The sequence below is a fragment of the Nitrosopumilus sp. genome, assembly GCA_029862745.1.
Classification (GTDB): Archaea; Thermoproteota; Nitrososphaeria; order Nitrososphaerales; family Nitrosopumilaceae; genus Nitrosopumilus.
Genome location: JAOTWS010000009.1, coordinates 1 through 55,823, shown reverse-complemented (window position 1 = coordinate 55,823; position 55,823 = coordinate 1). Strand labels below are relative to the sequence as shown.

Annotated in this window: 67 protein-coding genes and 1 tRNA gene; 36 read left to right on the top strand and 32 right to left on the bottom strand. The window is 32.7% G+C overall.

Features of this window, described 5'->3' with window-relative positions:
* The coding region (locus OEM44_09510) for a DsbA family protein (protein MDH3517032.1) at positions 1-489 on the bottom strand (489 nt) is incomplete at its 3' end.
* A 126-nt stretch (positions 490-615) separates the two neighbouring features.
* On the opposite strand from OEM44_09510, the gene OEM44_09505 reads away from it, so the two are divergent.
* The 3 genes from OEM44_09505 to OEM44_09495 all read left to right on the top strand — a co-directional run bounded on the left by OEM44_09505 (position 616) and on the right by OEM44_09495 (position 3,355).
* Positions 616-1,839, top strand: coding sequence for a hypothetical protein (locus OEM44_09505; GenBank protein ID MDH3517031.1), 1,224 nt, complete (start codon positions 616-618; stop codon positions 1,837-1,839).
* A gap of 662 nt (positions 1,840-2,501) precedes the next feature.
* A complete protein-coding gene (locus OEM44_09500) occupies positions 2,502-3,197 on the top strand; it encodes a hypothetical protein (GenBank protein ID MDH3517030.1) in 696 nt (231 codons plus the stop codon).
* 20 nt (positions 3,198-3,217) lie between these two features.
* Positions 3,218-3,355: a hypothetical protein gene (locus OEM44_09495; protein MDH3517029.1), complete on the top strand. Its 138-nt coding sequence runs from the start codon at positions 3,218-3,220 to the stop codon at positions 3,353-3,355.
* 39 nt (positions 3,356-3,394) lie between these two features.
* On the opposite strand, the gene OEM44_09490 is transcribed toward OEM44_09495, so the two are convergent.
* On the bottom strand, positions 3,395-3,955 hold the full coding sequence (locus OEM44_09490; GenBank protein MDH3517028.1) for a hypothetical protein: 561 nt from the start codon (positions 3,953-3,955) through the stop codon (positions 3,395-3,397).
* A 157-nt stretch (positions 3,956-4,112) separates the two neighbouring features.
* Between OEM44_09490 and OEM44_09485 the strand changes: the two genes are divergently transcribed.
* Together OEM44_09485 and OEM44_09480 are read left to right on the top strand one after the other, a co-directional pair.
* Complete coding sequence (locus tag OEM44_09485; GenBank protein MDH3517027.1) at positions 4,113-5,390, top strand: DUF4147 domain-containing protein; 1,278 nt, start codon at positions 4,113-4,115, stop codon at positions 5,388-5,390.
* 855 nt (positions 5,391-6,245) lie between these two features.
* Positions 6,246-7,052: a ParB/RepB/Spo0J family partition protein gene (locus OEM44_09480; GenBank protein MDH3517026.1), complete on the top strand. Its 807-nt coding sequence runs from the start codon at positions 6,246-6,248 to the stop codon at positions 7,050-7,052.
* Between the two features lie 201 nt (positions 7,053-7,253).
* Here the strand turns inward: OEM44_09480 and OEM44_09475 are convergent, their stop codons facing one another.
* Together OEM44_09475 and OEM44_09470 are read right to left on the bottom strand one after the other, a co-directional pair.
* The gene (locus OEM44_09475) at positions 7,254-7,610 is read right to left on the bottom strand and encodes a hypothetical protein (GenBank protein ID MDH3517025.1); all 357 of its coding nucleotides are present in this window, start codon (positions 7,608-7,610) and stop codon (positions 7,254-7,256) included.
* Positions 7,611-7,734: 124 nt separating this feature from the next.
* Positions 7,735-8,406, bottom strand: a complete 672-nt coding sequence (locus OEM44_09470; GenBank protein MDH3517024.1) for a hypothetical protein — start codon at positions 8,404-8,406, stop codon at positions 7,735-7,737.
* A 357-nt stretch (positions 8,407-8,763) separates the two neighbouring features.
* Between OEM44_09470 and OEM44_09465 the strand changes: the two genes are divergently transcribed.
* A complete protein-coding gene (locus tag OEM44_09465) occupies positions 8,764-8,955 on the top strand; it encodes a hypothetical protein (GenBank protein MDH3517023.1) in 192 nt (63 codons plus the stop codon).
* A gap of 107 nt (positions 8,956-9,062) precedes the next feature.
* On the opposite strand, the gene OEM44_09460 is transcribed toward OEM44_09465, so the two are convergent.
* The 5 genes from OEM44_09460 to OEM44_09440 form a co-directional block, all read right to left on the bottom strand.
* Positions 9,063-9,308, bottom strand: coding sequence for a hypothetical protein (locus OEM44_09460; protein MDH3517022.1), 246 nt, complete (start codon positions 9,306-9,308; stop codon positions 9,063-9,065).
* Positions 9,305-9,580, bottom strand: coding sequence for a tyrosine-type recombinase/integrase (locus OEM44_09455; protein MDH3517021.1), 276 nt, complete (start codon positions 9,578-9,580; stop codon positions 9,305-9,307). Before OEM44_09455 ends, OEM44_09460 begins: the two co-directional genes overlap by 4 nt.
* Positions 9,564-9,944 (bottom strand): hypothetical protein, encoded by a 381-nt coding sequence (locus OEM44_09450; protein ID MDH3517020.1) that lies wholly within the window; start codon positions 9,942-9,944, stop codon positions 9,564-9,566. The genes OEM44_09455 and OEM44_09450 overlap by 17 nt, the downstream gene beginning before the upstream one ends.
* A gap of 112 nt (positions 9,945-10,056) precedes the next feature.
* Complete coding sequence (locus OEM44_09445; protein ID MDH3517019.1) at positions 10,057-12,222, bottom strand: CDC48 family AAA ATPase; 2,166 nt, start codon at positions 12,220-12,222, stop codon at positions 10,057-10,059.
* Positions 12,223-12,260: 38 nt separating this feature from the next.
* Entirely contained in the window at positions 12,261-12,761 is a 501-nt protein-coding gene (locus tag OEM44_09440) for an Hsp20/alpha crystallin family protein (GenBank protein MDH3517018.1), read from the bottom strand.
* Between the two features lie 117 nt (positions 12,762-12,878).
* Between OEM44_09440 and OEM44_09435 the strand changes: the two genes are divergently transcribed.
* Entirely contained in the window at positions 12,879-13,532 is a 654-nt protein-coding gene (locus OEM44_09435) for an ACT domain-containing protein (GenBank protein MDH3517017.1), read from the top strand.
* 526 nt (positions 13,533-14,058) lie between these two features.
* Here OEM44_09435 and OEM44_09430 read toward each other — a convergent pair.
* The 4 genes from OEM44_09430 to OEM44_09415 all read right to left on the bottom strand — a co-directional run bounded on the left by OEM44_09430 (position 14,059) and on the right by OEM44_09415 (position 17,859).
* Entirely contained in the window at positions 14,059-14,241 is a 183-nt protein-coding gene (locus tag OEM44_09430) for a hypothetical protein (protein MDH3517016.1), read from the bottom strand.
* Positions 14,242-14,439: 198 nt separating this feature from the next.
* The gene (locus OEM44_09425) at positions 14,440-14,874 is read right to left on the bottom strand and encodes a hypothetical protein (protein MDH3517015.1); all 435 of its coding nucleotides are present in this window, start codon (positions 14,872-14,874) and stop codon (positions 14,440-14,442) included.
* A gap of 730 nt (positions 14,875-15,604) precedes the next feature.
* Complete coding sequence (locus OEM44_09420) at positions 15,605-15,763, bottom strand: hypothetical protein (GenBank protein ID MDH3517014.1); 159 nt, start codon at positions 15,761-15,763, stop codon at positions 15,605-15,607.
* A 1,133-nt stretch (positions 15,764-16,896) separates the two neighbouring features.
* Positions 16,897-17,859, bottom strand: a complete 963-nt coding sequence (locus tag OEM44_09415) for an exonuclease (GenBank protein MDH3517013.1) — start codon at positions 17,857-17,859, stop codon at positions 16,897-16,899.
* 482 nt (positions 17,860-18,341) lie between these two features.
* On the opposite strand from OEM44_09415, the gene OEM44_09410 reads away from it, so the two are divergent.
* The 4 genes from OEM44_09410 to OEM44_09395 are packed head-to-tail and all read left to right on the top strand — an operon-like array spanning position 18,342 to position 22,159.
* Positions 18,342-19,319: a hypothetical protein gene (locus OEM44_09410; GenBank protein MDH3517012.1), complete on the top strand. Its 978-nt coding sequence runs from the start codon at positions 18,342-18,344 to the stop codon at positions 19,317-19,319.
* Positions 19,320-19,338: 19 nt separating this feature from the next.
* Positions 19,339-19,596, top strand: a complete 258-nt coding sequence (locus OEM44_09405) for a hypothetical protein (protein ID MDH3517011.1) — start codon at positions 19,339-19,341, stop codon at positions 19,594-19,596.
* On the top strand, positions 19,593-19,838 hold the full coding sequence (locus OEM44_09400) for a hypothetical protein (protein MDH3517010.1): 246 nt from the start codon (positions 19,593-19,595) through the stop codon (positions 19,836-19,838). The genes OEM44_09405 and OEM44_09400 overlap by 4 nt, the downstream gene beginning before the upstream one ends.
* Positions 19,838-22,159 carry a hypothetical protein gene (locus OEM44_09395; protein MDH3517009.1) on the top strand — a complete coding sequence of 774 codons (2,322 nt, stop codon included), beginning with the start codon at positions 19,838-19,840 and terminating at the stop codon, positions 22,157-22,159. Before OEM44_09400 ends, OEM44_09395 begins: the two co-directional genes overlap by 1 nt.
* A 135-nt stretch (positions 22,160-22,294) precedes the next feature.
* Here the strand turns inward: OEM44_09395 and OEM44_09390 are convergent, their stop codons facing one another.
* On the bottom strand, positions 22,295-22,780 hold the full coding sequence (locus tag OEM44_09390; GenBank protein MDH3517008.1) for an Hsp20/alpha crystallin family protein: 486 nt from the start codon (positions 22,778-22,780) through the stop codon (positions 22,295-22,297).
* 183 nt (positions 22,781-22,963) lie between these two features.
* On the opposite strand from OEM44_09390, the gene thsB reads away from it, so the two are divergent.
* On the top strand, positions 22,964-24,610 hold the full coding sequence (gene thsB / locus OEM44_09385; protein MDH3517007.1) for a thermosome subunit beta: 1,647 nt from the start codon (positions 22,964-22,966) through the stop codon (positions 24,608-24,610).
* Positions 24,611-24,724: 114 nt separating this feature from the next.
* On the top strand, positions 24,725-25,141 hold the full coding sequence (locus OEM44_09380; GenBank protein MDH3517006.1) for an ATP-binding protein: 417 nt from the start codon (positions 24,725-24,727) through the stop codon (positions 25,139-25,141).
* Between the two features lie 164 nt (positions 25,142-25,305).
* Here OEM44_09380 and OEM44_09375 read toward each other — a convergent pair whose 3' ends face one another.
* Positions 25,306-25,431 (bottom strand): universal stress protein, encoded by a 126-nt coding sequence (locus OEM44_09375; GenBank protein MDH3517005.1) that lies wholly within the window; start codon positions 25,429-25,431, stop codon positions 25,306-25,308.
* Positions 25,432-25,752: 321 nt separating this feature from the next.
* Here OEM44_09375 and OEM44_09370 point away from each other — a divergent pair, with 321 nt between their 5' ends.
* Complete coding sequence (locus OEM44_09370) at positions 25,753-26,259, top strand: hypothetical protein (GenBank protein ID MDH3517004.1); 507 nt, start codon at positions 25,753-25,755, stop codon at positions 26,257-26,259.
* Between the two features lie 164 nt (positions 26,260-26,423).
* On the opposite strand, the gene OEM44_09365 is transcribed toward OEM44_09370, so the two are convergent.
* From OEM44_09365 to OEM44_09335, 7 genes are all read right to left on the bottom strand, one after another.
* The gene (locus OEM44_09365; GenBank protein ID MDH3517003.1) at positions 26,424-27,146 is read right to left on the bottom strand and encodes a PAC2 family protein; all 723 of its coding nucleotides are present in this window, start codon (positions 27,144-27,146) and stop codon (positions 26,424-26,426) included.
* Positions 27,147-27,303: 157 nt separating this feature from the next.
* Complete coding sequence (locus tag OEM44_09360; GenBank protein MDH3517002.1) at positions 27,304-27,507, bottom strand: hypothetical protein; 204 nt, start codon at positions 27,505-27,507, stop codon at positions 27,304-27,306.
* A gap of 111 nt (positions 27,508-27,618) precedes the next feature.
* Entirely contained in the window at positions 27,619-27,945 is a 327-nt protein-coding gene (locus tag OEM44_09355; GenBank protein MDH3517001.1) for a hypothetical protein, read from the bottom strand.
* A gap of 194 nt (positions 27,946-28,139) precedes the next feature.
* The gene (locus OEM44_09350) at positions 28,140-28,553 is read right to left on the bottom strand and encodes a bifunctional nuclease family protein (GenBank protein MDH3517000.1); all 414 of its coding nucleotides are present in this window, start codon (positions 28,551-28,553) and stop codon (positions 28,140-28,142) included.
* Positions 28,550-28,762 (bottom strand): hypothetical protein, encoded by a 213-nt coding sequence (locus OEM44_09345; GenBank protein MDH3516999.1) that lies wholly within the window; start codon positions 28,760-28,762, stop codon positions 28,550-28,552. The genes OEM44_09350 and OEM44_09345 overlap by 4 nt, the downstream gene beginning before the upstream one ends.
* A 115-nt stretch (positions 28,763-28,877) precedes the next feature.
* A complete protein-coding gene (amrS, locus tag OEM44_09340) occupies positions 28,878-29,936 on the bottom strand; it encodes an AmmeMemoRadiSam system radical SAM enzyme (GenBank protein MDH3516998.1) in 1,059 nt (352 codons plus the stop codon).
* Between the two features lie 968 nt (positions 29,937-30,904).
* Complete coding sequence (locus OEM44_09335; GenBank protein ID MDH3516997.1) at positions 30,905-31,084, bottom strand: universal stress protein; 180 nt, start codon at positions 31,082-31,084, stop codon at positions 30,905-30,907.
* A 355-nt stretch (positions 31,085-31,439) separates the two neighbouring features.
* On the opposite strand from OEM44_09335, the gene OEM44_09330 reads away from it, so the two are divergent.
* Positions 31,440-32,978, top strand: a complete 1,539-nt coding sequence (locus tag OEM44_09330; protein ID MDH3516996.1) for an AMP phosphorylase — start codon at positions 31,440-31,442, stop codon at positions 32,976-32,978.
* A gap of 28 nt (positions 32,979-33,006) precedes the next feature.
* On the opposite strand, the gene prs is transcribed toward OEM44_09330, so the two are convergent.
* Positions 33,007-33,894: a ribose-phosphate diphosphokinase gene (gene prs / locus OEM44_09325; GenBank protein ID MDH3516995.1), complete on the bottom strand. Its 888-nt coding sequence runs from the start codon at positions 33,892-33,894 to the stop codon at positions 33,007-33,009.
* A 199-nt stretch (positions 33,895-34,093) separates the two neighbouring features.
* On the opposite strand from prs, the gene OEM44_09320 reads away from it, so the two are divergent.
* The 3 genes from OEM44_09320 (at position 34,094) to OEM44_09310 (ending at position 35,571) form a co-directional block, all read left to right on the top strand.
* Positions 34,094-34,534, top strand: a complete 441-nt coding sequence (locus OEM44_09320) for a universal stress protein (protein ID MDH3516994.1) — start codon at positions 34,094-34,096, stop codon at positions 34,532-34,534.
* 499 nt (positions 34,535-35,033) lie between these two features.
* Entirely contained in the window at positions 35,034-35,240 is a 207-nt protein-coding gene (locus OEM44_09315) for a hypothetical protein (protein MDH3516993.1), read from the top strand.
* 160 nt (positions 35,241-35,400) lie between these two features.
* Positions 35,401-35,571, top strand: coding sequence for a hypothetical protein (locus tag OEM44_09310; GenBank protein ID MDH3516992.1), 171 nt, complete (start codon positions 35,401-35,403; stop codon positions 35,569-35,571).
* 321 nt (positions 35,572-35,892) lie between these two features.
* Here OEM44_09310 and OEM44_09305 read toward each other — a convergent pair whose 3' ends face one another.
* Positions 35,893-36,114 (bottom strand): hypothetical protein, encoded by a 222-nt coding sequence (locus tag OEM44_09305; GenBank protein MDH3516991.1) that lies wholly within the window; start codon positions 36,112-36,114, stop codon positions 35,893-35,895.
* A 612-nt stretch (positions 36,115-36,726) separates the two neighbouring features.
* Between OEM44_09305 and OEM44_09300 the strand changes: the two genes are divergently transcribed.
* From OEM44_09300 to OEM44_09290, 3 genes are all read left to right on the top strand, one after another.
* Positions 36,727-36,912: a hypothetical protein gene (locus tag OEM44_09300; protein ID MDH3516990.1), complete on the top strand. Its 186-nt coding sequence runs from the start codon at positions 36,727-36,729 to the stop codon at positions 36,910-36,912.
* 150 nt (positions 36,913-37,062) lie between these two features.
* Positions 37,063-37,242: a hypothetical protein gene (locus OEM44_09295; GenBank protein ID MDH3516989.1), complete on the top strand. Its 180-nt coding sequence runs from the start codon at positions 37,063-37,065 to the stop codon at positions 37,240-37,242.
* Between the two features lie 543 nt (positions 37,243-37,785).
* Positions 37,786-38,217, top strand: a complete 432-nt coding sequence (locus tag OEM44_09290) for a universal stress protein (protein MDH3516988.1) — start codon at positions 37,786-37,788, stop codon at positions 38,215-38,217.
* Here OEM44_09290 and OEM44_09285 read toward each other — a convergent pair.
* A complete protein-coding gene (locus tag OEM44_09285; GenBank protein MDH3516987.1) occupies positions 38,141-38,569 on the bottom strand; it encodes a hypothetical protein in 429 nt (142 codons plus the stop codon). The two genes, OEM44_09290 and OEM44_09285, sit on opposite strands and share 77 nt — an antisense overlap.
* Positions 38,570-39,013: 444 nt before the next feature.
* Between OEM44_09285 and OEM44_09280 the strand changes: the two genes are divergently transcribed.
* The 3 genes from OEM44_09280 (at position 39,014) to OEM44_09270 (ending at position 41,628) form a co-directional block, all read left to right on the top strand.
* On the top strand, positions 39,014-40,009 hold the full coding sequence (locus OEM44_09280) for a hemolysin family protein (GenBank protein ID MDH3516986.1): 996 nt from the start codon (positions 39,014-39,016) through the stop codon (positions 40,007-40,009).
* Between the two features lie 514 nt (positions 40,010-40,523).
* Positions 40,524-40,721, top strand: coding sequence for a hypothetical protein (locus OEM44_09275; GenBank protein MDH3516985.1), 198 nt, complete (start codon positions 40,524-40,526; stop codon positions 40,719-40,721).
* A 13-nt stretch (positions 40,722-40,734) separates the two neighbouring features.
* Positions 40,735-41,628: a CBS domain-containing protein gene (locus OEM44_09270; protein ID MDH3516984.1), complete on the top strand. Its 894-nt coding sequence runs from the start codon at positions 40,735-40,737 to the stop codon at positions 41,626-41,628.
* Positions 41,629-41,803: 175 nt separating this feature from the next.
* Here OEM44_09270 and OEM44_09265 read toward each other — a convergent pair whose 3' ends face one another.
* On the bottom strand, positions 41,804-41,950 hold the full coding sequence (locus tag OEM44_09265; protein ID MDH3516983.1) for a hypothetical protein: 147 nt from the start codon (positions 41,948-41,950) through the stop codon (positions 41,804-41,806).
* Between the two features lie 53 nt (positions 41,951-42,003).
* Positions 42,004-42,585, bottom strand: coding sequence for a hypothetical protein (locus OEM44_09260; protein MDH3516982.1), 582 nt, complete (start codon positions 42,583-42,585; stop codon positions 42,004-42,006).
* A 402-nt stretch (positions 42,586-42,987) separates the two neighbouring features.
* On the opposite strand from OEM44_09260, the gene OEM44_09255 reads away from it, so the two are divergent.
* Positions 42,988-43,428 (top strand): potassium channel family protein, encoded by a 441-nt coding sequence (locus OEM44_09255; GenBank protein MDH3516981.1) that lies wholly within the window; start codon positions 42,988-42,990, stop codon positions 43,426-43,428.
* A 113-nt stretch (positions 43,429-43,541) separates the two neighbouring features.
* Here the strand turns inward: OEM44_09255 and OEM44_09250 are convergent, their stop codons facing one another.
* Entirely contained in the window at positions 43,542-43,709 is a 168-nt protein-coding gene (locus OEM44_09250) for a hypothetical protein (protein ID MDH3516980.1), read from the bottom strand.
* Positions 43,710-43,914: 205 nt separating this feature from the next.
* On the opposite strand from OEM44_09250, the gene OEM44_09245 reads away from it, so the two are divergent.
* Positions 43,915-44,337 carry a hypothetical protein gene (locus OEM44_09245; GenBank protein ID MDH3516979.1) on the top strand — a complete coding sequence of 141 codons (423 nt, stop codon included), beginning with the start codon at positions 43,915-43,917 and terminating at the stop codon, positions 44,335-44,337.
* Between the two features lie 434 nt (positions 44,338-44,771).
* Positions 44,772-45,389, top strand: a complete 618-nt coding sequence (gene purN / locus OEM44_09240; GenBank protein ID MDH3516978.1) for a phosphoribosylglycinamide formyltransferase — start codon at positions 44,772-44,774, stop codon at positions 45,387-45,389.
* On the opposite strand, the gene OEM44_09235 is transcribed toward purN, so the two are convergent.
* Together OEM44_09235 and OEM44_09230 are read right to left on the bottom strand one after the other, a co-directional pair.
* A complete protein-coding gene (locus tag OEM44_09235; GenBank protein ID MDH3516977.1) occupies positions 45,386-45,706 on the bottom strand; it encodes a cupin domain-containing protein in 321 nt (106 codons plus the stop codon). The genes purN and OEM44_09235 overlap by 4 nt on opposite strands.
* A 1-nt stretch (position 45,707) precedes the next feature.
* Complete coding sequence (locus tag OEM44_09230) at positions 45,708-46,040, bottom strand: antibiotic biosynthesis monooxygenase (GenBank protein ID MDH3516976.1); 333 nt, start codon at positions 46,038-46,040, stop codon at positions 45,708-45,710.
* Between the two features lie 44 nt (positions 46,041-46,084).
* Here OEM44_09230 and OEM44_09225 point away from each other — a divergent pair, with 44 nt between their 5' ends.
* Both OEM44_09225 and OEM44_09220 read left to right on the top strand, forming a co-directional pair.
* A complete protein-coding gene (locus tag OEM44_09225; protein MDH3516975.1) occupies positions 46,085-46,954 on the top strand; it encodes a bifunctional 5,10-methylenetetrahydrofolate dehydrogenase/5,10-methenyltetrahydrofolate cyclohydrolase in 870 nt (289 codons plus the stop codon).
* On the top strand, positions 46,938-47,501 hold the full coding sequence (locus tag OEM44_09220) for a 5-formyltetrahydrofolate cyclo-ligase (protein MDH3516974.1): 564 nt from the start codon (positions 46,938-46,940) through the stop codon (positions 47,499-47,501). Before OEM44_09225 ends, OEM44_09220 begins: the two co-directional genes overlap by 17 nt.
* On the opposite strand, the gene purD is transcribed toward OEM44_09220, so the two are convergent.
* Positions 47,492-48,754, bottom strand: a complete 1,263-nt coding sequence (purD, locus tag OEM44_09215; protein MDH3516973.1) for a phosphoribosylamine--glycine ligase — start codon at positions 48,752-48,754, stop codon at positions 47,492-47,494. The two genes, OEM44_09220 and purD, sit on opposite strands and share 10 nt — an antisense overlap.
* An 86-nt stretch (positions 48,755-48,840) precedes the next feature.
* On the opposite strand from purD, the gene ileS reads away from it, so the two are divergent.
* The 6 genes from ileS to OEM44_09185 all read left to right on the top strand — a co-directional run bounded on the left by ileS (position 48,841) and on the right by OEM44_09185 (position 55,380).
* Complete coding sequence (ileS, locus tag OEM44_09210) at positions 48,841-52,038, top strand: isoleucine--tRNA ligase (GenBank protein ID MDH3516972.1); 3,198 nt, start codon at positions 48,841-48,843, stop codon at positions 52,036-52,038.
* Positions 52,039-52,090: 52 nt separating this feature from the next.
* Positions 52,091-52,675: a DNA protection during starvation protein gene (dps, locus tag OEM44_09205; GenBank protein ID MDH3516971.1), complete on the top strand. Its 585-nt coding sequence runs from the start codon at positions 52,091-52,093 to the stop codon at positions 52,673-52,675.
* Between the two features lie 115 nt (positions 52,676-52,790).
* The gene (locus OEM44_09200) at positions 52,791-53,120 is read left to right on the top strand and encodes a hypothetical protein (GenBank protein ID MDH3516970.1); all 330 of its coding nucleotides are present in this window, start codon (positions 52,791-52,793) and stop codon (positions 53,118-53,120) included.
* Between the two features lie 40 nt (positions 53,121-53,160).
* Positions 53,161-54,267 carry an acetate--CoA ligase family protein gene (locus OEM44_09195; GenBank protein ID MDH3516969.1) on the top strand — a complete coding sequence of 369 codons (1,107 nt, stop codon included), beginning with the start codon at positions 53,161-53,163 and terminating at the stop codon, positions 54,265-54,267.
* A complete protein-coding gene (locus OEM44_09190) occupies positions 54,264-55,181 on the top strand; it encodes a CoA-binding protein (protein MDH3516968.1) in 918 nt (305 codons plus the stop codon). The genes OEM44_09195 and OEM44_09190 overlap by 4 nt, the downstream gene beginning before the upstream one ends.
* A 31-nt stretch (positions 55,182-55,212) precedes the next feature.
* Positions 55,213-55,380 carry a 50S ribosomal protein L40e gene (locus tag OEM44_09185; protein ID MDH3516967.1) on the top strand — a complete coding sequence of 56 codons (168 nt, stop codon included), beginning with the start codon at positions 55,213-55,215 and terminating at the stop codon, positions 55,378-55,380.
* 2 nt (positions 55,381-55,382) lie between these two features.
* Here the strand turns inward: OEM44_09185 and OEM44_09180 are convergent, their stop codons facing one another.
* Positions 55,383-55,631: a hypothetical protein gene (locus tag OEM44_09180; GenBank protein MDH3516966.1), complete on the bottom strand. Its 249-nt coding sequence runs from the start codon at positions 55,629-55,631 to the stop codon at positions 55,383-55,385.
* Between the two features lie 96 nt (positions 55,632-55,727).
* Here OEM44_09180 and OEM44_09175 point away from each other — a divergent pair.
* Positions 55,728-55,822 (top strand) — tRNA-Val (locus OEM44_09175).
* Position 55,823 lies beyond the last annotated feature (1 nt).

Here is a 55,823-nt window from a genome sequence, read left to right as displayed (position 1 = left end):
CATTATATCGTGGTTAACATGTTCTGCATCCTCAAATTCAATAGAAATCTCCATTGCTTCTCCTGCAGTTGGCATTGAAGTCCAAACTGAAACTTTTGTGCCATCTGATAACATTCCGGTAGCAGATACATCTTTCATAGTATTGTTTTTTACGGGTTCAGCCATTGCTTTTTTTAACATTGAATCAATCACATCTGCAAAAATGGAAGACGATTGTGGACCATCTATTCTCTGAGTAGTTCCATCAGAACCAACTAAAATGAATACAGGGATTCCTTCCACTCCTTGAGAAATTTCGATTTGTTTATTGTTATATACTCTATCAGAATATGTTCCAGAGTCCAGACATTTATTAAATAAATTTGCATCAAGCCCAACATCTATTGCAAATTTCTTTAAGTTATCCATACTTGCCCATCCTTCTTGGATTCCTTTTTGATTAGTGTAAAGAGTATTGTGACACTCCCAATACTTACCTTCATAGACCATGATTAGTGGGAAAAGTTGTTTAACATGTAGAAGAATTTTTCATAATGATTGTCAATCTCCTCAAGGATACCAAGAATAGTTTATGACAAAGTAATACCTATTACAAATAAATTCAAATTTTTTTTGGTGCAAAAACTAGGATTGTTCTTAATTGTAATACTGATTTGTGAAATTCTGCCAGCTTTTTCTGAAGAATATTATTATACAAATGATGTACCACCGCTAACTTCACCTCCAGTATTTTGTGCAGTAAGGTTTAGTGATCCTAACATCTCAGATGCTAACGAAAAAATGTACGAATTAACAAAAAAGTCAGTATTTGACTGGAGAAGTAAACTCATAGAGTACACTGGAAATGTAAAGGGCTGGGATTTCAAATACAAAGAGGTTAATTCATGGGAATTAGATGAAAACAGAGCAAATCTTGGATGTGATGTTCCCATTTACTTTACCACAACATACTATTTTGAAGAAGATGAAAGAGGAGTAACAGAATATTATACTGATGGCTCCACGACAATTACCATATCCTATGTATCAGCATTTATCGATGTCAAAAAGATAGTAAGTAACCCTAATTCAATAAACTCAGATCCAAAATCAAATGTAATTATAGATAAAAACAAAATAGCTCCAGATGTAGAAGCTGTCATAAAACATGAAATTGGACATGTTTTACGTTTAAGTCATCCTAGTTTGAATCCAAATGACTTTGAATTTTCATCAAAGACAAACCAATTCATTCCACCATCAATAATGTTTTCCCCAGCTAATCTAAATGAGGAGATTTTAGATAAATTATTGTTAGATATTACGCGGGATCACCTTGAGCTAGAACCGATGGACTTTGCAACTCTAATGTATTCTGGTGTACCAAGTAGAATTTTACAAGATATTGCAAATAAGATATTCAACTCTCCCACATCAAGTGAAATTCATGACTATGACATACGTTCTGTTGTGAATCTATATGGAATAGATGGAATTTCTATCAGCAATGATTTACCAACAGATTCATCTATCCAATCATTTCCTTGTATTTCTAACTGCCAAGAAAATATAGTTAATAGTGAATTGACAAACTCAGTACAACCTAACTATACTGTATTTATTATTTTCATAATAATTTTATCAATAGTTGTGTATACCATAATAAAAATTAGAAAAATTAAAACAAAATACTATTCAAATCAGAGAAGGACATCCAAAGTTCAACCGAAAACCACAATCAAAACAGCAGAAACAGATGACTCTTATTTTCATTCAAAAAAATGCCCATTTTGCAATAGAAGATTATCTAATTTTGATAAACCTCGTAAATGCAATAACTGTGGTAATTTTGTTACTTAAATGTGGAAACATTTTAGAGCACAATAAAGAAGTGGATGATAAATTAATCCAATTTTAAATAGAATCTCTAAAATAATATTAACATACAGAAATTAACGGTTTATTTAAAAACTGAATGAAAAGTAATACTGATCCAAAAGATCAAATTTACATTGAGTGGATATGAGTTTAAGCAGTTAAAGATTAATCTGAGATTCTCTGACTCTTCATATTATTAGAGGATCAATATTGATCCACCACCACACCTTAGAAGAGGTTTTCTTTTGTATTGGTTGATGGTATTATTTTATCTCCCAACCATTTTTCAAACTTTTCTGTACGATACCAGAGTCTTTGTATCCTTTGCTCTCACAACTTCTTCATGAATATTCTATCAGTGTAAAGTCATACATTGACACTAATAACATATTTTTTATCATGTGTTATCATATCTTGCATTATGCCGTGGATTTTGTTATAGTAACAAAATGTATTATAAAAAATTCTCACAATATCTTTTGTTATTATGAAAATTCCCTCATATTCAGATTCGGCAAGTAATGGATTTCACGAGTATCATTAGTATCAGAGCAATCTAGAACATTTTTCATTAATTTCTAGAGGAGTTGTGTTAAAGTTCCGTATAACTAATCCGTTAAATTCAATGAATTTGTGACTAATTCATGGCCATGGAGATAGATCCAATATCTCTCAAAGCAGGCGTAGTTTGGCTAAAATATTTTCAAGATTTGATGAAACAATTAGAGAACAAAGGGAAAATAAATCCAAACAGAGTCAAAGAGATGAAAAAAATCAAAAAAATGGTTAATTTTGCTAATCAATCTGCCCTTCACATCAATGAAATTGATGGTATTGTTAGAGATGCCAAAGTACGAGCAGCATTTCTGAAAAAGAATTCTGAGCTTGAAGAAGATTTGTTGTATGAAGTGTGGTTTAATTTGCTTGTTGTTGCAACTCTTAGAAGTTACTGGTTCTTAGAAATTAGCTTGATCAATCTGTTAAAGGATGTATCCTATGGCAAAAAAGGAATTGTAGAAGGCAATGAAAATCTTGGTAAACTAAAAAAAATAATTGAAGAATACATCGGAGTCAATAATAGAATTGACTGGGATGCAATAGACATTACATTTAGAAACTCATTAGCTCATGGTTGGTATCTAAGAGATAAACAGAAATTCATTTTTTATCGTAATTCAAAATTAACTCATGGTAAACAGTATAGTTGGAATAAATTAATCACCAAAAGTAAGATGGTTCAACTTTATGCCTTAGCAATAGGAGGATTGGTTGGAAATTGGGAAAACGAAAAAAGTTTGGGTTCCAAGGATCCGCTTAGAAAAAAGACAAAAGGAAAATAATGGAAGAAATTCAAAAATTCTTGGTCGTCTTCATTATTGGCGTTATTGTTATTGCTATCGGGATGGTGATTTCAATACTCTCAGTGGTTTTACTAGGAGGTTTGTTATCCGGTGTTTCGGCATTAATGATGTTGGTTAGGGTATTTGCAGATAAATAAAATAAAAAAAATCCTCTATGTATCTACCAGATTGAAAAATCAGTAGTATCTACGTGAGACATCAGACATGGATTCTTTTTTGAAAGTTGTTTTTTTCCATTTGGCAGTAAGTGAATCAGCTTTGATTGCTGCTACCACTTTATCGTAAAATTCTTGGTTGGGAATGTATTGTTTCATTGGAGTGAATTCACCATTTAGATTCATACAATATTTTTTGTACCACTCTCTTTTCTCTCGCTCTTCTTTCTCGGCTCTTTGTTTTGCGTTCAAGTAAAACTCACCATAGCGATATGGAATGTACCTGCCAGTCTTCTTCTCAATAGCTTTTCTCTTTTTTGGATCTATTTGCCAATGACAGCTACCGCAGACCTCTATTGTCCAAGCCAGTTTGTCTGATTGGTCATATTTCAAATGATGAAGTTCTGTTTTTGTTGACTTTTGTTCCCTGCCATCTCTTTTACAGAGATAACATATTCCTGTTCTAATTTCCTGATCAAAATAGATGTCATCTCCACAGTAACGTAGTCGTCTTTTATTCCAATATTCAGAATTTTTAATTATTTCATTAACACTTGGTGGTTCAATTTCTTTAGGCCTCATATTTCAGATACTATCTAAGGTAATACTATCATAAAACCGTTAACGAGAAAATAAAGTATGAATAGATCAAATTATATTTTTCATTTGGAATTTGCATTTACAATATATGATTATTGTAAGAAAATTGTTATACTGACTTGTATTATTAAGTAATAAAATGATTATTCAAAATTTTAATGAATTGGGAACTACAGATAAAAAAAAAGATTGTCTTGAAATTTTGGAAGCAGGTCTTCAAGCAGCAAATCCAGAAAATATAATTCCAAAATATGTAACACCTACTCAAATCAAAATAAATGGTAAAACAATTGATATTGCCAAATATTCCAATATCTACTCAGTAGCATTTGGAAAAGCAGGAGACTCTATGACTAGAGCACTAAATGCCATAATTCCCATTAAAAGCGGCATAGTAGTAATCCCCAAGGGTTCCAAGTCAATTATCAAAGGTAAGAAATTTCAGATTTTTAATTCAAGACATCCCAAGCCAGATCAAACAAGCGTAAAAGCAGCAAAGGAGGTGATGAAATTTGTTCAAAATAAGCGAAGTGACGAATTAATCATATTTCTTGTATCAGGTGGTGGATCATCGCTTCTTGCAATTCCAAATGAGATAACACTAGATGACAAAATTCACGTGACAAATGTCTTATTGAAATCAGGAGTAAACATTCAAGAGTTAAATTGTATTAGAAAACATTTATCAAAAATCAAAGGAGGAAAATTGGTTGAAAATATGAAATGCCATGGGATTAGTTTGGTGATGTCAGATGTAGAAGGAGATGATCTTTCATCCATAGCGTCAGGTACCACATACATAGATAATACAACATACGCAAACGCACTGGAAATTTTAGACAAACATAAACTAAAATGGAAAATACCAATTGAAGTTTTACAAGTTTTAGAAAAGGGTGCAAAGGAAGAAAATGTAGAAACTCCAAAAAAATCAAAAATTGATAATTTTATCATTGCAAGCAATATTGATTGTTTAGAAGCGATGAAGAAGAAAGCTGAGAAAATAGGATACACAGTTGACACAATACAGATCTTTGGAGATATAAAAGAAGCAGTTAAAAAAATTCTTAAAAAAATTTCAGAAAGCAAAAAAACTTGTATAATTTTTGGTGGTGAGACAACAGTCAAAGTGATTGGCAAGGGAATGGGTGGAAGAAATCAAGAATTAGTTTTAAGGATGTTAAAAAATACTAGGAAATCAAAACCAATGGTTATTGCATCAATGGGTACAGACGGCATAGATGGAAATTCAGTATTTGCAGGAGCAATTACAGAAAACATAAAGATAGATTTAGAAATAATGAAAGAATTTCTTAAAAATAGTGATTCGGGCAGATTCTTTCAAAAACAAAAAGGAAATATTGTAACAAACTTCACACACACAAATCTAATGGATATAGGCATGGTTTTAAAATAAATCAAGATTATTTATGACATTCACATTTACAACTACTTGGAATACATCTATGAGTAATACAATCTTTACAACCCTTGCTTCTTCCACTTTTTACTCGCAGCCATTCTTTGTCCAATCAAATCCCTCTAGTAATATACCAAGTTTTGTTCAGACTTAAGGATATATATGATCAGTCTTCAAAAACATCAAAAATATAAAAAAATATTTAGAAATTTGATTAAAACTAAACAAAATATTGCTCTAAACCATAATGATTTCAAATATTATAATTGGTTATCCATAGTATGTCAAAAAATGAAAAAGGGTTTTGTGAGGATGAATCTTGTGAATGTGAATGCCATAAAGGAACAAGTTTTAGAAGAGGAAACGAGAAAAGACAATACTGCTAAAATAGTTTGAGTCTCAATGTTTGGACATAAAATCTAGATCTGAAGAATACCTGCTTAGATTAGACGTATAAAATAATTTGATCTTGTAACCATATGTCCATATTGTTTCATAATAAACAAATGCAATCTAAGAATAAAATATCATCAAGATTATACCTGGGATGTATGCCATTATGTAAATAATTGGAATAGTTCAACATTGAAGTGATATCACTTTTCAATATGTGAATCTCTGAAATATACATACTTAATTGTTCAAATTTTTTTATTGGTTTTTGTATCATGTAAATTGGCATACATTAGTGAAAAGAATTTAGAAGATACATATCTTGTTGTGAACGCTCTCATATAGCACTAGAATAGAAAGAACTGATTGTATGTGACTAGAAAAGAGACTGAAATTTTGATTACTTGTCAATTGTAAATAACTATATCTTTTAACACAAATTATATTTTTGTGTAATATGTGGCAAGGCGTTACAATCCACCAATATCCTATAGATTAAGAGTGATTCCAGTAAAACAGATTAAAGTGTGGCGTGATGCACAAGCAAGAAAACTAGACCGTGAAGGAATAACAGATCTTGCAAGGTCTATTAAAAATGAAGGATTGCAGAATCCACCGATGGTGCAAAAAGAATCAAAAGATTCGTATCTTCTAATGTCAGGCCAACGAAGATTTGCAGCATTGAAAAGATTGGGAGCAAAAAAGATACCAGTATTATTACTCACTCAAAATACAAAATATGATCTGGAGAATGCAAAAGCAGCATCAATGATAGAGAATTTACATAGAAACAAGATGGATATGAAAGACATGACAGCAGCATGTGTGTTTCTGGCAGAATCTGTAGGGAAAGGCAAGGCAGCTCAATCGCTTGGAATATCTATGCAAACCCTTAAAAAATATCTAGGATTTGCAGCAGTTCCTGAAAGATTAAAACAATACGTACCAAAGGAACTATCACGGGATGATGCAACAAAACTATACCAAACAATCCCAAACATTTCAAAGGCAGTTAATATTGCAGAGAAGATAATTCTGCTTGATCAAAGACTGCGAAAAAAATATCTCAATTTCCTTGCAAAAAGTCCAAAGTCACCACATCTAAAATTGCTCAAAAAAGCAAAGTTAGGAATGCTACAACAAAAGATCACACTTGAGCTGAATAAGAGTAATGCAAGAAAATTGCGCAGCCTTGCAATCAAAAATGATATGGATGTATCAGATATGGCAGATGAAATAATCTCAAAATATCTGAAGAGGAAATGAAATAAGCAGAAATTAAAAAACCAGAAAATATTTCACGATATACGTTTGGTTCAACCAAACAATGAATTCTTATTTTCTGTAAAATAGGACACTGATCATCATCGATAGATAGCACTCTGAACTTGTATTCAAAGGAATTATCGCCAAGCCAACCTGTGCAACATGAGCAGGATTTTCTTCCAGATTTGAAGATTTGAATAATTACAAGAGATCCTTGTGATGTGATATTACCTTACCTGCAGTATATGCTATTCCCTTGCCAAAAATTTGAGATGAAATCTTGTGAATGGAGGGAATTCCAAGTCGATTTATTGTTGCATTTTCAACTTCCTTTTTAAAGAAAAGAATGTATGGTTTCATTACCCAACCTTTTGAAATATCAATCATAACATCAATTACTTTGTCTCTAGATTCTTTGTTAGTTCTTTTCATTATATCATCAAGATGAAACATTGAAAATGGAAAAATAGCTGTTTCTGAATCAGACAATTTTTTAATTTTTTCATATATTTTTTGTAATTCAAAATCTGTTTCCTTTCCACTTACTATTCGTGCCAAAGTTATCCAATCTTTTGAATCAAGAAAAATCTTCATAGTCATTATTTTAGATTTGATTGGGATACGTTTGCTTATTTCATTTTCTCTCAAAAGTTAACTAAATTCTATAATTTACAAATTTTTCTTATTTTAAAACATCTAAAATATCATCCATATCAGAACGAATTTTCTTTACTCCTGTTATTATGGAATTTTTGTATCCTTCAGAATAGTCTGCCATAAATTTTACAAAACTAATGTATTGTTCTTTTTGTTCTCCAGTTGCTAAATGTAGAGCATACATTACCATCTTATCCTGTATACTTTCTTCTTGTAATCTACTTGCTTGACTAGCTAAACCTATGAAAAAATGCATGTATCTAATGAAGTATGTTTCTGATTCAGGATCATTCAGAATTTGTTCTTCTGAAAAACCTGCAAACTCTTTGATTTCTTCTGTAAATGGTTTGATATGTTTCCATTTATGATATATTGTTCTAAGTTGGTCTTCCATTTCTTTTTCATTATCCTTAGTTTCTATTTCCTGTTCTTGAAATTCTAAATTATACAAAAAAACACCCATTATTCCTGTAATGGTTGGTCCAAAAAATTTCTTAGTTTTTCCACTTTTGTGAGGTTTTTCATCATAAATTTTTAGTAATTGTCTCTTTTCCATTTCATTAAGATAAAGATGAGTTGTTCCATATGATTTTCCTGCTATTTCTCTCATAGCATAGGCTGTCTGTGGACCGTTTTCTAATATCAATTCTAAAAAATCAATTAATGTGCTATCAGATATTGATATATCAGCTTTCATTACATATATGTAAAGTTTTCATTATATAAATATCCCTACCTATGATATAGTGTGTCTCTAACTGAACAAATGCCTGAAACAATTACTTTCTCAAAAGGTAGATTGTTTGATGGTGATAAAATTACTTGGTTATTTGACATAAACCTACCAATAAAGAATTAGTTGGTGCATTACTAGCAAATGGTAGAAATGATGAAAATAACCCTAGATACCGATTAGGTAAAAAAGTATTACAAGAATATGTCAATGTATGTTTTAACGAAAATTTCCTTTATGATTGGAATGATGTAGATGCTAGAATTTTGAATACACTTCGTTCAAAAAAATATCAAAATTTTGGAGGTTTTTTGAACTAATATGGAAATTAAGGATAATCACCATTATAGGTTACATCTTAACGATTTTGAAATTTGTTTACATTTTGAAAAGGATCCAGGTTTAGGTTTAATTCATTTACATGGAATTAAAGATGGGGAAATCTTCGTTAGACAAATAGAGATTCTTCCTGATGGTGACTTGCGTGAAACTAGCGATATTGGCAATGTTTAAAGTTGGATATTTCAAGAAATTATTCTGACTTTAAAAAACGATCTATTTCAGTTGAGTAGTCTAAATTACTAGTAGTTAGAATTTCAAGTATTTTTGAATCATTTGATTTAGAATTGTTCGAATTCATAATGATGTAAAAAGAGGTTATGCCATAAATCCTCTTTTTTCATTCTAATTATGCTACTTTTCACCCTAGAGACTTTCTCAAGGCATCCATGAGAAGAACACATTGCATCAAGGTATCTTTTGGCAGTTATTTGAGATATATCAAATTCTTCAGCAGAGGAATCTAGAAGATGTTTTTCAAGAACCTCACCATGTTCATTGATTTCATTTAATCTTCTCCTCATCATTGGGCAGTCTCCCTAGTAATGTAAGCAGTTCTTCCCTTCTTGGTCTTTGTAGCCCAAGCTGGAATCTTTATCTCAACAGGATTCTTTGTACAGTCTACATCCTTTTTTCTAATCTGTAACGTTTCTCCAATTCTCATTCCAGAATCTTTGAGAACCATATAGAGAAATCCCTTTTTTGGAGAAGCATTATCAAGTAAAATCCTAACTTCCTCAGGTCTAAAAGGTTCAGGATCTTCAGAAATCATCTTTGGAAGCTTAACTCTTTTTTCCATCTTCTATCAGAAATCTCAAACCCACCAATTCTTCCAGATAATCTTTGGGATGACCTACATAATTTCTGATTGTTGATGGATGCAAAGCTTTCATTGGTCTTTCATATTCGTGCCTACCAATTTTGATTAAAATCTCGGGATGTTCTTGTCCTAACCAAATTACATATGGATTTGCCATCGTGTATATTTTCTCATTATTTTCATTCTTTAGATCCTTTACGACAGTCTGAGCATCTCTCTGATACTTTGTTAAACAATATCTATTGAAAACAGAAAGTGTGCATCTTACAGTATTTCTTGATCTCTTGTTTGCTCTAGAACTAAAATAATCTTCTACGTTGGAATTTTCTTCTATGTAACTCATGATATTATTTCTACAGTTAGAATACTAAAGAGCCAATAAAGTATAGAATTTCTTATACATAATATTATGACACCATACATAGATTATTGTGTATTTGATACTACAATAGAAATTATTTTGTATCTGCAGTTAACGTGTCCTTATCTTTAGTGTTCTGATCATCTTTTTTTGGCAGAGTTGGTCTTATCTTCTCAATTGCATTAAGCAGATCTTCTTGAGTGATTTTGATTTCCTTAAAGTTTTGTGATTTACCTTCAACATATCTTTTGAGTGCCCTAATTGCTGCTCTGTTTGCAATTGACTCTATCTCAGCACCACTGAATCCATCTGTACGCTCAACTATCTCAGAAATATTCACGTTGTTGTCAAGGGGTTTTTTCCGGGTATGAATCTTGAATATTTTTTCTCTGCTTTTTGCATCGGGATTTGGAACTCTGATAATTCTGTCAAATCTTCCAGGTCTTAGCAGTGCATCATCTACAATATCCAATCTGTTTGTAGCACCTACAATCAACACATCATGAAGTTCTTCTAATCCGTCAATCTCTGTTAGTATTTGCGATACAACGCTTTCTGATACATGTGATGAATCACCACCACTTCTCCGTGGTGCCAGTGCATCAATCTCATCAAAGAATATGATACATGGTGCTGCCTGTCTAGCCTTTCTGAAGATTTCTCTGACTCCTTTTTCAGACTCACCAACCCATTTTGAGAGTAGTTCTGGACCCTTGATGCTAATAAAATTGGATTCAGTTGTTTTTGCAAGTGCCTTTGCAATCAAAGTCTTTCCAGTTCCAGGAGGGCCATAAAGTAAGATTCCTTTTGGTGCTGTTACATCTACATAATCAAATGCTTCTTTATGTTTAATTGGCCACTCTATGGTTTCACGAAGTTCTTCTTTAAGGTCGTCTAATCCTCCTACATCATCCCATGTAACGTTTGGAATCTCCACTAACACTTCTCGCAGTGCAGATGGTTTTACCTCTTTTAGTGCATCTCTAAAGTCATCTTCAGTAACTTTGATCTTTTGAAGAATCTCTGAAGAAATTTTGTCTTGATCAAGATCAATGTCAGGTAGTATCTTTCGCAATGATCTCATTGCAGCTTCTTTTGCAAGAATTTCAAGATCTGCTCCAACAAAACCATGGGTTATTTTTGCAATATCATCCAAGTTTACTTTATCATCTATTGGCATTCCTCTTGTGTGGATTGCAAGTATGTCATTACGCCCTTCCTCATCAGGAATTCCAATCTCAATCTCTCTGTCAAATCTACCTGGTCTTCTTAATGCGGGATCTATAGAGTCAGGCCTGTTGGTAGCTGCAATTACTACAACTTTACCTCTAGCCTTCATTCCATCCATTAATGTCAATAATTGAGACACTATTCTTTTTTCCACCTCTCCTGTAACTTCTTCTCTCTTTGGAGCAATGGAATCAATTTCATCAATGAAGATGATGCTTGGGGAGTTCTCTTCTGCTTGCTTGAATATGTCCCTGATTCTCTCCTCGCTTTCTCCATAGTATTTGCCCATGATTTCAGGTCCACTTAAGTATGTAAAGTTAGCATTAGTTTCACCTGCTACAGCTTTAGCAAGTAAGGTCTTACCTGTACCTGGAGGGCCATAAAGTAAAACACCTTTTGGTGCCTCAACTCCAATTTTCTCAAATAGTTCAGGATGCCTCATTGGTAGTTCTACCATCTCGCGAATCTTCTGTACTTCATTTTTTAAACCTCCAAGATCATCATACGTAATTCTTGGGATGGTTGCATCTACTGCCTTTGTCATCGAACCAAGTTTGAAAACAGTTTGTTCTGTCACAATAACTGGTTTTGATGGTTCTGTACTGGTAACAATGAATTGTACCTTTCCTCCCATCTGAGTGTTAAGGGATATTGTATCACCTGTAGTAAAAACATGATTAAGATAATTGTGAATCATGTAATCTTGTAATCCCTCTGCTTGAATTTTTTCAGTGGGAGATAGAATTATTTGCTTTGCATCTGCTGCCTCTACATCTTTAATTTTTATTTTATCTCCTATCCCTGCTCCAATGTTTTGTCTTGTAATTCCATCTATCTTGATTATTCCTGCACCATATTCTTCGGGGGATCCAGGCCAAAGTTTAACATGTGATTTTTTATTATATGTTAATTCTAAAATCTGACCAGTACTCCAGTTTGTATCCTCTATAATTTTAGGATCAACTATGGCTCTTCCACGTCCTACATGTTGTTGTGGAATTTCATCAATTTTTAATTCAATTTCGTTCATCTTAATTATCACCTATAAAAAATAGAATAGAGGTTGTTCTATTCCACCTCCACCTTTTTGCCTCGTGGTTTTTCTTCTTCTAGAATCTTCAATGTAACTTCTAGTATGCCATTTTTGTAGGATGCTTTTACAGAATTCTCATCAACCTTAATTTGTAACGGTACTTGAGAATGGTATTTCTTTTTGTCCTGTTCTGCCTTGATCTTTACAATATTTTCTTCAATAGTTACATTGATGTTTGATTTTTCAACTCCTGGCATTTCTGCTATGAGTTTCACAGTTTTTTCTTTTTCATCAACAACAGTATCCACTACAGGATCTCTTGTGTCAGAGCCTGGAAGTAACCCTGGCTTTACATTCCCATACTCCTTTACTATTGGCTTTCCATCTGGTCCAATGGTCATTGTATAACCATAATAATATGGACCGGAAATAGAGCCAGTATTTCTTGCATCATCTAAAAGATCATCCAAATTCATAAATGAGTTGGACATTCTCTTGAAGATTCTATCAAATTCGTCATCAAAGAACATTGTCATATTCACCTAGTGTATGTAATATACATTACATTATATAAATATTTACGTTAATAATTAGTTTTATTACATAATGCTATTATATGTGATAAAATTTTACAGTATTTGAGGAAGAGAAATATGTCAATACCAGAAATCGTAAAGGAGATCATTACAAGAAATCGATCAATTTATGATTGTATGAAAATGGATTTGATAAATTTCACAGCATTAGCAGTAAAGATTCAACCAGAAATAGAACGAATCTTGGGAAATTCTGTTAACCTAAACACAATAGTTGTAGCAATCAAAAGATATGCCGATTCGTTTGAGACCAAACAAGAAGTAAAAGAAGAATCTGTTTTAAAAAATGCCAGATTAGCGTTGACTGATGGGATTGTAGATATAAAATTTTCAATAAAAGATTCTGAGGAAATGGATCCTACAACAATTTTAAACCAATTTTCCAAGATTACAGACAATTACGAATTCTTCAGAGTGTCTGATTCATTTAGATTTCTCACCGAAGATATAGATGAGATTCGTCAGATGTTTGAGCATCATCCAAACAGAGAAAATATATTTAGTACCGGACTTGCAAAGATCAAAATTACTATTCCACAAAATCAGAATCGTTCAGATATTGTATCTTATGTGGCAGAAGTCTTACATGCAGAAGGGATTGAGCTTCTTAATGCATATTTTAGTCAAGACAGTATAATAATAGTACTTGATGAGATGAATGCATCAAAAGCATATGACATTTTGCGTTCAGAAATTACCAGAGTACGTTAGTTTTTTATAATAAAATTATGTATCATGTTTTCACTTTTCAATTATTTTGATGTTTTATAAAATAAAACTCCAATATTAGAAAAAATTTATCATGTCAGTAGTGACAATAAATAGTGTTATGACCACCTACAAGATCATAATCAAATGTATCTAATATATAAAATAATTTTTCTATGATTTGTTATCATCATAACAGATCATGAATTTACGATATCTTGCTTGCATATTTGAACGAACATAATTTTTCAAACTTGCTTACAAATTTCCCCTCCCCGCAGTGCAAACATTTTTTCAAGATGTTCATGATTATGCTTTGAAAATTACTATTATGTTATAGTCTTTACTTACATGTAATCAAAATCATTTATTCTAATTAAATAAATATTATAATAAAGCGTTTCAACTTTTACAGACGCTGCGATCAAAATGGCAGCAGACAGATACTAAAAAAATAGAATCGTGGAATAGTACATACAACACAAAAGCAAATACAAAGAGGATGTCAACAAATTATAAAAAAATAATTTTAGTGGGACTGAGTTTGCACCAACATTGAATTAACATCCAATATCATACATGCAGGATGCATTCTTTTTTCTGCCATCATCCCACAAGTGTGGCAGAATAATCTTGTTGGCTCTTCACACACTTTGCATACTCTTTCCACTTCAAGTTTAGAATTGCAAATTTTACAGATCTTGTTTTCCATAGAATGTAATATGTAAAAATGGATTTAAAAACAATACGAAAATTAGATTATCCTAATTAGGAAGTTCTAATTTTAAAAATTATTCTTGTGTTACGTCGTTTTGGTTTTTTTATTCATATGATGCTGCAGATTATTACCATTGCATCAGGGGTTAATATAGAATTCAGACATACTAACTTGTTTTGACCAGCGTTGAATTTATGATTTTTCCACATACTTGTTAAACTGTGACAGTGTCTTGACATAAGATTCCATAATAGTGTGCATGTATGTGTCAAATGATTTTATCATTTCCATTCTCATCTTGGTGTATTGATCAAAGAATTTTGTTGACGTTTCAATATTCTTGAAATAATTTTCTTTGATGATTTTGGAATTTTCTTTGATTTGCCTCAATATTGACTGATCTAGGTTAAGTTTGTCAAAGAATTCTTTTTCAGCAATGTAGCACGTCCCAAAGATGTCATCTAGTGAATGAAGATACTGCGTATAAATATCAGAATAATTCTGGAACAGTACGGGTACTTGTGACTCCACTTTTTTGATCACCTCAGATGTGTCTTCTTTCATAATATCGCAGATAGATAATTTTTCATCCTGATGGTCTAACTGAGATTCAGTTTTTTTGCTCATACTGTATGTATGCTGTTTTAGAATTAATAGATTGTTCAAATAAGTATGAAAAATAAATCACATGTGTGTGAATTATCAATATTGAATAAGTAACACTATCTACGGGATCAAAACTGATAGGTCTTGAAGATAATCTCAGAGCATGTGCTATATCAAAAACCTCCATCTTGACCTATTTTTCAATTAATCCTGAATATGATAATTTTTACACTTGATATTATGCAAAAAATCTCTTAGATTCTTTTTATCTGTTGTATGATCATCAGTTGATGCCTTGATCCAGTACCTTTTGGTTTTGTTCTAAGGTTGCTGCCACAGCACGGACAGTGATTGCCGTCCCACTCTATGAACATATCACATGTGTTACATCGCTTTTGGCCATTACCATATCTTGTAGCAGGAAGTGCTGGTTTTTCAGCCTTGTATCTGTGGCAGATTCCCCTACAGGACATTAGAAAAGATCAAATCTTACACTATAAATTTTTTAAAAAAATTTAGTTCATGAAATTTGCCTGTATGTGATCTGTGCACTCAGTTAGTAGAGTACCTTCAAAATTATCAACAGCACATCCGCATTGCAATTTCATGAATTGATTTTTTTCATCATTCATATCCTGTATTTTCATTAATCAATACTTACAAAATTTGTTTAAAAGGTAAACGGAGGAATCATCAGTATCTTTTAGATGAAAATAGAAAAGTAAAAAGAATTGATAAAAGCAGATGAACTCTACTTTCTCAATTTTATTGCCAGTTTTACTGCAATACCCCAAGATAGCAATGTAAATCCGATTGGAAATACTCCGTTGGTGAGGATTTGTGGCACTTGTTCTATTGATGCAATGCTTCCAGAAGAATACATTGCAGCAGCTATAGGCAAGGCAACCAACCTACTACTCCGAGTTTTATCTTTGTGTTCTCAGAGATTTGTTGTTGTATGTTGTATGTGCTCATGTTTATTCAATATGTATAATGTATGGAGATACTTAGGACTCACCTAATTTTTTAGTGTCATGTTGTTCTTGTTTTGAATTAACGTATCATAGGATAGTTCAGTTTCTGAACTTACTCACTGTGCAGATGAATGTCTATTTGATAGGATAAAAAATATTAAATTAATTGATCAAGAATATCTATAGATGACTGATATTCGCAATAAAACTAGATTGCTAGAATCAGAGAACCATCAACACAATATTAGATCTGATCAAAAATTAAGAATATACATAGAAATCAATATATCTTAAATTTTAAAGATTTTACTAATTATCATCCAGATTCCAAAACTCACCTGCCATATTATTTGTCTTTTTTTATCACATTCTAGTTCATCATAACAAGTACGATGAATCCATTTGTCATTTGGATTTTTTATGATATCCACACCTACACTGATTGTCTTGTCACACTCAGGACAGTGCTTGAGATTTGGAGACTTTTTGGTAGTTATTGTAGTCAGGCGCTATTATCACAATACGTCAAACTATCTAAAATCAATATCATCATTGCAATCAAGAAATGCCTTGATGGCAGTAAGTGTCAAGTTAATAGAATTTGTGGATTTTACCTTCTTCAAGTACATTGTGGTCTTCAACAATGATCTGTATTATTTCCGTTTCAATATATGCCAAGGAATCATAGTCCTCGATATGATAAAAGTTCAAAAATTTATTCAAATAATATAGATATGTCTTTCTAGTTGCATCAGACTTTATTGAATTTTTAAATAAAAGTATACTTCTCTGCTGCATGAGTTTTAATATAATGTAGAACCAGATTAACCAGACATTCTCATGTTAGAAAAACAGTTCAAACCAGATTTGCTATACAACCAAATTGTTCATTTCTATATTGATAAAAAAGGGTACTCAAAAGATAAGGCAAACCAGATTGCACAAGCAGTAGTACAAAAAGAAGCACAAAGAAGAATATGTAAAAATGAAAAGTGTAAACATTTCTCGCATGACCATATAAGAAATACAGAGACATGTTTAGCTGCTAGTTGTGAATGCCGTAAATTTTCTAAGTAAAATCATCTAAAGAATTTTCAAGCAAGGGTTGAGCACTAATTCCTATTTTTCTTAAATCGTCTGCAAACTCTTTGACAAAACCATGTATAGTGTATACTTGTTCTGCATCAGAAGCTACAACCATATCTAAAAGTTCATTATAATCACAATGATCACTCATTGGAATTGAATAATCAGTTCTTCTTCCAAAAGAAAATCTTGATGATTGTGCCCAACCACTGAATCCAATTGTTACAGCACCGTATTTTGATTTCATTTCTTGAACAAATTTATTTTTCCTAGATAGCATTGGTGCGACCATTATCCATGGCTTTTTATCAAGTAGCCCCTTTTTCTCAGCTTCAGAATGTCCAAGGCCATCATTTAGATGCACTCCCAATCTCTGATGAAGTAAATTCATATCTTTTACAGAATCATGGAGATAGAGAGGTCCCCAATGCCCAAACAACTGAGTAATTGTTTGTGCTTTTCCTAATTGATATCCCATCAAGATTACAGGAATGCCCTTACCATAGAGTTCAGAAATTAACTCATTTACGTACTTTAAAGTATCTTCAAGTTTAGGGAAAATAAATTCAGGTAAACCAAACGTAGATTCAGTAATGAGAGTTTTGCATTTTGGGATTTTTGCACCTTTGAGAAACCCACGATCTCTAGTGCAGATATCACCAGTGTAAAAAATATCATCAAATAAAAGTCCTTTTGCACCAAGAATGTGGCCGCTGTCAATCAATGAAAAATCATCAAGGAAATCAACATGATTTTCCATTTTAAATCCACGTAGATTAGCTATTTCGTTTGTCTCAATTGAGGACAGAATTGTTCCGCCATTTTTTGAAGGAAGATGATCAATATGAGCATGTGAAACAAAATTAATTCCAGCAGGATCACTGTTTTTTGGATCCATATAGACTCGTTTTTCATTAATTTCACACAAAATTCCATTTTTAGTCATTCTTACTTGTCTAGGCAACAAAGATGAAATCAGTGGAATTTGATATAAATTACAGGTTCTGTATACATTAACCATAGATCAAACACTTTTCCAACAAAAGAATCTATAATCATAATGCAATTAGATTGAAAGACAAGTGTTGTACATAGATATGCAATATTACAAAGATCATGTTGATTTAGAGATCATGATACTTGTTTTTGCACTAATCTTTTTAAAAATTATCCTCCGTACACACTAGTAATGATGCTAGAAAGCATGAATGCTATACAGAGTTACTTTTTGGGTCATGCTGTAAAACTATGTCAGAATCAAAAAGTTCTACGATAACATAAGAAGGCAGGATTAAGTTTCCAAATAATCTTAATTTTATTCTAGATACAATGATCAAACTATCATCCATACACGTTTAGAATAACTCCTTGCATAGGTTATCCTATGATTACCCTGATCTATTAATCAAAATGTAACGATAAAACAAAATGAAGCATACTGTACTCCAATACTATTGTCAAAATTGCAACAATATCCTCAAAGAATCAGATAGCGATCTTGACTTTCGTGGTGGAGTGACTGCAGAACCATGCCCATATTGTGATATGCCATTACGTGACACATTACAAAAAAGACCAAAAATTCAGCCACTAATCTCTTCATCAGTACTAATTTACCATCAGTCCAAATCTCAAAAAACCATATTTCAAAAAGCCTCATCGATTCCAAAACTCACACTAGGAATACAAAAGATTGATTCTGTTCTACACTTTCTTTCTACTAACCAGATAGCCTGTATTTCAGGAGTTCATACTCAAAAGATTATAGAAAGATTATGTGTAAGGGCACAGATGCCTGCAAGATATGGAGGATTTGATGCTTCACATGCACTATTAATTGATGGTGCAAACAGTTCGGATATCTATCAGTGTACAGAGTTTGCAAAACTATATGGAATGAATGTAAATAAAGTATTACAAAATATCATTTCATCACGTGCATTTACAGTTTATCAGCTTGCAGACTTGATAACAAACGAATTGGCACAAGCAGTTAGACAGTACAACACCAAGATAGTGATACTTTCAGATTTATTGTATTTTTTTACAAACAAAGACTCTGCATATTTAGAGGAACAAGAGATGAAACTAATTATCAAGCAGATAATTTTGTCATTGCAACAAATAAAAAAAGAATGTCTTGTCATAGTCTCACTAGAAAATAAAAATACGGAGAAAAATACTAGAGCATACCAATATGAAAAATTCTTAGATAGATTATTCTCGATGAAACTTTACATCAAAGCAGAACATGACAACACACTGTCAATTCACATCACCACAAATAATAATTATAATAAAATAAATCAACAAATGATCACACTAGATAGAAAAGAACTAGAAACTATTACACAATTAACATCAATTGATGATAATATCTATAACAATAACAACAACCACATCTAAAGGAGAGTAAAAATAACAAATGGGTAGAACTATTCCGTCATTTCGCATTGCTTTATCTCAAGAAGAAAAGAGATGGAGAAAATTCAGATCAAAACTTCCAAAACAAGACAAAAAGACATTTGATGACATGTTCTCTTTTGCAAAACTGTACATCTCATCAGGAATGATGGTACACAAGCTAATTGTGATACATCCATTACTCATGTCAGTGATTTTTCATCACTACAAACAACTCTCTGAGATTATGCAAAAAAGAGGAGGAAATCTACAAAATTGAGCCTATTTCCAAACGATGATCTGCTTGCAAAAGAGATTGAATCATGGAAGTCCTTTGGAGACACACTAAGAAAAGAAGACAGGGTATTGTTTGAAAAAATGATTCAAGATTGTTATGGATATACCAATGCAATTAACATCAAAGGAGATAATTATTCCACAGAATCACTGCTAATGTCATTAGTATTGACACAGCAAAAGATGATAGAATTTCTACTATTACAAGAAAAGAACAAAAAATAATGACTAAGAAAGAAGATACTAGTAATGCCAGTAGCAAAATCAATAATGATTTTCATCAAAACATCACAGGATGGCTCTTTGATATCTATTCTATAAACAACAAGATAATACTTTGGATTAAAGATGCAGACAGGAAAACTTACAGGATAGAAAAAGAGTGGAGTCCATCACTATACGTTGCATCAAATAACCAGTCAAAGTTGGAAAGGATATTATCAAACACAATGATAAAACCATTTGTCAAAAGTTTTTCTTTGGTGTATCGATTTGAGAAAGTGTCTGATCTGAGAAAATCGCAAGTCCTAAAGATTACAGTAAAGAATTCACAAAGTCTTGTTACAGTTGCAAAAAAGATTGAGCAATCAGAACCATATGGAGTCTATAGGTTATACAATGTAGATATTCCACCTGAGCAAACATATCTTTATGAAAATGATCTGTTTGTATTAGGCAAATATAAGATAGACTGTAATAACAAGTGGATTACACTTGATAAGATTCATGATACTGACTATATTTTACCAAAATTCTCCAAAGTCATACTACAAGTAAATGTCATCAAACCAACAGATAACAGCAATAATCAAGCAAAGAAAAAAAGACTAGCACAATTCTCAGATAAAATAGAATCAATTCAAATCAATGAAATAGTAATTCAACTAGATTCTGAAAAAAAGATGATTCAAAAATGCATCAAGATAATTCATAGAATAGATCCTGATTTGATAATAACTCAGAAAGGAGATTCTTGGGACTTTCCATATTTAATACACAGAGCACAAGTAAATGAAATCTCAGAAAAACTAGTACTTGGAAGAGAGAAAAATATGCCTATTTTAACTCAAAAAAGGAAAGGAAACTCATTTTTTGCATATGGCCAAATATACTACAAGCCAACTGCTGCCAAGACTCTAGGCAGAATTCACATAGATACATCAAACTGCTTTTTTTATGAGCATGAACAGTCAAATGAAAATGAACAAGGACTATTTGAAATAGCAAGAACATGTCGTCTGCCGTTGCAGACTGCATCACGTGCATCAATTGGAAAGTGTATGAGTTCTGTCCAGTTTTATAATGCAACAAAAAGAAAATTATTAATTCCTTGGAAGCCAATTGTTGCAGAACAGTTCAAGTCAAGAATGGATTTACTGATTGGTGATAGAGGAGGATTGATACTAGAACCCAAGATTGGACTGTATGAAAATGTAGCAGAACTTGATTTTGTATCACTTTTTGGAAATATTATGCTAAAAAAGAATATCTCAGCTGAGACAATAAACTGTAAATGCTGTTGTAATTTGGATTCAAAAATTATTGTTCCTGAGCTTGATTATTACATCTGCAAAAGAGAAGGAATTGTACCCCAATCAATCAATATTTTGTTAGAAAAAAGACAAAAGTATACTGATTTGATAGATAGTTTTGATGCAACAAAGAGTGACTCTGAGATATTACTAGAAACATACAAGGCAAGAAAGGCGGCACTAAAATGGATTCTGGTTACATCCTTTGGATATCTCGGATTTAACAATGCAAAATTTGGAAGAATAGATGCTCATATGGCAGTTTGTTCATTTGCACGGCAGTTATTGCTACAATCAATTAAGATTGCAGAAACAAATCATTTTCAAGTATTGCACGGAATAGTTGATTCATTATGGCTTTACAAAAAAGATGCAACACGAAATGATTATCAAAAATTACAAGAATCAATAGAACAAGAGACAGGCTTTGATATGTCACTTGATATTTACAACTGGATTGTGTTTTTGCCATCAAAACAAAATAAAATTATCCCAGTTCCAAACAGATACTTTGGCGCCAAAACAGATGGTTCCATCAAAATAAGAGGAATCGAATCAAGGAGACGAGATACTCCTGTATTCTTCAAAAAATGTCAGATGGAGATATTGCAGGTGTTTTCATCCTGCAAGACTATTGCAGAACTAAAAATGGCCATATCTGAGGCAAAATTAATCCAGAACAGGCATGAAAAAGAGTTATTCCAATATGAAGTTCCATTAGAGCAGCTAGTATTTACCAACAAAATAACAAGATCAACTGGAACCTACATCAGCAACACTATCCAGGCTGATGCAGTAAATCAGCTAAAATGGGAAGGAAAACAAGAGATAGTACAGGGTCAAAAAATACGATATATCATCAATGATTATTCTAGAAAGAAATCAAAGCGAGTAACGCCAATAGAACTTACAAGACAACATGATAATAAAAAAAATCTAATAGAATATGATGCAAAGCGTTATGCTGAATTATTAGATGAATGCTGTAAGTCAGTGATTGAACCAATAGTTTGAATTACTTTAGTGTAGACATTCTAAGAAATTATTTGGTATTATCTAATGACTAGTTTTTTTATCTAAATTATGTGTATGATTCAGATCTAAAGAAGTTTTTTGGTATTTGTAATGTAAAAAATATAGATAGAATTTTTATTCTATCTGAATCTTTGTAGTCTTTGGTTGAGGAGTTGGTTTTTCCTTTGGAATCTCAACTGTGAGTATTCCATTGTTGAGTTTGGCCTTGACATCAGATGACTTTACTCTTTGAGGAAGAGACAACCTTCGATGAATTGATATCTCGCTATGTTCTTTTCTGATGTATTTTTTCTTCTTTTCTTCATCAGATTCCTTGTGTTCTGCTGAAATGTCAATATAGTCATCACCAACATTAAGATTGACCTCTTCTTTCTTTATTCTAGGCATATCTGCAGTAACTACAAACTTGTCTCCCTCATCTACCAAATCACATGTAGTTGTAGCGTCAAATAGATGGAGAGGTTTTGCTGTAAAAGCAGGAGCAAATGCATGTTCAAAGTCTCGCTTAAAGTTGTCAAAGACTTTGTCTAGTTCACCAAATCCAGAACGCCAAAATGGTACAATCTCTTTTCTCTCTTTCTCGTTGTTTTCATTACTCATAGTAACGGTATGCTAAAAAATAGATTAATGTTTTTTGCAGATTTTCAAATTTGGTTTTATCTCCCAATTGTCTAATTTTAATAAAAAAGTACAAGTTTTTGTTTTGCAATCAAAATAATATGATTTCAAAAATGAAAATTATATCATAACAATAAATACATCAAAACAAAATCAGGAAATATAATGTCTCAAGTTGGAACTACACCAGAGGGTGTTCCTATAATTTTGCTTAAAGAAGGAACAAGACAATCACGTGGACGTGATGCTCAAAGAAATAACATCAGAGCTGCAAAGCTTATTGCCGAGATAATCCAGACAAGTCTTGGTCCAAGAGGAATGGACAAGATGCTTGTAGACTCTCTTGGAGATATTACAATTACAAATGATGGTGCAACCATTCTGAAAGAGATCGAGGTGCAACATCCTGCTGCAAAGATGATGGTGGAGGTAGCGAAAGCTACTGACAGTGAAGTAGGAGATGGTACAACATCTGCAGTTGTTCTTGCAGGCGCTCTGCTTGAAAAAGCAGAATCATTAATTGATGATGAAATTCATCCTGTGATAATTGCCGAAGGTTACAAAAAAGCTTCAAAAAAAGCAATTGAATTTTTGTCTGAAATCACAATAAACATCGAATCAAAAAATAAAGAGATCCTTGAGAAGATTGCAAACACATCAATGCAGACAAAACTTGTATCAATTGAGGCAACTGATCTTGCTAAATTGATAGTTGATGCTACATTAAAAGTGATTGAAGAAAAAAATAATTCATTCAAAGTCAATCTGGATAACATAAAAATAGAAAAAAAGACAGGCGGCTCAATTTCTGACAGTGAATTGGTAAGTGGTATAATCCTTGACAAGGAAATCGTTCATAGTGGCATGCCACGAAGAATTGAGAATGCAAAGATTGCCCTGATAAGTGAGGCACTTGAGATTAAAAAGACCGAGTTTGAAGCAAAGTTGAACATCTCTAACCCCAATCAGATAAAGTCATTCATGGAAGAAGAAAATCAGATGCTCAAAGACATGGTAAACAAGATAAAATCAACTGGGGCCAATGTTGTCTTGTGCCAAAAGGGAATAGATGATTTCGTTCAGCATTATTTGAGTAAAGAAGGAATGCTTGCAGTCAGAAGAATCAAGGAAAGTGATATGACAAAGCTTGCCAAAGCTACTGATGGCAGAATAGTCGGAAGGGTAGATGATCTTAATGATGTAGATCTTGGTTTGGCAGAAAATGTGGAGGAAAAAAGAGTCGAAGAGGATAACTGGGTATTCATTGAAGGATGCAAGAATCCAAAGGCAATTAGCATATTGTTACGAGGTGGCACCCAAAGAGTGATAGATGAGGCAGACAGGTCTATGCATGATGCCTTGATGGTTGTAAAGGATGTAATTGAAAAACCAAAGATCGTCTATGGTGGCGGTGCTCCTGAGGCTTTCATTGCTCTAAAACTCAGAGACTGGTCAAAGTCGCTTTCTGGGAGGGATCAGCTTGCAGTTGAAAAGTTTGCAGATGCCATGGAATCTATTCCTCTTGCACTTGCAAGAAACGCTGGAATGAATCCTATTGATACTATTACACAATTGAGATCAAAACAAAGTAATGGTGAAAAACATACCGGTGTTGATGTAATTAATGGAACTGTTGCAGATTTTGAGAAACTGAAAATTATGGAACCAGTCAAGGTCAAAGAGCAAATAATAAAAGCAGCTACTGAGACTGCAAACATGATATTACGAATTGATAATATAGTTGCATCATCATCAAGAGGCTCTGCAATGCCACCATCGCCAGGGGGAATGCCTGGAATGGATATGGAATAGGAAAAAGTATTTCAAGATGTGATAATTAGTTTGTCATCATTATGTATATGTCGTGTAGAAATGTTTTCTAATTCATTAAAAATCGGTAATTAGTTGGTCTAACAAATGATGTAAATGGATTATGTATTGATGATTGGTGTTGCATTAAGTGGTAAAACCACCTATGTTAAAGCAAATTTTGATCATGAAGAAATACGACTTTATTATTTTGACAACAATAGAAAAAAGGAGATGAACTACATTGAACAATGTCTTAAGCAAGGTAAGAGCATAGTTGTTGATGATACTAATCTTACACTAGATATTCGAAAAATGCATATCGATATGGCAAAAAAATACAATGCTAAAATGATTGGAATTTTTATGAATACATCTATTGGATTACTCCATCAAAGGAGGATGAGGAGAAATGAACAATTTCCATTGGTTGCAATTAATAGACAATTAAAGGATCTTGAGACCCCTACAAAGGACGAGGGATTCGACATACTTGTTGTAAAAAAAGACTATGAACAACCAAAAAATATCTAACTTATGGATGATGATAATTGTTTATGAGTTGTACGATGTTCGTAAAACCACTTTTGCAAAAAAACTTATTCCTTTGACTAATGTCTTTGTTTTATCTAAATGCCAATTGATTTTGATGTAATGACCATTCTGTTTTTTAGAATTTTTATCTCGGGTCTTCCTTTTTAGAATTTAGCAGTTGTTTTTGACTGTATGACGGTCATTGCTGTAATTTTTGATTCAAACCTTTCTGCAATCTCCAATTCCTTTTCAAATGCTTTTTCAGAATATTTAGAACCATCAAATGGCATAACTCTTTTTTCTCCTTGTCATTATTTTAAGTATTAATTGAGAGCGCTATATCGAAAAACAGATTTGTACTTTATGTTGATTCTGATTTGTGATATTCATTTTGTTTATTTAATGTCCTTTTTCATATCAAGAAATTCTAGATTCAACAAAAAATAGCATAAAGGCAATTCAAGGCATTCAATAGTAAAATAATTTTAATTATTCACATAAATCATATACTGTAACAAAAGAAAAAACAAAGAGTATTCTGAAATCCTTTTTTATAATCAAAACTGACATTTAGATTCTCATATTAAATACAATGTTATTACAACGACATAGTGGCAACTGCAAAACAAATTCAAGCTGCTAAAGAAAATGTAAAAAAAGCACAGCAAAAATGGCAAAGCATGACTTCTCATCAACGAGAGTTAAGTCAACCTGAAGGACGATCCAGAAAAAAACCTGGAATGGGGCCTCATGGTAAATATTATAGAATAGTGGTTCGTCCAAAATCCGAATTTGACACTTTTCGTACTCATGATATTGGCAGAACTGGTCATACACAAAGAATTACGGGAAAAAGATCTAGTGGTAGTTGGGCAACGCACTGTTGGCTAATTCACAAAAATGATGCATATGTTGAAAATGGTCATTTAAAGTCAAATGATATTAAAATCAAAAAAATACTAAGTAATCTAAGAGGACCAATTAAAAAATACAAAGGCAATATCTTCCATGCAAAACCTAGAAAGAATATTCCTGAAAAGGACAAACCTACCAAGAAGCAGCAAAAAGCCAGAAAAGAAAATATCAAAAAAGCTCAAAAAGCCAGAAAAATAATTTAATTTTTTTAAAATATTTTGGTATTCAATACTATTTAGACATGAAAATTAATCATCAGATTTTCCAACATCCTAATGTGTGAATCAGCATGACAGTAAAATTATCATTTCCCACCATCAAGTAACTAATCCAATAAAATCCAAAAAATCATTTTAATTTTTGTTAATCATGCAATTCCTGCTGGCGGCATTGATGCAGGTGTTCCTGATGCATTCTCAAAATATTTTTTAGTTTCTTCTACCATTTTTTGATTCTTCTTGCCTATTTTTTCAAGTATTTCCTCAAATTTTTCAATTTCTACTTTAGCCTTGATGATTTCTGCAAGTGTCTTAATAGATTTTATTATGGCATCGTCATCAGGTATCATCATTCTGCAAGTAGTATACAAAACAATACTTGCTGTATCTGAATTCTTTAATGCAGAAATAATACTTGCATCAACACCTAGAACTGTTGCTCCAGGAATAAGTGGTAAGTTATATTCGCTCAAAAGTGATTTAGAATTCTTGTTGACTGCCAGACCATATGAAATAGACTCCTCTTTGAAGTCCTCACCCACCTCCAATCCACGCGGAATAATTATTTTTTTAATGTTATTTGTTTTAGCAAATTCTAGTGATTTTATTATTAAATCATATGCTGCAATTGGATTCAACGGAATATCTTCTAAAATGGAATAAATGTTATCTTTATTGTAGATTCGAACTGGTCCAAAGATTTCCCCCTGACTAATTCTGTATGCAGGAGAAATCTTTGTAATTTCTAGTTCTCCTATATCTTTCATCTGTAATTGAGTCATCAGGTAAGATGTCGCAAAAGATCCTACCAACCCCAAACTTGGGAATGCCACAATTAAAAATTTCTCATCCCGCATATCTTTTGAACTCATGACTGATTACTGTCTACTGAAACCAAATAAAGTACATTTACTTGATTTTCAGTTCTGGTATGACTAAATTTATTTTTGATGTAAACTGATAAAAAATGATAATTACTAACTAAAGAGATCTAATCTTTTTGATTCTATTTTACTCTCTGAGAATCATTCATCTTCCATTTCCAAAAAACTGAAAAATTTGTCTTCTTTCATAGACTGCAACTGAAATTAATATTATCAATCCAACTACCAAGCTTATCTCATCTGAAAATAATTTTGCAGATACTTCCCATATTCCTCTCCAAAAAAGAACCAGTCCAATACCGGTCATCAACAGAAGAATAGTGCGCTTTGTAAAAATAATCTCTTTCATGACCAACCATCTTTTGATTTTATTCTAAAAACATCTAGGGGGGTTATAATCTAACATATTAACAGATCATGCTAAATTAAAAAACAGTTTTCATTTCTAAGAGTTATCACTTCATAAATTCAAGAAGGTGTTATTTCGTGAGCAGGTATGGATCATGGAGATAATAGGACGTGGATTAAAACAGATTCTGGAAGGCTCCTCTGTATTTTCATCATCACCCATCATTTCAAACGAAACTCCAGCAAAATGATGATCTACACCAGACTTGAAATGTTGTATTACATATTGTGTGAAATCACCATACTTTTCAAAATGCAAAGATGTATAATCCATTCTTATAATTGCATCCTTTAATTGGTATTTTTGGTGTAATGCTTTGAGATCTTTTTCTTCAGAAATAGCACAAAGGACTTGTTTGTAAATGTTATTTGGAGTCATATCTAGATAAACTTTGGATTTGACTTTTTTAGAATTCGTTTTGCAGTTTGCTTACTTGCTCCATTTCCAATACATGTACTAAATCTTGTTTTCATTGAATTGGATCTGTCTTCCATCTGCTTTGTAAATGAAAACTTTTCTAGAAGTTGTAGATTAGATTAATTTTGAAGAGATTAATCTTTTACTCTAGAGATTCAGTTTTTTTCAATATTTTTCAACATGGATTTTCTTACCAGAATGGGAATGTTGTAGTAAGTCGCCAACGCAATAGCATCTGATGCCCTGAAATTTCTAAATACCATATCTTTTTTTCCAGTAAAATACAGATTTGCCCTGAAAATTCCCCCACTTTCATAGATTTTGACTTTGACTAGAAAGATTTCATTTTCCTCACAAATTTGTTCAACCAGGCGATAAATTGTTGGAGGATCGTCACGTTTCCCATTAGCAAAATCAGAAATAATCTTTGCAACTTCTGATGAAAAACCAGACATTACAAATTCAACTCTTCCATCTTTGAGCAATACTGCGCCTGTTTGTGAATCAAGAATTCCAATTTGGTCTACCTTAACTGTCTCGTAATCTGGATCTATTTCATCAATTTTCATTTGAATTCTTCCATCACTTTTTCTATTTTCTTCTCCTCTTCAATCATGATTTTTTCAAATTCTTCTCTTAATTTATCGCATTTTATTTGTTTTTCATCTTCGTCCATTTTTGAAAATCTAATGTCTCTGATTTCATTTACAATTGCAGACACTTTTTCGTTTGTCTCAATCATAATATCATCAATCTTTTTTTGCGATTGGGGATCCATATTTTCAAATAAGAGTAATACTAGATAAACTAGTTCAAAGTTGCCATATTTGAAAAACACTGAGCCTATTTTTAATTTTTAATTCAAAGCAAAAAAATAAAGAAATTTAAGACAATTAAAACACAAACTCAAATCGTCTTTCTTTGTATATTGAGTTTAGTTTTCCAATGATTGGAATTTTAGTTCCACAGTATTTGCATTGATTATTCTCATCAAGGTTCCATTCTAGAATGTCAAAGTTGTATCTCCTGACAGCAATTTTTTTACATTCATGACAATAGGTGTGCTCCAATGGATGTCCTGGAACATTGCCGACATATGCATATCTCAAACCTTCTTTCTTTGCAATTTCATGATGTTTCTCCAAAGTTTGAACAGGGGTAGCCTCAAACTCCATCATCTTGTATGAAGGATGAAACTGTAAGAAATTAATGGGTATATCTGGTCCAAATTCATCATACACAAACTTGCAAAGTTTTTTTGCATGTTCCCGGTTGTCTCCAACTTGAGGAACTACCAAATCCGTAATTTCAACATGAATTTTTGTTTTATCTCGAATTTCAATTAACGTATCAAAGATGGGTTGAGAATTAGGTATCCCCACATATTTTCTGAGAAATTTTTCCTCCCCATTTCCTTTAAAGTCAACAGTTATGCTATCCAGGAATTCATTCATCATTGAGACTGATTCTGGTGTACCATATCCGTTTGAAACAAAAATGTTAAACAATCCTTTCTTTCTTGCCAAGATCCCGCAGTCTCTTGCATATTCTAAAAATATACTAGGCTCGTTGTATGTATATGCAATTCCCTGACATCCTCTTTGAAGTGTCATGTCTACAACTTCCTTGGGAGTGATATCTACTCCTTCGATTTTCCTTCTTTGACTGAGGTCAAAGTTGATACAATATTTGCACAGCCAATTGCAACCAGTTGTACCAACTGAGAAAACCTTGCTTCCCGGCATGAAATGAGTTGCAGGTTTTTTCTCGATTGGATCAATATGTGCTGCAGCAACCTTTCCATAGACGTAAAGAACAAGTTTTCCATCCTTATTCCCTCTAATCCCACATAATCCAATTTGATCCTCACCAAGCTCACAATACCTGGCACATGCCAAACATCTTACCTTGTGATTTGGTAATCTTTCATAAAGTACTGTTTCTTTCTGCACTTCTATATTTAAATGAGTTTTGACATTAAACAGATAGGTAATTATCACTTTTGGGAATCATAAATCATACAAAAATTCTACTTACAATATTTTTCTATTACAAATTAAATCTTCATTGAAACAACCAATGATATTGTACATTCAAAAAGGGATTTTCAGGGATAATTTTTTAAAAGAATAATACCACGCACTCAGACAGAAAAAAAAACATGGTAAATAACATAACAGTATCTATTAGAAAAATTAATCAAAGAGAATTAGATAATGTCAAAATAAAGATTATTTATGAAAATCAGATTTGAATTTTAACATGTGATCTTTTATCGTTATTTTTGATCCTTTTTTCAGAGGAGATTTTTTTGTAATAGAATACATGTGTCCTGAAAATATCATCATTTCTCGCCTAAAAGAACGGAAAAATGACTATTCTGATGCAAGTGTTGAAGTTTATTAAAAAATGAAAAAAATCTACGAACCTGTAAAAGGAAAACACATTACAATTGACACTATTTTGGATCCTGAAAAAAATGCAAAATTAGTTTTAACTGAAATATTTGACGCAATAGTGAGATAAGTGTTTATTTGGTATAAATTCTGTCAACAGCCATGTCGTTTTAGACTGAGCAATAATTTTGAACCAATACAGCAAATTTCAATATAAAAAAATGATCAATTATAAATGAAAATAAAATAATAATCAAAAATACCTCTAGTTTTCATTAAATAGATGAAGGATATTTTTTGAAGATTGTTGTTAGTTTGATACTTTCTCGTTATTTTCAAAACCACAATGCGAACAATTGTGTCTAATGGTCATCCGCCTTGTCTAGAAAACGCGTTGGGTAATTTATGCACACAGATCCTGATATTTTTACCATGTCTTGAATTATGTTTTATTGATTAAAAATGTAATCCGTGATAATCAACTGCCTGATTTATACTATTTTATTATCTTGAATTAAAATTAATTATTTCACTTTTGTTACGGGAATTTTTGATTTGTTGATAACATGATTGGCAACACTGCCTAAAAATATTTCAAGTTCCGGATCTGGACTTTGAGAACCTATTACAATCATATCCACATCATGGTTTTTAGAATAAGTGACAATTGTTTTTTCAACATTGCTGCTGACTTCTTTAAACACACCGAAAAACTATACCTTGTTTTTGTGATATTTCTTCTGCTTGCTTGACTATCTCATCACTTCTTTGTTTTATTTTATTTATTATGAGTGATGAGATTTCATAAACATTAAAGGAGAGCATGCATTCAACCCACTGACTGATGATCCTGATTGTTTTACAACCCCTAATGCAAATCTCAAACCTCTAATAGAGTTTTTTGATCCATTCAAAGACCACAAAATTTGGTTTAATGTTTTGTTGGTCAGTGAAAATTAATGGTTTTAGCCATTATTTAGAAAACTAGTTTAAACAGGATAATGAAAACCATATTTCATCAATGTTATAAAAGACAATTCCATATCAAAATAGCACATAATGCAACTAAAAGTAAAAATTCTAAACATTGATTCAGGCGGTAAACCATTCGTGTTTTTGAATGACAATGATGCTGATGAATTGAACATCAATGCCTCTGAGCGTGTAACCATTCAAGCAAAAAAGAAAATCACTGCAATAGTCAACATATCTACAACTATTGAAAGGGGATTCCTAGGCGTAACAGAAGAAGTTAGAAAAATACTTTCCTTAAAGCAAAATTCCATAGTGGATGTAGACATTGCCCCATTTCCAAAATCACTTCAATTTATCCGAAACAAACTTTCAGGGAAAAAATTACTGTATTCAGAAATACATGAAATTGTAAAGGATTTGGTTGATGGTAATCTCAATCAAAACGAAATTTCGGCATTTGTAACTGCATTACATATAGACAAAATAGATCTAGATGAGGCAACAAGCTTGTCCCGTTCAATGGTGGATACAGGTAAAACCCTCAAAATTGATAAGGAAATCATTGTAGACAAACACAGTATTGGAGGGGTTCCAGGAGACAAAACAACATTATTGGTAGTTCCTATAATCGCATCAAAAGGGTTTACTATTCCAAAAACATCTTCCAGAGCCATTACTTCAGCAGCGGGAACTGCAGACCGTGCAGAAGTTTTGATGCCTGTAGAATCCACTACAAATAAAATGTTGCAGATACTAAAAAAATCAAATGGATGCATTGTATGGGGTGGTGCAATCGAATTAGCTCCTGCTGATGACATATTTGTGAAAACAGAATTTTCTCTTCATATAGATCCGTTGCTTTTGCCATCCATCATGAGTAAAAAGAAAGCAGTTGGTGCAACTCATCTTGTTATTGATATTCCAACTGGAAGAGGTGCAAAAATGAAAACAACAGGAGAGGCAGATCTTCTAGCAAGAGACATTATGGAGCTTGGTCGTAGATTAGGAATTCATACTCATTGTATAGTAACTTTTGGTGAACAGCCAATAGGAAATACCGTTGGTCCGGCACTTGAAGCAAAAGAGGCACTTGAGGTTTTAATGAATCAAAAATGCGTTCCTGATCTAATCGACAAAGCATGTCATATTTCTGGAAGTATATTTGAATTATTGGGAGAAAAAGACGGCTACTCGCTTGCAAAAAAAATACTTGAATCCGGCAAGGCAGAACAAAAAATGCGAGAAATAATCAAGGCTCAAGGTGGTAATCCGTCAATACTTCCAGAAGACATCCAAATTGGAAAATACTCGTTGGTTATCCGTTCTGAAAAACCTGGACAAGTCCTATGGATGGAAAATAGAATTATCGTAGAAATAGGACGTGCAGCAGGTGCTCCAAAAGACAAAGGTGCAGGAATTGTGTTTAACAAAAAAAATGGGGATCCTGTAGAGAAGGGAGAATTGTTGTTTACAGTTTATTCTGAAAAACCCCACAAACTCGATAGAGTAAAATACATTCTTTCTACGCAATCTCCGTTAGGCGTGGGTAAAAAATCCGATATGTTAATTCACACAATAACTGAATCCCCAGTAGTGGAAAGAACCTTTGTAATTGACAGATGATTAGAAACTAAATGTTACAAAAAAATTATTATTTCCAATCCAGGATGGTTTTAGAAATAATATATGATAAATCAATTTTTGAAAATTTCCCTTCAATAGAGTTTGTTCCTATGATTTCTGCAACTCCTGCTTTTTTGATCTTTTTTTCTGCATCTCCCACAAAAACAGGATGTGTGCATACTACGTACAACTTTCTGAAATTTTCTTTATTAAGAGATTGAATTATCCTTAGAATACTTCTGCCCGTAGACACCATGTCATCAAAGAATATTATGTCTTGCCCTTTGGAAAATTTTGGGAAAGGTGGTTTGATGACTAATTTTCCTGTCTTCCTATTTCTTTGTTTATTTATGGCAACAGCTGTTGCGTTGATATGTTTTGCAAATTTTTCTGCATTGGATTTCCAAAATAGGTCAGGGGATATCACAAGTGGGTTTTTCAGTTTATATTTTTTGAAGTACTCTGCAAATAAGTAAACAACAGAAATATTTTTTGTAGGTAATTTAAAAAAACTAAGCGCCTTTGGACTGTGAAAATCAACTACGATTAATCGTGTTGCGCCAGCTGCTTTGAACAATTTTGCAATAACTGAAATTGTTACGATTTCTCCCTTGAGAAACTCTTTGTCTTGTTTGGCATATCCCATATATGGTACTACAGCAATCACGTTTGAAGACATTTCGCGAGACTTTGAAATTAAGGATAGAGTTTGAATAAGATGGGAATCCACAGGTGGGCCCATGGAAGATACGACAATGATTGTTCCATTGTTTATATGTCCTGAAATGGTGAGTTTACTTTCTCCATCAGCGAAAACTCTCAATGTTGTTTTTAGATATCTTGTTTGTAGTTTTTTTGCAATCTTTTTTGCTAGATTTTTAGAGGCAGGGCTTCCAATAACAAAATAATCATTCATCAACAATAATGGAGTTTATTTTTCTTATTAGTATTATTTTTTTATGATCTCAAGTAAACATAAGATACGATATCATAGTAAAAATTCATGCCCAGAATCAAAAATTAATTCGGTACAATCAGATGGTTTTTTTGTTAACTATTTTCATCTTTGATAAGCATACCATCTGTTTTTAATAGTTCATAATGTGTCGATATTCATGCTTTTTAGAAATATCATGGTGCCATATGATGGTTCAAAATATTCACTTCATGCATTCAAGATTGCACTAGATATTGCACAAAAATATGATTCAAAGTTAACTGTTCTCACATGTCTTGCCAAACCTGAATATCGTGGTGTATGGTACTATGATTCACGTTACGCCAAGGCAGTACTAAAAAAAGAAGAAAAGGCAGCACGGGAAAATATCTCAACAATGATAGAACCTACAAAAAAGAAGACAGGCGTTCCAATAAACTTTAAGATAATTCCTACCGTACGCATAACAGACCAAATAGCATCTTTTGCAAAATCACATAAAATTGATCTAGTTGTAATGGGCTCACATGGAAGAGCTGGATTTGATAAGATGATTCTTGGCAGTGTTGCTCACGGGGTCAGCCAAAAAATTCACTGTCCTGTGATGATTACAAAATAATCCATTTAATGTAAGAATGCAACATCAAATGCATCTACATTCACTATTCTCACTCATCTAATTGATAATATATCTTAATTATTAAAAATAAAAATCACAACAATCATAATATAAATAATTTTCATGAGTATATTGTAGTACAGATATGTAACCTAAAGCACAAAAAAAGATTGATTAGATATGTATGAGATGAATGAAAAAGTATCTACCATAATAAATGAAATTAGGGATATTCGATTTTCAATGGTGAGAAAAAGTATGATGAAGAAATAATGCTTTTACTGGTTTTAAAAAATTAGTCATGTTTTATAGAATTTAATTAAACATACAAAAAAACCATTAAAAAAATAAAAAAGAGGATTACTTGTCAATTGATTCCAGAGTAATAGTGTATGAATGGTAAATGGAGTGTCTTTCATGGTATGAAATGCTATTCCATTTCCAGAAAATTCTCAGGTACTGCTTGTTTTGTCTGCCCTGATGAAGGTGAATGCATACTTTGTCTTTTCATCAATGGTCCATGTTGGCTCCCTTATTATTGACAGGATCTCTGGGTCCTGTCAATGATACAAATTGTACTGACTCAGAGGCAACAAATGTACCCTACCTCGATAAAACTCGTCACCTGGGGGTAAGTGTCATTGCAATATTATGTCCTTCGTGTCCAAGATCTGGACTTTTCATAGATATCATATTTTCTGAATAGATCATCTTTGAGGGCTGTACTTACTTGTATGTAACATAATATGTCACCATAAATGGTTCAGAATTCATAGAATGTATTGCCAATACCTTACACTAAACGTATAGATTCCAGAGTTGAATTTTTGCAATATGTAAAATAGGGATTGCGCACTTGTTCTTTTATGGCAACATTGGATGAATTGAGAGTCTGTAAGTCTTGTGGTAATGTGTTCTCTAAAAAGGCAGGAGTCACAATAATCACAGAATGTCCACAGTGTAAGGGTACCAGTTTTGAGCAAATTGTGATTGGCCCTTCAGAAAACGAGGAAGTGTACCTGGATGAGTTGGACTAAATATACAAATACCTATGGCCTAGTGTTTTAGTGATTCAACCATTTTTCAGAGGAGGATTGTAGCTATACAACCATTACAAAAATGGAAAAAGTGATAACATCTAAAACGAATACAGATATGGAAAAGCGGTTTGAAACAACTGTGTTTCTGATATTTTTTATCAATTCAGTTTCGACAGTTTTCTTTTCGGTATCAATTCGGAGTAATAATTTATCAATTCGGTGAAATTCTCCGAGAGTTTCCGATAATTTTATCGATTATTCCTATCTATTCGGAGGTTTTTTTGAAACTTTTCCGAAATTGGTAAAAAATAACTCATTCTAGTTTTTCGTTAAAGTCCACCATGAATAAAATGATGACATCAGATCGGTAAAAACCCCCATGTTTCCATTAAGTAGTTTTAGATTTTGCTCCATTACATTAAGCGCGGTTTCAGCTATTCTTGCTTGGTTTGAATATGAAGAACTTACAGAATTGTAGAATTTCTTGAATGCGTCATTGTAAAAATCAGGGGTATCTATCTTTACTCCGTTTTTAGCCAAGTTATCTTGGTATTCAAATATGTTATCTGCAAAATGCTTGTAGTGTGTCCTCGTTTATTGTGTGTGATTTTTACCATGCATGGGATTGTTCAATTAGATTTAAAATCATTTATTAGAATTTCAAGATTGGAAAAAACTGCAACAATGTATTACACTATATCACGATATTTTTTAGTTTAGTATGAATATAAAATTGTAATTTATTTGAACAGCATAGATAATTTTAAAAAAATCATTTCCAAGGATTTGATTACTCATCACAAGACTCTACATCATTACCATTTTTTCATCTTGACTTGCTTTTTTTCACATATTTCATGAGGCATTCATCAGAACAGTGAGTCAACTCTGGTTCTTTCATAACTTTGCCACAGTTAAGACACCACTTTCCCATGTTTTTTACAACTCTGTAAACACCAACAGATTATTTAGGAAATTCTATGACTCTCACTTTTGAAAATCAAAATAGATTACTCTATGAGAAGATCCTAATTTATTAATCATGATTGGCAAAGACACGTCATAGAAGTACTTGGTTCCATCAGTTATAAAAAGAAAATCACATGTTATTACAAAAGAAAAGACAAAGACCATCAGACAATTGGAAATGATATGACGACAACAGAAATTAACATGATAGTAGAATCAGTAAAATTAATCATAAAAGACAATGTTATGTTTATGAAGGGAAAATATGACCTGAAAAGATGTATCAAAACATTAGAAGATTACATGCAGGTAACAGGAATCAAGTCAGACCACCGAACAGAATGGTCACTGCACCACTTTATAGTATAACATGGATTGGGAATGAAATGGTCCTTGTTTACAGAACAATTACTAAAAGAAATATTTCACGATTTTTGCCAGAAAAGAATGTAAAATGTTAGACTACGGACTCTACCGTAATCACAACCATATCTTTAGGTACAACTTTTGCTGTTACTATTGAACCAGTTTATCAGTGACAGAACGATTCTTGAAGGACTCTCACGAATTACAAAATATCAAAAGGATATTGATAATTTACCGGATGTCCCAATTAACAAATTCACATTTGATCATATCAAAGTCATTACAGAAGATCTCTCACCTGACAAACTTTGTTCAGTAATGGATATGATGTAATACCCATATGTAATCTACAAAGATATCGTCGTTAGTCCATGGGATATATGCTTGGCTTTATCATCAAAAGACATACAAAAATCATATGCTAAACTTGAGATGGTGAAAAGATGTCCTCGTTGTGGGAAAAATATCAATTAAAACACCATCTAAAAATTACCAAATTAATTATTATGACTAGTATAAAGTTTCTAAAAAGATGTCATTTTAGACGTCTGTATATTTCTTTGAATTCAGATGATATATTGTATGCTATGTTTAAGACATATGTTAATTGATACATGGATTTTTTCCATTACCAATTTGTCTTAAAATCGTCAGATCTTTTTATGGAGAAGTTGTAGATGATGGTTTTTGGCCCTTCTAAATTTACAAGAATTCATTAAAGTAATATTCCAAATAATAATCAAGACATTGGACGTTTGCAACTCATATATTAGTGAAATAAAGCGTTGTTAGTTTGTCTTTTAATTTAATTATATAGTTAATTTCAATATTGAGATTCATGTTCATACTATTATTTAGCAAATAATATGTGTCATTATGCTTCAAAATAGATACAAAAAAATACTTGTTGGGATAGATGGCTCTGCAAACTCTATACGTGGATTAAATCAGGCCATATCTCTTGCAAGACAATCACAAGGAATAATCACAGGAATTCATGTATTGCCAGAATTTCCACCATCATATGAAATAAACATAAAATCATACCGTGCACAACTAAGTAAACAGGGAAAAAAATTCATAGAATTTGCCAAAACTAGCGCAGCTCGTCACGGAATAGAATTTCATGAAAAAATTGCTTCCTCAAAAAATGTCGTAGATACGATAGTAGGATTTGCCAGCAAGAGTAAATTTGATGTCATAGTTATTGGTTCAAGAGGATTAGGATCACCTAAAGCAAACTATGTTGGAAGTGTTGCACATGGAATAGTAAATAATTCAAAGGTTCCAGTGTTGGTTGTAAAATAGATGGTCCTTTTTTTAATAACATGTTTTCAAGTTGAATCCTCTTTGCACCATTGCTTAACTTCAGGTCATAGACTTGTAATCTATTTACCGCCATACATAGTCCAGGCATTCCCCCTGGCGATGGTGGCATTGCAGAGCCTCTTGATGATGATGCAACTATATTATCAATTCGTAATATCATGTTTGCAGTCTCAGTAGCTGCTTTTATTATTTGCTCTTTGACCTTGACTGGTTCCATAATTTTCAGTTTCTCAAAATCTGCAACAGTTCCATTAATTACATCAACACCGGTATGTTTTTCACCATTACTTTGTTTTGATCTCAATTGTGTAATAGTATCAATAGGATTCATTCTGGAATATTATACTGGGAGTATCTACAATATATGGCGCGGCAAGTATTCTATTTTTGGTAGGAATCATATTTTCAAACTTTCCAGAATCTGCCGCAGGCTCTCAATCAATGTATGTGTAAGCAGTAAAAATCGAGATCAAAAACATACAAAGGAGATATTTGATAGGTTTCCAGAACAGTTTGGGGTGACGTCTACAAACAATTTGCTAAATCCTTTTATGTAAATCTCCTTTTGAAAATTAATTTATTGTATTCATTCAAGCAAGGAATGCTTGGTATATGTATTTGAGAGGTTAGGAAAATAGAGTTACTTTTGCACATTGTATTTTTCGATGACAATCTCTGTTTCAGTAAAATAAATTCTATGCAGATATTTCTTGATTGTTTTCAAATTTAGTATTCTAAGCATCATTTAATTTATCAGAAAATCATCATCTCATAGTTGGAATACGTTGAAATTGAAATTATCTCCATAGTAATTCTCATAGGACTTTATGCACTTTTTAGCGGATTGGAGATTGCCATAGTAGGAGTAAGGCGCTCCAAAGTGATTAGATTATACCGACAACAAGTTCCAGGTTCTTCTCCGCTCTACAAGTTAAAGATGAATCCCAGTATGATGACCTCAAGTGTAAATCTTGGCAATACCCTAGTCAATGTAGCATCTTCGGTTCTAGCTGCAGATGTTGCAATAAAGTTACTTGGAAGTCAAGGTGTGGGAATTATAATCGGGATAATGACATTTGTAATTTTGATATTTGGAGAAATACTACCTAAAACATACTGTAATGTTAATCCCGAAAAAATCTCTCTGCGATTCAGTAAGGTGTTGCTTGGCTTTACCTATATGATGTATCCCTTTGTAATATTTCTAGAACACATTACTAAAACTATAATGAAATTATCTGGAGATTATCCTCATCTAAAACCAATCACAGAAGAAGAAATCAAAGAAGTCATTGATCAAGGATATACGGAAAAAACTCTAGAAAAAGAAGAGCGTAATCTAGTACACAATGCACTGAAATTTGATGATACGTCAATTCAAAATGTAATGACTCCAAAAAGAGAGATATTTTCGCTTGACAGCAAAAAGATTCTATCTGAAGTCATATCTAAAATTGAAGAAAAAGGATTTTCTCGCATTCCTGTTTTTACAAAAATACCTGAAAACATTGTAGGAATATTACACATTTGGGATATTGCAAAACTACCTGAAAAAGAATTTCATAAAACTAGATTAAGCACAATTGCCCGAAAACCCTTTTTTGTTTATTCAAGTGATAAAATCAGTGATCTCCTCATCGAACTCAAGAAAAAAGACTCCCACATGGCAGTGGTACTGAATAATGAAGAAAAACTTGAAGGAATAATAACAATAGAAGATCTCATTGAAGAAATAGTAGGCGACATAATGGGGGAGACTAAAAGGAGATAGTATATGTTCGTAAATTCTGCATAATGCCGTCTCCTATTCTTATCATATCCTTTGTTTTTTCGTAAAGAATTTTTTATTCAATACTAAACATAATACGTCATGGTTCTCCTTACACATTATGAAATATAATCATGATATCTATTTTTCACTGGTGGTAACAAAGATTTTCTTTTAATTATAAAAATGATGAAAAGCAATGTTTGGAAATATGATGTTTAATGAACAATAGGGCTAGTAGTTGATTGGTTATTTTAATAACATTTCTAAGACAGAGTTTATTCATTAACAATTTATGATACATTATCTATTTTTTGCAAATGCACCTTGATGATCAGTTAAACAACATGCACATTGTTTTGTATAACATTCTTCAATTTTTTCATGACCACAAGAACCACAATTGCAAGAATCACCCATGATTTTAAGAGATGGTTTTAGCAGTTAAACTCCAATCAAGATTCTCAAAAATGAAATTGAAAATCAGATTAAATACATAGATTAACTATACATAAACATGACTTCCAACATAACCCGTAAAATAAATTCAGAAGAATTGGAAAAATTAAAAAAAGATGAAAAAATTAGAAACGATGTTAGACGAAAAGGACAAAAAAAAGGTGTTAGCATATCTACAGATAAATCAAAACTAAAAGAAGAAAAACCTGATAGACCTGCACGAAAAAGTCCTAAAAAGCGAGTTTCAGTTAGATAAATAATGAATTGCGATGAAACGTAAAAGACAACCAAAATTTTTAATAAATGCTCCCATAGACCTAAAATCAATTATCAAACAGCCTATTTCAATTACTCCAAATACCAACATATTAGATGCAAAAGATATTTTGATACGACATAGAATTGGAAGATTGATTGTTAAATTTAATGAAAAACCAATAGGGATTATTACTGAAAAAGATATTGTAAAAAGTATTTCAGTTTTCAATGGGAAACCCATTACAAAAATTCTTGCTCTAGACATAATGTCAAAAGATTTGGTTACCGTATACCCTGATGACTCAATTTATGATTGTGCAAAATTGATGAAAAAGCACTGTATTAGTTCAGTTATCGTAAAGAGTCATAAAAATAAACTAGTAGGCATCATTACAAAAACAGATCTTGTTTCCACTTTTCTTATGATAAGTACTGCAAGATTACCAATATCAAAAATCATGACAAAAAAAGTAATCACAGTATCTCCCAATGACTCAATTTTTGAAGTTCAAAGTGTTCTTCTAAATAACAACATCCGAAGATTGATCGTATCAAAAAATAAAATCCCCGTAGGGATTATTACTTATCGAGACTTTGTTCCTGCAAAGACTTTTGATGTATACAAAGAGTTTACGGGTCCTGCGGAAAGAGCTGAAATATTTTGGAACTCTAAAATTAATGAATTCAATGTAAACAATTTGAGCTATTTACTTACATTTTTAGCAAAAGACATTATGACAAAAAACCCATTTTTTGTTTCTCCAGATGATATGGTGTATCTGGCCGCAATTTTGATGATTAGGCATGGAATTAGCGGTCTTCCTGTAATACGAGGTAAAAAATTGATAGGAATAATAACAAAATCAGATATTGTTAATGTCATAGCAGATCATGGAAAAATTTGAATTTCATTTATGAATTATGCTGAGATATTGTATTAGCGGATCAAAATAATAAATAAAAATCAGACATTACAAGTATTATCTCATCAATACTAACACATTATTTTTGTTAATCTAATCCACTCTCCACTAGAAATACATGTATCTGGAAATAATAGATTGCATACATTTGTAAGTTTTAACCTAAGGAAACATCAAGAATAAGCATTATGATCAAACCTACCATCAACATGATAGTGGGCAATGAATTTGTTTTTTCTTTTTGTGATTCAGGAATTATTTCATGTGCTATTACAAACACCATTGCACCTGCTGCAAAACCCATTGCATATGGGAGTACCGCTGTAAATGTAGATACCCAAAATGCACCTATAAGAGTCAGAGGTATTTCAACACCTCCAGATAAAAAACCATAAAAAAAGATTTTTTTCTGGAATATTTTTCTGTGGATAAGAGAGAAAAACTTACTGCCATCCCTTCAGGTATGTTTTGAATTCCTATGGCAAACATTAACACCAATGCATTTGCAATGTTTTCAGCACCAAATCCTACGCCAACTGCCAAGCATAATCTTCCAGAAGGGTTGGTAATAGCAAAAACAAACAACATGATTCCACGCATTCGTCGTGTAGAAATTTTATGAGTCGGACTATAACTATGAATTCCAAGTTTTCCAATCCATTTGTCACCTAGAAAAATGAAAAATCCGCCCAATCCAAGTCCGATAGATACAGGTAAAATTCCACTCATTTCTGTAGCAGGAATAATTAAACTAGTGAAACTTGCAGCTAGTATCACCCCCGCAGCAAGGCCCAAAGATGCATTGATGATTTGAGAAGAGATGTTTTTTACAAGAAAAACACTTGTCGCCCCTAGAACATTCATGGCTGCAAGAAAAAGCCCTCCTAAAACTGCCAAAAAGACAAGATCTAGGTTTTTGACAAACTCTATGATTTCCAAGCAGCGTATGTATAAGAAATAGAAAATTAAATGCATTGCCAATATTCAGTTTAAAGGTGCTAGAACTAATTTTGAAAATCACTATGATTGCTTAAAAGAAAATTGAAATGATGATATCATGGTACTGGTATCACTGAGCCAGACCAGTCAAATCAGGAGACACATGAAAAAGATATTGAAACTTGTGAAGATAGAAATCCTTACTGCAAGTAATTCGATTAATACATATCAGAAAAGTTTTAGTTCTTCATGCATTTCTAATTGGAAAGAAAAGTAAAAACTATATTGAGTATTATCTTACAAGCGTTTTGTCTATAACTATTATATAATAAAAAACAAGGAGGTTCTCTCTTTTGAAAATCATATTTTAGTTTTTAGTATCTTATTTGTCCAGTATTTCTATTGAGACTACTAATCTATCTATTAGTAATTTCTATATTGGTTGTTAGTAGCAGTGGTATTGGAATTTATTTTATTGAATCTACTCACGAAGATGCTCAAATTACTAATCTAATAGATGCGTTTTGGTGGGTTTCAGCTACAGTAACTACTGTAGGATATGGGGATGTTGTTCCAATTACCGACGCCGGAAGGCTGATGGGAATCGCATTGATGTTTGTCGGTATTTCTATAATAGGTACTTTTATCTCGGCATTAGGAGCCAGACTTGTCGGCTCAAGACTAAAAAAACAGGAAACAGTGGAGGATTCTACAAAGTCTTTGATCATTAAAAAAATAAACAATATTGAGAATTTAGAGAAACATGAAGTTGAATTGTTGATATCTATGCTCAAAGAACTACATAATGAAGTAAAAGACAATACCTGCACTGAAAAATACTAGAGAATGTTTAGAATTCAACGCAATCACTTTCTAATAATTATTCTGGGAAGATGGTAAAACATATTATGATATGTTATGCCAGTAACACACAAAAGAGATAAACAGAATTCCATTCATGTGTTATCCGTTGTGGATGCATCATTATTCCATACTAACTTGAGAATTTGCAATCTCGCCAAAACAAATCGTTTATCATGTTCATAGTCAATGTCATAATTAAAAAGAATTTCATCTTCTGCGAGTAAAAATCTGCGAGAGTAACCAGGATATTTTATCTTCATGGAATGGGATTATTATTATAATAAAAAGGCAGAAAACATATTACAGATGTATATGCATTTTCCATCTGCTGCAATCATTGCATTTGGACAATGATGTGTATAAATAGTAATAATAAAACCATCATGAATTATCTCAAGAATTTTCTACAAAAAATGACTTTACACCAATACAAGTTAAAATGTGTGAAGAGCATTCTTAGACGTATTGTCTGAAATAAAACCATCAGTCTCTGAAGTGATGGAAAAACATACTATGAAAGTAATGCAAAAATTAGAGTCTCGTATTCCCCTTCAGATAAAGTCCTTTTCTGATTTTTCAAGGGAGTATATGAAATTGTTAGAGGAGATCTTTGATATTGACTATACCCTGGAAAACAAGATATTTGGAAACTTTGGGATGGATGAAAAATCAATAAAGTTGTTAGATAACTATTTGGAGATAGGTTCCAAGTTTTATGCATCACAAATTGACATATCAAATGAATTATTCAGTAGATATCTGAATATGAGATTATCCATGATGGAGTCATATAATAAATTCTTGAAGGAGTTTTCAACAAGAGTTAGAGATAACAACGCCGATTCAAAAACAGGCAACAAGACAGATTCAAAAACTGATAGTAGATAGATTATTTCTTAAACCGGCTGTATTTTTTATTCTGTTCAGTAGAATACGCCTTGAAACCTATCTTCTTTTTTGATGTGCAGTAATCTTCTAATTTTATTCCAGCTTACCATGAGATCGTTAGTATCACAGAATAACTCTAGTCCAAATATTAGGTATTTTATGGTCTGCAGGATTTTCCCTGTCTTTTTTCCATTATATAGTCCTCAATCATTATCTGCAATATTGGGATCCATTGATGCAAAACTGTCATAATTACATAATTTGAAACATTTTAGAAATGCATCAAGGCTATACAGACGAACACACAATATCTCTTGCTATAGATGCTATTAATGAATAGAAGATGCGATCTTTGCATGACACATTATGGAATTACTAGTATTTTATCTAAGGTTAGCATAGACTTTATGCAGGTTTGATCTAGCATTGACTAGTTGTTAAATTTAGGAATTTTAATCTCAGGTCGTGGGAGCAACATGGAGTCCATTTTAAAATCAATCAAAAGAAAAAAAATTCCAATAAAACCTGTAGTTGTTATATCAAACAAACCTGATGCAAAAGGGCTAAAAATTGCAGAGAATCTTGGAGTCAGCATAGAAATTGTTGAGAGTAAAGGATTTGCAGGAAGCAGGATAGAGTATGATAAAAAAGTGATGGCAGTGCTATCAAAATATGGAGTCACTCCAAAAAATGGACTTGTTTGCCTTGCAGGATTTATGAGAATCATCACTCCAGAATTTGTCAAAAAATACAAAAATAGAATTATGAACATTCATCCAGCATTATTGCCAGCATTTCCAGGACTAAACTCACAAAAACAAGCTCTAGAATACGGTGCAAAATATTCAGGATGTACGGTTCACTTTGTAGATACAGGAATGGATACAGGGCCAATAATAATTCAGGCAGTTGTAAAAATTAAAGAAAATGATACAGAAGAGTCACTATCAAAAAGAATTCTAAAAGAAGAACACCAAATTTATCCAGAAGCAGTGAATCTGTTTGCCAGAAAAAAGATTAAGGTTTCAGGTAGACAGATTATTATCAGTTAAGAATCAGGACCTCCAAAGAAATACAATACTTTGAGTTCCACGGTATTTCCATGAAAAAAATGTGGAACTTCTTTTGCAACAAAAAATAATTTCCCTTTAGAAACAGTATAATTTTTGTCTTTGATTTTGAGATACCCGTTACCTGAAATCACATAATACATTTCATCGCTTTGATGAGGTTCCTGTGTATCTTTTTCTTCAGGCTGAAGAACCAACACGCCTACAGCAAGACTATCTCTATTGACAAAAGTATCAAAATATGAATTTTTATTTTTTATTTTTTTAACATAATCGTCTAGATTAAACTCAATTTTCAATCTATTCAGCAGCTACAGTAAATGTTTTTCTTATAGGATCTGCACTCATGAATGAATGTCCTTTTGGATGAATCTTTTCATGTTCAGGACTTTGATGCATTTTGATAAAAGTCTCTTTACTTTCATGCTCGACAATTATCCTGTAACTCCCGTCATTTGATTTCAAAAATCTTCTAGATATAAATCCAGGAAAACCTGATAACACTTTATTTGATTCAGAGAACCAATCTTTGAAACCTTCTTCTGCACCTTCCTTGAGTTGGATATCTGCCATCATTACAAACATACCATGACTATAAAAAACACCATTTAATTTCTTTTCTATGATTTTCATTAAAAAATTCCAAGGATTAAATATCTACAAATCAAAAAAAACCTATGACTGGAATTAGAATCGATGGTACAGTTATCGCAAAATCAGTCAAAGACCGAATAAAAAAAGCGGTAAATCAGCTCAAAATACAAGGCATTAATCCATGTTTGGCTACGGTCTTAATTGGAGACAATCCAGCATCTGCCACATATGTTAGAAATAAACACAAGGCATGTGAGGAAGTAGGAATTCTAACCAAAGATCACAAACTTGATGCAAATATCACTCAGTTACAATTAAACAAAATTATTGATGATCTGAATTCAGATAATTCAGTTCATGGGATTCTCATTCAACTTCCATTGCCAAAACAACTGGATGAATTTTCTACCACATCAAGAATTTCGCCAATAAAAGATGTTGATGGTCTGACTCCACACAATGTAGGTTTGCTTGCAATGAAAAAAGCTGTCCTAGTTGCATGTACACCTTCAGGGGTGATGGAGATGTTTGAATATCATGGAATTGATTTGGAGGGGAAAAACATAGTGTTAATTAACAGAAGCAATCTTGTAGGAAAACCACTATATCATTTATTGCTTGAAAAAAATGCAACAGTTTTGACATGTCATTCTAAAACTAAAAATTTAGAAGAGATGTGCAAGTCTGCAGACATCATTATTACTGCAGTGGGAGACAGAAATAAATTCACATTAACTCCAGAAATGATAAAAGAGGGGGCAATAGTTATTGATGTTGCAATATCTAGATTCAATGAGAAATTGGTTGGAGATTCAGAATTTGATCAGATTATTCAAAAGGCATCATTTGCAACACCAGTTCCAGGAGGAGTCGGACCCATGACAGTTGCAATGCTATTAAAGAACACGGTTACAGCAGCATCATTGAGCAATGAAATTGGAAGGCAGTCCTGAAAGAAAAGCACTTAGAAATTTTCTTTTAGAAAAAAGAGATAACACATCCTTTGATTTATTGAATATTGCAAGTGATAAAATTCAAAAAAGATTGAGAAAAGTCTATGCATTCAAAAATGCACAAAAAATTGGAGTGTATTACCCAATAGGAAGTGAGATCATGACACAGAACATCATCCAAGAATTAATCAGTGAGGGAAAAGATGTTTTTTTACCAAAAGTTATCGGAGATAAGATGGAGTTTAGAAAAATAACAGACTTTTCAAGCCTAGAAAAAGGAAATTTTGACATCATGGAGCCCAAAGATGGCTGTCCAATAGACAATGCCCTGGATGTAATTTTAGTTCCAACTGTAGGAATATCTCAAAGTGGAGTCAGGTTAGGATACGGTTATGGATTCTATGATAAATTTTTAGCAGAAAATAAAATTGTAACAATATCTCTAACGTTGGAAAAACAAATCATAAAGAAAATTCCAAAATTAGAGCACGATATAATCATAGATTGGATTGCAACAGAAGATAGAATTTTTCAAACTCATAAATAAGATAGTCCTTTTTGACCTATATCTTTTCGGTGATATTTATGAGGCCAAGATATTTTCTCAACTTCAACATACGCATTTAAAATTGCAGATTCCAATGAATCACCTAATGCCGTGACACCTAAAACACGTCCACCATTTGAAAGGATTTTTCCATCAAGTTGTTTTGTTCCAGCATGAAATACACAAACATCACTTGAGACAGAATCAAATCCAGATATTTCCTCATTGGTAGGATATGATTCTGGGTATCCTTTAGATGCCAAAACAACACATACAGCAGATTCTTTTTTCCAAGTAGGTGGAGGCATTGAAGACAATTTTCCTTCAATACTTGCTACAAAGTAATCATACAAGTCAAAATTCATCCTCATCATAATAGGTTGGCATTCAGGATCACCCATCCTTACATTATACTCTAAAACAAATGGCTTATTATCACGAATCATTATACCTGCATACAAAAATCCCTTAAAGAGGATGCCTTCATTTTTCATGGCAATTATTGTTTTATCAATAATTTCTTCTTGGATTTTTTTTGCAAGTGAATTATCAATTATCGGTGTAGGTGAATATGCACCCATTCCACCAGTATTTGGTCCTTTATCATCATCAAAAATTCTCTTATGATCCTGACTTGTTGCCATAGGAATAGCCAAATTACCGTCAGAGAGTGCAATGTATGACGCTTCTATTCCGTCAATTCGCTCTTCAATAATAATTCGATTTCCTGCGTCACCGAATGTCTTTTTTATCAGAATTGTTTCAATGGCAGATTTTGCTTCTTCATTATTATTGCATACAATCACACCTTTTCCTGATGCAAGTCCATCAGCCTTTACGACTACATTATAATCAAGTGATTCTACATATTTTTGCGCTTTTTGAGCATCATCGAAAATTTCAAATCTAGATGTAGGAATATCATTACGCTTCATGAAATTCTTTGCCCATATTTTACTTGATTCTAGTTGAGCCGCTTGCTTGGATGGTCCAAAAATTTTGAGGTTATTTTCATTGAATTTATCAACAATTCCTGCAGCCAGTGGAGCTTCAGGGCCCACTACAGTAAAGCAATTATTCTTTTTGGCAAAATTGATTAATCCATCTAGGTCATCAATATTAATCGGAAGATTGTTTGGAGTTCCACCATTACCAGGTGCAGTAAAAACATTTTCTACATTGTCACTTTGAGACAATTTCCAAGATAATGCATGTTCACGTCCACCAGAACCGATTATCAGGATATTTACCAACAAAGGTAATCTTTTTACCAATTATATAATCCAAATCTTGTAGAATCAATTTAGCTTTATAATGTCACCCATATATCAAAATCCAGATGGAACTTTCTACAAAATTTGATGCAAAGGAAATAGAATCCCAAGTAAAAGAGTACATCAAATCCATTGATCTAGAAAAACAGATTTTTGCATCAGACAAACCTGAAAAGATTAGATTTATCGAGGGACCACCTACAATGAATGGGGTTCCACATGCAGGGCATCTTAGAGGAAGGGTCATCAAAGACTTATGGTATAGATACAACACACTTCAAGGGAAAAAAATAGAGTTTAATGGTGGCTGGGATACTCAAGGACTTCCAGTAGAATTGCAGGTGGAAAAAGAATTAGGAGTCACAGGTGGAAAAACAGAAGCTATCAAACAGTTTGGAATAGAAAGAATAGTATCTGAATGCAAAAAAACTGTAGAAAAATTTAACAAGTCATGGGTAAAAGTTGACGAATTGCTTGGTATGTCGTTTAATCATGAAAAAGCATACTGGACATTCAGAGATGAGTTTATTGAAAGAGAATGGCAGATATTAAAAAAAGCACACGAGAATGGAATTTTAGAAGAAGATTTTACGGTAATTGCATATTGCCCAAGCTGCCAAACATCACTTAGTCATGCCGAAGTGAATCAAGGATATGAGGAAGTAAAAGATCCTTCATTATATTACAAAGTAAAACTAGTCGATGAAGATGCATTTTTGATTGTATGGACTACGATGCCATTTACACTAGTTACAGATGCAATGGTTGGTCTTCAACCTCAAGAAGATTATGCATATGTCGATGTAGAAGATGAAGCATGGGTAGTTGGCAAGACAAGACTAGAGGAATTAATGATAGAGTTAAAAATTGAAAATTATAAGATCAAAAAGACTTCAAAAGGTTCAGAGTTTGAAGGAAAAAAATATGTTCATCCTTTATTGAATCTAATTCCAGAATTAAATGAATATGCCAAGTTAGATAATTATCATGTTGCAGTGTCTGAAACATTTGTTGATGCAAGTACAGGGAGTGGTATTGTACATCTATCACCTGCAAATGGTGAGGATGATATCAAAATTGCCAATAAACGAAACGTCAAAATCTTTAATCCTATAGATGACGAAGTAAGATTTACATCAAAGGCTGGAAAGTATCAAGAGGTATTTGTAAGAGATGCAGATAGAATAATAGTTGAGGATCTAAAAGAGTGTAACGCACTAGTAAGGATTGGAAAAATAAAACACAAGTATCCACTTTGTTGGAGATCTCATCATCCAATAGTATGGCTAGCAAGAAGAGGATGGTTTTACAAATTAGACAGGCTCAAAAACAAGGCAATTGAAGCAGCAGAAAGTGTAGAGTATTTTTTTGAACAACCAAAGAATAGATTTCTTGGAATAATCAAAGAAAGACATCCATGGTGTATTTCTCGAGAGAGGGTTTGGGGTTGTCCTTTGCCGGTTTGGAATTGTGAGAATTGTAATGAAAAAAACTGGTTATTTACAAGAGAAGAGATAGTAAAAGCAGCAAACAGTTTACCTGATGGTCCAGACTTTGAATTACACAGACCATGGATTGACAATATCATAATAAAGTGCAAAAAATGCAACAGCATTAAAACAAAAAGAGAAGAGTATGTTTTAGATACTTGGCATAACAGTGGATCAGCCCCCTATTCATCATTGACAGATGAGGAATATGCAAATGAGATACCAGCACCATTCTTCACTGAAGGAATTGATCAGACTAGAGGATGGGCCTACACATTACTAATTGAAAATGTAATTTTAAATAATACCCCGACCCCTCCCTACAAAGCATTTTTGTTCCAAGGACATGTTTTGGATGAAAATGGAGGAAAGATGAGCAAAAGCCATGGGAATGTTTTGGATGGCAAAGAATTATTAGAAAAATATCCTGTTGATTTGATAAGATTTTACTTTATGTGGAAAGCAAGTCCAATAGAGCCACTTAGTTTTAGCACAAAAGAACTAATGTCAAGACCATATCAGGTAATTAACACATTATTTAATTTGCATCTGTATTTTAAACAAAATAGCCAATACGATAATTTTGATCCAACAAATACAATTGATTGGGCAAAGCAAAATAATTTGCTTATATCACCTGACATTTGGCTTTTATCTAAACTTCAGAGACTCATAAAAAAAATTACAGAAAAAAATGAGGCATGTAAATTTCACGAAAGTGCAAAAGCAATAGATGATTTCATTATCAATAATCTAAGCCAAATATACATTCCAATTACAAGAGGAGAATTGTGGGATGAGGATGAGATAAAAAAGAATAGGCGTCTGGCAATTTATGCAGTACTTAGCAATGTGCTTAAGACTCTAGATATTTTGATTCATCCATTTTGTCCTTTTACTAGTGAGTATTTGTATCAAACAGTATTTCATAGAAAACAAAGTATCTTACTTGACAAATGGCCTCAATACCAAGAATCACTCATTAGTGAAAAAATTGAAGAATCATTTGACATTATGAAAGATATCGTATCCATATCATCTGCTGCAAGGATGAAAGGAAAACTAAAGAGAAGATGGCCACTAAATGAAGCAATGATTGGTGTAGAAAGAAGTATGAAGATAAAACTAGAATCATTATTAGAACTGTTACAATCTCAATTAAATGTAGAAAAAGTCACAGTTGTTGAAACTGAAAAAGAATCAGGGTTGGATCAGATATTAGAATTAAAACAATTGGGATTACCAATTAAAGCTGTAATAGAACTAGAAAGAAAAAGAATAGGACCAAAAGCAAAACAACACATGGGAAAATTAGTATCCACATTTAATAAAACAAATCCTGATGACATCATATCGACATTACAAAAAGATGGCAAGTATGATTTTAATATAGATAACGAAATAATTTCATTAGATATTCAAGACTTTATCATAGACTTTCATGCTGATGAAAACTTTGCATTATCAAAAAGAGACAACTACATTGTACTAATTTCAACATCAAGAAATAGAGAAATGATGGCAAAAGGATTAGTAAAAGATCTTGCAAGACGACTACAAACACTTCGAAAAGAGAGAGGTTACAATCCTACAGATGTTCTAGAGATTGCATCAATCCTTGATTTGGATGAAGAGTCATTAGAAATGATGAAAGAGAGAACAGATGAACTTGCATTTTTGGTGCGAGTAAAACAGGTGAATTTTACAAAATCATGTAAAAAATACAAAGATGATGATATTGATGGTCAAAAAATCAAAATATCTATAGAATGAGTTTTGGAATTCAATGTAATATTTTTATTACAATCATTAATCACAAAAGCAAATGTCGGAATCAAACCCAAATGTTGTTGGAATTAACGTTCTAAAGCAAAACGGCCTTGATGTTGATGAGTTGTTAAGAGAGTTAATCAAAAATGCAGCAGTAGAATTTACTGCATACTACTACTTTACCAACCTCAGGGCACATTGTACAGGTATAGAAGGAGAGGGATTGAAAGGTATTATTGAAGATGCAAGACTAGAGGATCTTAGCCACTTTGAATCATGCCTAGAGAGAATCTATCAATTAGGTGGATCTCTTCCAAATGATGCAATCGAATTTATCAAAATTTCTGGTTGTGAATTCCTTCAGCTTCCAGCAAACCCAACAGACCACAAAGCAATTCTAGAGAAATGTCTCAAAGCAGAACAAGGTGCAATTGTGAACTGGAATAAAATTTGCCAGATAACACTAGGAAAAGATCCTGCCACATACGATATTGCAAAAGACATCCTAGCTGAAGAGATTGAACATGAGTCATGGTTCTTAGAGTTAATTTATGGAAGACCATCAGGACACATGAGACGAAAGTATTCTGGTGAAAGACCACATACAAGAAAACACTCTAGAGCACTAGATATGACATAACTTCCAATCACCATTTTATTTCTTTTAGATTCACAACTAGTGTTCTTTATTGACGACAAGTTGTGAATATGTGTTGTTTTATTACGGTTAAATAGAAAAAATACGTAAAGATAAAGTGGTAAAACAGATTAGTTTAGATGCATGGCAGATACAGCATTTATCAGATCTGTTAGAAAAAGGATCAAATATTGTTGCAAGAACAGATAAGCCAATTGTTCTGTACAGACAAACTCTTGAAGAAGAAGAAGGGTCATATGAAGAAATTGTATGTACGCTTACCAAAGGATATGTAATTGAACAGATGGTAAGTTCAGGAGGAATGCTTGTTCCAAGTTTTCACCAACAGTTTGTATTTACAATTGAGGAATATCCGCAAGAATTATTGAGAAAAAGCAAAGACAGATTTTTAGAGATGGTAGATTTTCTAGATGAGCAGCTAAGATAATATCATAGTTAATAAAGACCCTTAAATTCAGGATTTTTGTATGCAACTACTGGAGTTTCAGGCAAAAGAGTTATTCCGAGAGTATGGAATTAACTTGCTTGATAGTATATCTTCTAAAAATATTGAAGAAGGTAGAAAACATGCAAAGCAGTTAGGATATCCGTTTGTTATTAAAATCCAAGTTCCAGTAGGAGGTAGAGGAAAGGCAGGAGGCATTCAGAAGTGCCAAAACGATGATGAATTTGAGCTGAAATATCCCCAAGTGATGGATTTGACAATTAAAGGAGAAAAAGCACGAGCAATTTTACTTGAAAAGATGGCAGATATTAAAAAAGAGCTTTATCTGTCACTATTTTTGAACCGCTCAAAGAGGAGTTATACAATAATTGCGTCGGCTGAAGGAGGAGTTGAAATTGAATCAGTAAAAAACCAAATCATCAAAGAGGTTGGATTAGGAGAGGTCTCAGATGAACTTGCAAGAGAGGTTGCAAACGAGATGGGATTGCAAGGAAAGACAGCTGATGGATTTATAGATACTTTAAAAAAATTATCAAAACTAACAATTGAAAAAGAGGCAGAGCTTGCAGAGATTAATCCTCTTGCAATAATGCAAGATGACACGATCATGGCACTGGATGGAAAATTTGTAACAGATGACAACAGTAATTTCAGACATCCAGAATTACAGAAATATCAAGAGAAAACAGAAATTGAAGAGCAGGCAGAGAAGAGTGGGTTTTCACTAGTGGAATTGGATGGAGATATTGCAGTTGTAGGAAACGGTGCAGGACTTGTAATGTCTACATTAGACATGTTATCAGATAACGGAGGAAAACCAGCATGTTTCTTAGATGTTGGTGGTGGTGCAACTACAGAATCAGTGTATGAAGCATTAACTTTGATTAGCAGAATTAACAGAGTAAAAGGGATTTTAGTTAACCTCTATGGAGGAATTGTGAAGACTACAGTAGTAGCTGAAGCATTTCTCAAAGCATATGAAAATAATTTAATTGATTTGCCAGTTTTTGCAAGACTGAAAGGTACTGAATCAGAAAAAGCAAAAAAAATGCTAGAAGGATCCAGAACTAAAATTTACAGTTCAGTAGAAGAGGCAATTAATGCAGCAGTAATGGGGAAAAAGAAATGACAGATATATTTGAACTACTAAAAGGAAAACCTGAAGATTCAGACTATAAGAAAAAAGGAGTGATTGTTCAAGGGATTACTGGCGCGTATGGTTCACTACATGCACATAATATGATAACATATGGAACTAACGTAGTTGCAGGAGTTACACCAGGCAAAGGGGGCCAAAAATTTGAAGAAAGTGTTCCAATTTATAACACAATGCAAGAAGCAGTAGATGCAACTAAAGCAAAAATTTCAATTATTTTTGTTCCAGCAAAATTCTTTCTTGCTGCAGCAAAAGAAGCATTAGAAGCAGGAATCAAATTACTTGTTGCAATCCCAGAACATGTTCCAATCCGAGATACAATGGAAGCACTAAATCTTGCAAACCAGAAAGGGGCAATAATCATAGGACCAAACACACCAGGTATAATGATTCCAGAATTAATCAAAGTCGGGATTATGCCTGCCATGCCATTTAAAGCTGGAAATATTGCAGTTTTATCAAAGAGTGGAACATTACTTTATGAAATCTCAGATGCACTTACAAATTCAGGATTTGGTCAATCAATCACAATTGGAATTGGTGGAGACCCAATTAATGGGACAAGACTGATTGATGCATTTGAAATGGTAAAAGACATTCCAAATCTGGAAGGACTGGTAATTGTAGGGGAAATCGGAGGAGATTCTGAGGAGATGTTGGCACAAAAAATTATCAATAGCGGGTTTAAGAAACCAACTGTGGCATATATTGCAGGAAGAGCAGCACCCAAAGAAAAGAGAATGGGTCACGCAGGAGCAATTGTCATGGGAACTTATGGTTCTGCAGAATCAAAAATATCAATGTTTAACAAGGCAAACATTCCAGTAGCAAAGAGACCCGTAGAAGTCCCAGTGTTGCTAGCAGGGAAGATAGAAAAATCCGATTAAAATAAAAGAGAGAGAGTTAGAAGAGAATTAAATGCCCATTACAGATCCAGAAAAGAAACGAATTGCACAACAAGCACGTCTTGTTATGAGAATTTGTTTCAAATGTGGATGTAGAAACGATATAGGTGCATCAAGATGTAGAAAATGCAAAAATCCATACTTGAGACTAAAGAACAGAAACCTCGGCGTCAAGAAATAGAATTAGAAATTCATCAAACTTTGTCTATAATTCGCAATCGCAGATTTTAGTTTAGATTCGTATTTGAGGATAAACGATTTTGCCATATCAGGAGTGTCCAATTCCTCAAAGTTTAATTGGACATCATCAGGTAACTGTTCGTTTATTTGAAAGAGTATTTTGGTTGCTTCTACATATTGCCCAAGATTATTAGCATATTCAAAAGCCAGTTTCATTCTATCCATCACAGAGTCAAATTCTTGTAAAGACATAGCATTCAATTTCAAAATCAGTAAAAAAGGTCAAGGTAATTACAATATATTCAATCAACCTAAAGATAAAAAAACTCGTCTTTTAGTAGATTCGTTGGACCGGTCGTCTAGTTTGGTTTGGATGACGCACTCACACTGCGTAAGGAAATTATTTCCCGCAATGGTCGTGGGTTCAAATCCCATCCGGTCCAT

Bases quoted from the DNA above. Each gene is read 5' to 3' on its own strand.
- OEM44_09395 (MDH3517009.1), top strand. From the start codon at position 19,838: ATGACTAAGAAAGAAGATACTAGTAATGCCAGTAGCAAAATCAATAAT.
- OEM44_09195 (MDH3516969.1), top strand. From the start codon at position 53,161: ATGCAACTACTGGAGTTTCAGGCAAAAGAGTTATTCCGAGAGTATGGA.
- OEM44_09460 (MDH3517022.1), bottom strand. From the start codon at position 9,308: ATGATGAGGAGAAGATTAAATGAAATCAATGAACATGGTGAGGTTCTT.
- OEM44_09435 (MDH3517017.1), top strand. From the start codon at position 12,879: ATGTCAATACCAGAAATCGTAAAGGAGATCATTACAAGAAATCGATCA.
- OEM44_09490 (MDH3517028.1), bottom strand. From the start codon at position 3,955: ATGAGGCCTAAAGAAATTGAACCACCAAGTGTTAATGAAATAATTAAA.
- OEM44_09430 (MDH3517016.1), bottom strand. From the start codon at position 14,241: ATGGAAAACAAGATCTGTAAAATTTGCAATTCTAAACTTGAAGTGGAA.
- OEM44_09410 (MDH3517012.1), top strand. From the start codon at position 18,342: ATGAAGCATACTGTACTCCAATACTATTGTCAAAATTGCAACAATATC.
- OEM44_09330 (MDH3516996.1), top strand. From the start codon at position 31,440: ATGCAACTAAAAGTAAAAATTCTAAACATTGATTCAGGCGGTAAACCA.
- OEM44_09440 (MDH3517018.1), bottom strand. From the start codon at position 12,761: ATGACAATGTTCTTTGATGACGAATTTGATAGAATCTTCAAGAGAATG.
- OEM44_09230 (MDH3516976.1), bottom strand. From the start codon at position 46,040: ATGAAAATCATAGAAAAGAAATTAAATGGTGTTTTTTATAGTCATGGT.
- OEM44_09265 (MDH3516983.1), bottom strand. From the start codon at position 41,950: ATGGGTTTTGCAGCAGGTGCAATGGTGTTTGTAATAGCACATGAAATA.
- OEM44_09180 (MDH3516966.1), bottom strand. From the start codon at position 55,631: ATGTCTTTACAAGAATTTGACTCTGTGATGGATAGAATGAAACTGGCT.
- OEM44_09270 (MDH3516984.1), top strand. From the start codon at position 40,735: ATGAAACGTAAAAGACAACCAAAATTTTTAATAAATGCTCCCATAGAC.
- OEM44_09300 (MDH3516990.1), top strand. From the start codon at position 36,727: ATGACGACAACAGAAATTAACATGATAGTAGAATCAGTAAAATTAATC.
- OEM44_09310 (MDH3516992.1), top strand. From the start codon at position 35,401: ATGGCAACATTGGATGAATTGAGAGTCTGTAAGTCTTGTGGTAATGTG.
- dps (MDH3516971.1), top strand. From the start codon at position 52,091: ATGTCGGAATCAAACCCAAATGTTGTTGGAATTAACGTTCTAAAGCAA.
- OEM44_09190 (MDH3516968.1), top strand. From the start codon at position 54,264: ATGACAGATATATTTGAACTACTAAAAGGAAAACCTGAAGATTCAGAC.
- OEM44_09455 (MDH3517021.1), bottom strand. From the start codon at position 9,580: ATGGAAAAAAGAGTTAAGCTTCCAAAGATGATTTCTGAAGATCCTGAA.
- OEM44_09450 (MDH3517020.1), bottom strand. From the start codon at position 9,944: ATGAGTTACATAGAAGAAAATTCCAACGTAGAAGATTATTTTAGTTCT.
- OEM44_09465 (MDH3517023.1), top strand. From the start codon at position 8,764: ATGGAAATTAAGGATAATCACCATTATAGGTTACATCTTAACGATTTT.
- OEM44_09285 (MDH3516987.1), bottom strand. From the start codon at position 38,569: ATGAATCCTATTGATACTATTACACAATTGAGATCAAAACAAAGTAAT.
- OEM44_09185 (MDH3516967.1), top strand. From the start codon at position 55,213: ATGCCCATTACAGATCCAGAAAAGAAACGAATTGCACAACAAGCACGT.
- OEM44_09250 (MDH3516980.1), bottom strand. From the start codon at position 43,709: ATGAAGATAAAATATCCTGGTTACTCTCGCAGATTTTTACTCGCAGAA.
- OEM44_09500 (MDH3517030.1), top strand. From the start codon at position 2,502: ATGGCCATGGAGATAGATCCAATATCTCTCAAAGCAGGCGTAGTTTGG.
- OEM44_09390 (MDH3517008.1), bottom strand. From the start codon at position 22,780: ATGAGTAATGAAAACAACGAGAAAGAGAGAAAAGAGATTGTACCATTT.
- OEM44_09445 (MDH3517019.1), bottom strand. From the start codon at position 12,222: ATGAACGAAATTGAATTAAAAATTGATGAAATTCCACAACAACATGTA.
- OEM44_09415 (MDH3517013.1), bottom strand. From the start codon at position 17,859: ATGACTAAAAATGGAATTTTGTGTGAAATTAATGAAAAACGAGTCTAT.
- OEM44_09375 (MDH3517005.1), bottom strand. From the start codon at position 25,431: ATGCCATTTGATGGTTCTAAATATTCTGAAAAAGCATTTGAAAAGGAA.
- OEM44_09275 (MDH3516985.1), top strand. From the start codon at position 40,524: ATGACTTCCAACATAACCCGTAAAATAAATTCAGAAGAATTGGAAAAA.
- OEM44_09360 (MDH3517002.1), bottom strand. From the start codon at position 27,507: ATGAAAGAGATTATTTTTACAAAGCGCACTATTCTTCTGTTGATGACC.
- OEM44_09320 (MDH3516994.1), top strand. From the start codon at position 34,094: ATGCTTTTTAGAAATATCATGGTGCCATATGATGGTTCAAAATATTCA.
- OEM44_09425 (MDH3517015.1), bottom strand. From the start codon at position 14,874: ATGAGCAAAAAAACTGAATCTCAGTTAGACCATCAGGATGAAAAATTA.
- OEM44_09380 (MDH3517006.1), top strand. From the start codon at position 24,725: ATGGATTATGTATTGATGATTGGTGTTGCATTAAGTGGTAAAACCACC.
- OEM44_09355 (MDH3517001.1), bottom strand. From the start codon at position 27,945: ATGACTCCAAATAACATTTACAAACAAGTCCTTTGTGCTATTTCTGAA.
- prs (MDH3516995.1), bottom strand. From the start codon at position 33,894: ATGAATGATTATTTTGTTATTGGAAGCCCTGCCTCTAAAAATCTAGCA.
- OEM44_09405 (MDH3517011.1), top strand. From the start codon at position 19,339: ATGGGTAGAACTATTCCGTCATTTCGCATTGCTTTATCTCAAGAAGAA.
- OEM44_09485 (MDH3517027.1), top strand. From the start codon at position 4,113: ATGATTATTCAAAATTTTAATGAATTGGGAACTACAGATAAAAAAAAA.
- OEM44_09365 (MDH3517003.1), bottom strand. From the start codon at position 27,146: ATGAGTTCAAAAGATATGCGGGATGAGAAATTTTTAATTGTGGCATTC.
- ileS (MDH3516972.1), top strand. From the start codon at position 48,841: ATGGAACTTTCTACAAAATTTGATGCAAAGGAAATAGAATCCCAAGTA.
- OEM44_09345 (MDH3516999.1), bottom strand. From the start codon at position 28,762: ATGGATCCCCAATCGCAAAAAAAGATTGATGATATTATGATTGAGACA.
- OEM44_09470 (MDH3517024.1), bottom strand. From the start codon at position 8,406: ATGAAAGCTGATATATCAATATCTGATAGCACATTAATTGATTTTTTA.
- OEM44_09225 (MDH3516975.1), top strand. From the start codon at position 46,085: ATGACTGGAATTAGAATCGATGGTACAGTTATCGCAAAATCAGTCAAA.
- thsB (MDH3517007.1), top strand. From the start codon at position 22,964: ATGTCTCAAGTTGGAACTACACCAGAGGGTGTTCCTATAATTTTGCTT.
- OEM44_09290 (MDH3516988.1), top strand. From the start codon at position 37,786: ATGCTTCAAAATAGATACAAAAAAATACTTGTTGGGATAGATGGCTCT.
- OEM44_09350 (MDH3517000.1), bottom strand. From the start codon at position 28,553: ATGAAAATTGATGAAATAGATCCAGATTACGAGACAGTTAAGGTAGAC.